The organism is Streptomyces sp. NPDC056987 (assembly GCF_042673865.1).
In the GTDB taxonomy this organism is placed as follows: Bacteria; Actinomycetota; Actinomycetes; order Streptomycetales; family Streptomycetaceae; genus Streptomyces.
Window position 1 is genome coordinate 251001 of record NZ_JBHURV010000003.1, and the last position, 57081, is coordinate 308081.

Genomic DNA, 57081 nt, shown 5'->3' on the forward strand with positions numbered 1-57081 from the left:
GCCCGCCGGGCCGCGGCCGTGGCCCGCGCGGCCGTGCCCGGCGCGCGGCGGCGGGGCGGCCTGATGGAGTGACGGGGCCGGGCGGCAGAGTGGCGGGCCGGGGAGCGTGACGGCGGTGATGACGGCGGCGCTGCGCGCCGGGGCCATGGGGCACCGGCGGCGCGCTCCCCCTCCAGGGGCCAAAACACCGTGCATCGGCCGTCCCCGTGCCGGATCATGGGCGACATGTCCCCCAACCCTCAGGACGCCCTGCCGATCCGGCTCACCGTCGACGACAGCGACTCGCCCTCGGATGTGGTCGACGCGCTCTTCCTCGGCCGCTTCACGACGGGCGAGCAGCCCTACTCCCACAGCTCCACGATCGACCGGGTCAAGCCGGGCGCGGGCCTGCTGCCACCCGGTGCCACCGTGCTGCGCTCCGCCCGCGACGACGACCGGAGCGCGACCCTGGCCGAGGGCGACGGCTGGACGCTGCTGGTGTCCCGCTGGAACCGCGGCGCCGATGTGACGGTGACGGCCGTCAGCACCGAACTGGCGGAGAAGATCCACCGGCAGGCCACGGACGGCGCCCGGGACGATCCGGAGCCGCAGCCCGAGAACGTGACGATGGGGTTCTGGTACGTCTCGCCGCGGCGCGGCCCGCACCGTACGACACGGCAGATCACCGCCGGCACGTGGGACGAGATCAGGCCCAACTACACCGCGCCGGTGGCCGAGGCGATGGACCGGCTGATGAAGGTGACCCCGGACGACATCGCGGGCCGGCTGCTGCTGTTGCACGGGCCGCCGGGCACCGGCAAGACCTCCGCGCTGCGCACGCTGGCCCGTTCGTGGCGCGACTGGTGCCAGGTGGACTGTGTGCTGGACCCGGAACGGCTCTTCAACGACGTCGGCTATCTGATGGACATCGCGATCGGCGAGGACGACGGCTCGGCCAAGGGCCGCTGGCGGCTGCTCCTCCTGGAGGACTGCGACGAGCTGATCCGCGGCGAGGCCAAGCACACGGCGGGCCAGGCGCTGTCGCGGCTGCTCAACCTGACGGACGGTCTGCTCGGGCAGGGCAGGAACGTCCTGGTGGGGGTGACGACCAACGAGGATCTGGAGCGGCTGCACCCGGCGGTGGTCCGCCCCGGCCGCTGCCTGGCCAGGATCGAGGTCGGCTCGCTGACCCGCGCGGAGGCGATCTCCTGGCTGGGCCGGGAGGACGGCGACGAGGAGGCGGCCGCGGTGGGCCGGGACGGCGCGACGCTGGCGGAGCTGTACGCGCTGCGCCGGGGAACGGGACCGGCCTCGGTCCCGGCACAGCACACGAGCCCGGAGGCGGGCCTGTACCTCTGAGCGGGGTTGCGGCGGGTCGGTGTCCGGGGCCGTCGGCGGCTCCGGGGCCCGCGGCGCCGTCACTTCGCGTACACGGCCCGTACCGCTTCCTCCGCCGCGGCGAGCGCGGCGGCCCTGCCGAGCCCGAGGCGTCGCGCACGCTCCGCGTAGGCGCGGGCGGCCGAGGCGGCCTCACGGTCGGCGGCCTCGCCGGCGGCGGCGACGAACGTACCGTTCCTGCCCCTGGTCTCGATGACCCCGTCCGTCTCCAGCGCGCGGTACGCCTTGGCGACGGTGTTGGCGGCCAGTCCCAGCTCCTCGGCGAGCCCCCGTACGGTGGGGAGTTTGTACCCCACCGGCAGCGCACCGGAGCGGGCCTTCGCGGAGATCTGGGTACGCAGCTGCTCGTACGGAGCGGTCACGGCGGCCGGGTCGATCACGATCTTCAACGTCACGGTGCGATTCTCCCCCACGGGCCCCCGGCGCCGAGTGACGGGCGCCAGAGCTGGCCGGAACGCGACGGGAAAAAGAAGAGGCGGACCGGGGGCGGACACACGTAGGGTCACGCTCCATGACTGTGACTGTGCGTGATTTCCGCACCGAGGACGCCCCCGCCGTTGTCGCGCTGCGCCGTGCCTGCCTGCCGTTCGTCGTCGTGACGGAGAAGGACCTCCTGTTCGAGGTGGCGAACGCGAATCCGGCCAAGAAGTACCGCCTCCTGGTGGCCGAGGAGGCGGGTGAGGTGATCGGTACGGCGCATGTGGGCATCGCGTACGACAGCGAGGATCCCGGCCAGTCCTCGGTCACCCCGCATGTCCTGCCCGGGCGGCGCGGGCGGGGCGCCGGGTCGCTGATCCTCAAGACCGCCGAGGAGCATCTGGCGGCGCACGGGGCGACGAGCGTCTACGCCTGGGCGCTGGAGGAGCCGGGCAGCCTCGCCTTCGCCGCCCGCCACGGCTACCGCCCCACGCGCCCCGCCCGCTTCCAGAGTCTCGACCTGACCGGCGACGCGCTGCCGGAGCTCCCCGCGGTGCTCCCGGCGGGGGTGGTGCTCCGTACGGGCGACGCGTACGCGGCCGACCCGCGCCCGCTGTTCGAGGCCGACGCGGAGGTGTCCTCGGACGAACCGGGCGATATCGCGACGACCCTGGACGACTACGAGGACTGGCTGAACCACACCTGGAACCACCCGTGTCTGGACCGTGAGCTGACGACGGTGGTGGAGGTGGACGGACAGGTGGCGGCCTTCACCTCGGCCCACACCGACGGCGCCACCCGCTACGCGACCGGTATGACGGGGACGCGCCGCGCCTTCCGGGGCCGCGGTCTGGCGAAGCTCGCCAAGACGGACTCCCTGCGCCGGGCCAGAGCGGCGGGCTACCAGGAGGCGTTCACGTCGAACGACGCGGACAACGGCCCGATGCTCGCCGTCAACCGGTGGTTCGGCTACCGGGTCTGCGCGACCGAGGTACGCCATGTCCGCGAGCTGAGCTGACCAGCGGCCCCTCTCTCAGCGCGAATCGCCGCGCGAGCCGCCGCGCGTGGCGGGCAGGACCGTGGACCGGTCGGTGCCCGGGGAGTGGGCGACCGGGTCGTCGTCCTCGTGCCAGTGCAGGACGAAGCGCTCACCCGCGCGGTAGGCGTCGAGGCCCGCGCGGCAGTACGCGACCATGTCGTCCGGAAGGCCGGACAGGGGGTGCCAGGCGAGGCCCGAGCACTTGTCCGGCTCCCGGTTGTACGGCTCGCCGCCCGCGCCGTACGCCGCCTCGAAGAACCAGCCGATGCGGGGCCGACCGCCCGGACCGCGGTGCTGCATGACCAGCGCGACACGCAGATCACCGGGAGCCAGCGCGACGCCGATCTCCTCGGCCGCCTCCCGGATCACGGCCGTACGGACGTCCTCGCCGGATTCCACATGCCCCGAGGGGCAGTTGAGCAGCCCGTCGCCGTATCCCGTCCCGGCTCTGCGGGCCAGCAGCACCTCGTCGCCCCGGCGCAGGACGAGATGGACGTCGACCACTTCCCGGTGGCGCCGGGGCGGCGCAGGGGTCGCGATCAGCGCGTATCGCTCGTCGTCGACGGGGCGGCCCCAGAGGGCGGTGTCCGAGGAGAGCCGTTCGTACTCGACCCGTTCGGTGACCGGAGCCAGGGCCGTGGTCAGACGGGACGCGGGCAGGCCGGTCCCGGACCAGACTCCCTCGACCAGGACCAGCCGCCCGCCGGGCCGCAGCAGCGCCGTCCAGTGACGCAGCGTCTCTTCGGGATCCGGCAGCAGCCAGAGCACATGACGGGCCAGCACCACGTCGAAGCGCCCCTCCCCCACCGGCGGCCGGGCCGCGTCGCCGGTCAGGACCTCCGCGTCGGTACCGGCCAGCTTGGCCCGGGCGAGGGCCGTCATCCGCGGGGAGAGATCGACGGCCGTCACCCGGTGTCCCCGCTCGGCGGCGAGCAGCGCGAGGCTGCCCGTACCGCACCCCAGGTCGAGGACCCGGGACGGCGGCGCGGGCAGCCACGCCGCCATCCGGGCGGCCCAGGCGGCCCGGACCGCGGGGTCCAGGAGCCCGTGGTCGGGCTCCTGGTCGAAGGCGTCGGCAGCGGCGTCCCAGTCGGTCGTGGTCATGTGCCGATGGTGCCAGCCACCACTGACAACGGACCCGGCGTCGCCGCCCGGTGCCGCTACCGCACCGTGGACGCCCCCCGGCGCGTCGCGATCAGCTTCCGTATCCCCGGCCAGGCCAGCAGCAGCACGATCACCGCGTACACCGTCACCGAGAACGGGGTGTTGACCAGCCCGGTCACGCTGCCGTCGCTGATCTGGAGCGCGCGCCGCAACTGCTGCTCGGCGGCCGGGCCGAGGATGACGCCGATGACCGCGGGCAGCACGGGCAGCCCGTACCGCCGCATCCCGAACCCGATCAGCCCGATGATCAGCAGAATGACCAGGTCGAGCGCCTCGCCGCCGACCGCGTAGGCGCCGACCGCCGCGAAGAAGAGGATCCCCGCGTAGAGGTAGGGACGCGGGACGCGCAGCAGCTTGGCCCAGACCGGTGCCAGCGGCAGGTTGAGGGCGAGCAGCAGCACCATGCCGACGAAGAGGGAGGCGATCAGCCCCCAGACCAGCTCGGGTTCGCGTTCGAAGAGCAGCGGGCCCGGCTGGATGCCGTACTGCTGGAAGGCGGCGAGCATCACGGCGGCGACGGCCGTGGTCGGCAGTCCGAGGGTGAGCATCGAGACCAGCGTGCCGGCCGCCGAGGCGGAGGCGGCCGACTCGGGCCCCGCGACGCCTTCGATGGCGCCCTTGCCGAACTCGTCCTTGTGCCGGGAGAGCCGCTTCTCGGTGACGTAGGAGAGGAAGGTCGGAATCTCCGCGCCACCGGCCGGGATCGCCCCGAACGGGAAGCCGATGAGCGGGCCGCGCAGCCACGGCCGCCAGGTGCGTCGGATGTCCTTCTTCGCGAGCCAGGGGCGGCCGACCGGGATCGCCTCGCCCGTGGTGCGGCGCAGATGGGCGGCGACCCACAGGGCCTCGCCGATCGCGAAGAGGCCGACCGCGACGATCACCACGTCGATGCCGTCGGCGAGTTGGAGCGTGCCGAAGGTGAGCCGCTGCTGGCCGGTCATCTGGTCGAGTCCGACGAGACCGATGGTGAGGCCGATGAGCAGGGAGGCGAGGCCGCGGATCCGGGACGAGCCGAGGACGGAGGTCACAGCGATGAAGGCGAGCACCATGATCGCGAAGTAGTCGGGCGCGCCGATGTCGACGGCGAGCGCGGCGACGGTCGGGGCGAGGACGACCAGCAGGATCGTGCCGATCATGCCGCCGGCGAAGTGCCCGCCGGCCGCTGCCGCGAGCGCCTGGGCGCCACGGCCCGCCTTGGCCATCGGGTTGCCCTCGATCGCCGCCACGACGGCGGCGCTCTCCCCCGGGGTGTTGAGCAGGATGGAGGTGGTGGAGCCGCCGAACATGGCTCCGTAGTAGATCCCGGCGAACATGATGAACGCGCCGGTCGGGTCGAGTCCGTACGTCACGGGGAGCAGCAGCGCGACCGCCATGGCCGGGCCGATGCCGGGCAGGACGCCGATGGCGGTGCCGAGCAGCACGCCGATCGCGGCCCAGAGCAGGTTCATCGGCGTGAGTGCCGTACCGAAGCCGTCGATGAGGGAGTTGAGGGAGTCCATCGGTTACAGCACCCCCATCAGCGGGCCGCCGGGGAGGGGGACACCGAGCAGGTTGTTGAAGACGAAGTAGGTGAGGAGCGAGAGCCCGGCGGCGATCAGCGGGTCCCGGTCGTGGTGCCGGCTGCCGAGCGCGTACGCCGAGCCCCAGAAGAGCAGGGCGCCCGAGATCGGGAAGCCGAGCGGGCCGATGAGGACGGCGTTGGCGAGGAAGACCCCGGCGAGCAGGAGGACGGTCCGCCAGTCGCTGGGCTCGGCGAGGTCGATGTCCTCGCCGCCCTCGGCCTCGCCCCGGCCACCGCGCAGCACGTCGAGGGTGAGGAGTACGGCGACGACGAGCAGTCCGGTGCCGACGACGAGGGGAACGGTCCTCGGGCCGACGGGGCCGCGCTGCGTGAGGTCGACGGACATGGTGAGCGCGTCGGTCAGGACGAGGACGCCGAGGGCGAGCAGCAGCAGGCCGACGCCGATCTCGGAGTGTTCGCGGATCCAGCCTCGGGCGTCGCGGGGCCCTGCCGGGGCCGCGGTGGCAGAAGTGGTGGCAGAAGTGGTGGCAGCGCCAGAAGTGTCAGGGGTGGCAGAGGTGTCAGGGATGTCAGGCGTGTCGGGGGTGTCGGTCGGCGGTGTCACAGTCCCAGCTCCTTGAGAACGGAGTCGACGCGCCGGTCTTCCTCCGCGAGGAAGTCACCGAACTCCTCGCCGGTGAGGAAGGCGTCGGCCCAGCCGTTCTTCTTGAGCGACTCCCGCCACTGCGGCGAGTCGTGCAGCTTCTCGATGAAGGCCAGCAGCTTGGCGCGCTCGGCGCCGGAGATGCCGGGCGGTGCGACGATGCCCCGCCAGTTGGTGAAGTCGGTGTCGAGGCCGGACTCGCGCAGGGTGGGGGCGTCCAGTCCGGGCAGCCGCTCGGGTCCGGTGACGGCGAGGAGCCGCAGCTCCCCGGACTCGATCTGGTCGAGGTACTCGCCGACGCCGGAGACCCCGAAGGCGACCTTGTTGCCGAGGATCGAGGCGAGGAGTTCGCCGCCGCCGTCGAACGGCACGTAGTTGACGGTCTTCGGCGGGATGCCGGCGGCCTTCGCCATCAGCATGGGGGCGAGGTGGTCGGGCCCGCCGGGCGAGGAGCCGCCGCCGACCGGGACCTTGGCCGGGTTGGCCTTCCAGGCCGTGACCAGGTCGTCGATGGTCCGGTACGGGGAGTCCTTGGCGACGACGACGATGTCCGACTCCTCGGTGATCCGGGCGATCGGCGTGGTGTCGGCGAGGGTCTTGGGCGACTTGTTGGTGTGGACGGCGCCGACGACCCCGAGGCCCATGGACATGGCGAGCTTGCCGTTGCCGTGTTCCCCGACGAGCCGGGTCAGTCCTACGGTGCCGCCCGCGCCGGGGAGGTTGAAGACCTCGATGTTGTGGGTGAGTTCGGCGTCCTCGGCGTTCTTGGCCAGGGTGCGGGCCGTGATGTCGTAACCGCCGCCGGGGGTGTTGGGGACCATGAAGCGCAGGCCGGGTATCTGCGTACCGGTGTCGGTGCCACTGCCCGAGGAGAGCAGCGGCGGCCCCACCAGCACCAGGAGTGCCGACCCGAGCAGGGCCAGAGGGGTGCGCAATCGCACGTGTGCCGCCCTTCGGGAAGTGGTGTGAAGTGGGCCACATGTTGCCTGTGCGTTAACAAGCTGTCTCTCTTCCGGAATCAACGGACGTTGTGGTCGTTGTGGTCGCGGCCTAGCGTGTCGCCGTGATGAGAGTGCTGGTGGTGGACGACGACTTCATGGTCGCCAAGCTGCACAGCCGCTATGTGTCCGCGATGAACGGCTTCACGGTCGTCGGTGTGGCGCACAGCGGCGCCGAGGCGTTGCGCGCGGCCGAACGGCTCCGGCCGGACCTGGTGCTGCTCGACATCTATCTGCCCGACATGGACGGCATCGCGGTGCTGCGCGAGCTGCGCGCGGCGGAGGAGCGGGACGGCCGGAACACCAGCGTCGACGCGCTGTTCATCACGGCGGCGCGGGACGCGGAGCTGATCCGGGCGGCGCTGCGGGCGGGCGCGCTGCACTATCTGATCAAGCCGTTCCACCGGACGGCGCTCCAAGAGCAGCTCCAGCACGTGGCATCGCTGCGGAGCCGGCTGGCCGGTCTGGGCGAGGCGCGCCAGGAGGACGTCGACCGGATCTTCGGCACCCGGCCGCCGGGCAGCCGCGGGCTCCCGAAGGGGCTCGCCCCGCACACGGCGGAGCTGGTGGAGCGCATCCTGCGGGAGAACACCGGGGGCCTCTCCGCCACGGAGTGCGCCGCGGCGGGGACCCTCTCCCGGGTGAGCGCCCGGCGCTACCTGGAGTACTTCGCGACCACGGGCCGCGCGGAGATCTCGCTCCGGTACGGCGGCACGGGCCGACCGGAGCGCCGCTACCGCTGGACGGGGTGAGGCGGCAGGCCGGGAAGCGGCCGGGGCACGGTGCCCCGGCCGCTTCCCGGCCCGCGTACGCAAGGTGTCAGCGGTAGCCGGCCGTGTCGGCGGGCTTGCCGGCGTCCTGTACCTCGACGATGTAGCGCCAGGCGTCCGGCCGGCTGCCGTCGAGGTCGGTGAAGCCGTAGACCTGGGCCAGCCGGCCGCCCGACAGCGACTGCCCGTTCCACCGGCTCACCCGGGGGTCGGCGGCCAGGGCTGCCACGGCCCGTCCGACGTAGCGCGGGGACTCCGAGATGCCGAAGTGCGGCTCGCTCTCCAGGGCGTCGCGCCACGACTCCTCGGTCACGCCGAAGTGATCCAGCATGATCTCCGAACGCATCCACCCGGGCGTCAGGGCCACCGCCGTACCGCCGCGCGATCCCAGCTCGTGGCCGAGCGAGAAGGCCATCCGGAGGACCGCGGTCTTGGCAAGATCGTAGAAGAACGAGTTCCGGTAGGTGTCCCGGTTGTACTCGGCGGTGCCGTCGGTCATCTCGACGACGAGTCCGCCCTCCTTGCGCAGCAGGAGGGGCAGGGCGTGGTGGCTGGTGATCGCGTGGGTCTCCACCGCGAGCCGGAGCAGCCGGAGCCCCTTGTCGAGGTCGTGCTCCCATACGGGAGCCTCCCACTCGAAGAGGTTCTCGCCGCCCCAGATGTCGTTGACGAGCACGTCGAGCCGGCCCTGTTCGGCGGCGATCCGGTCCACCAGGGCGCGGACCTGGGCGGGGTCCAGGTGGTCGGTCGGGACGGCGATGCCGCGGCCGCCCGCCTCGGTCACCAGGTCGGCGGTGTCCTCGATGGTCTCGGGGCGGTCGTACTCCGAGCGTCGCTCCCGGGTGCTGCGGCCGGTCACATAGACCGTGGCGCCGGCCGCGCCGAGTTCCACCGCGATGCCCCGGCCCGCCCCCCTTGTCGCTCCCGCGACGAGCGCGACCTTGCCGTCCAGCGTTGCTGACATGTGTGTCCTGTCCTTCTTCCGTGTCCCGTGCCATCGTCGTGCCGACGCCCGAACGCGCCTGAGCGATCGGCGTCAGCACGATGATGGCGCGGATACCCGACACCTTCTGTCGGGTATCCGCACGGACCGGCGGACCGGGACGCCACTGGTCAGCGCACCACCCGGCCCGGAATCAGCCGCTGTGCCCGCAATTCCCCGAGAACCAGGGCGGCGAACTCCGTCGCTCCCCGGACCGAGGTGTGCGTGTTGTCGCGTTTCTCGTCGTAGAGGAAGAGCGCCTTGGACGCCTCGGGGCCCAGTTCCTCCACCCGCCGCTTGGTGAGCGCCGTGAGGTCGACGAGGGGGATGCCGCGGTCCCTGGCGAGCGCGCGCATCTCGGCCGGGAGGTCGACGCCCAGGCCGTTCACGTTCAGGGCCGTGCCGTTGTCGAGCGTCCCGTCGGCGTTGAACCAGCGGCGGACGATCGGCGTGACCAGGACGGGCCGGCCGCCCCTGGCCCGTACCCGGTCGGTCATCTCCGTGAGGTTGGCCCGGTAGACGTCGGCGAGGGTCTGCTTGTCGTTGTGCGCGAGCTGCACGAGGACGAGATCGCCCCGGCCCACCCGGGACTCGACGGCGGGGAAGAGCGCGGGCGTGTCCAGGAAGGACTGCGAACCCTCCCCCGAATCGGCGTAGTTGGCGACCGAGATACCGGCGCGGAGGTACTGCGGAAGCTGCTGGCCCCACCCCGTGTACGGTTCGCCCGCCTGGTCGCAGACCGTCGAGTCACCGGCCAGGAAGAGCTGGGGCGCCCGGGGCGCGGGGGTGACCCGGAGCCCCGCCAGGAGTGGCGCCGCGCCGTCGAAGCGCAGGTCGAGGCCGGGGCTGCCGGCCGGGCCCGTGGGTTCCCCCTCGGGCGCGCGTACGTCCACGGTGAAGCCGCGCCGTACCGTCCGGCCGGCCGCGGTCGCCGTCTCGGCGAGCATCGTGCGGCGGGTCTCCGCCGAGACGCCGGTGGAGCCCGCGGTGGCCCCGCCGAGCAGGGCCGTCACCTCGTACGTCCCCGGCGCCACGGCGAAGTGGCAGACCACCGGGGAGGTCCCCGCGCACCCGGCGGGCAGGCCGGGTGCGCGCTCGGGTGCCCCGGCCCGTGCGGGGGACGACAGGGCCGTCGCCGCGGTGAGGGCGGCCAGCAGCACCGCCCCGGCGTGCCGGAGCGGGAACCCTCTTCCGGCTCGCGCGCGTTCCGTGGTGTGCTCCCCGGTGTGTGCCCTCATGACCTCCCTGGCGTGTTCCCCGGTGTGTTCCCTCATGTCTTCCACGGTGTGTTTCCTGGTGCTTTTCACGGTCCCCCCCTCCCCTACTTCGGGATCCGGTCGCCCACCAGCGCCAGGTTCTGGATCGCCGCCAGCCCGAAGAGCGCCGTCTCGTTGGTGTTGATCCGCAGGTTCTCCCAGCCCGGTTCGAGGACATCGGGGCCCTCGATGCGCTTGCGGTCCCAGACCATCGCCGAGGTGTACGCGTCGCTGTCGTAGAACTTCTGCCAGGCGCGCTCCGCCAGCTTCTCGTCGCCCGACCGGGCGGCCGCGTAGGCGTCCTGGCGCGAGTGGCCCTGGAAGAGGAGCAGGCTGCCGAAGTCGGTGCCGTACCGCTCGCGCTGCTCGGCCTTGGTCGCGTTGAAGTAGCGGCAGTAGTCCAGCCAGGCCTCCTCGAACGCGGGCAGGTCGATGAGGCCGATCAGCTCCGCGCACATCTCGACCAGGCCGAACATCGCGGAGAGATGGGAGACGCTGACCAGGGGCTTGTCGGCGACCGCGAACTTCCCGGTGTCCAGGTCGTACAGCCCCGAGCCCTGGACGAAGCCGTTGGGCTGCGCGGCGATCGTCTCCATGGTGGAGCGCAGCCGCGCCTCCGCCTTGGCCGCCTGCGGGCCCCGGCGCTCCCACTCCGTGAGCCAGCCCGCCGCGAGCCCGCTCCAGTCGGTGCCGAAGCCGATCGACAGGGCGTTGCGGTCGGGCTCGTACGGCTCGGTGCGGATCTTGCGGATGGGGTCGAGGACGAGGAACGTCTCGTCGGAGTCGACCTGGGCGCGCATCAGGTCGCCGACCCGTTCGTCCGCCGTGAGGTAGTAGTACGGGCGGCGGTAGACGGCGGTGGAGATGCGCTGCTGCTTGGCGCTGTCCGCGTAGTGCTGTACGCCGTGGCGGGTGCCGAGTCCGGCCCACTGGCCGAGGTGGTAGACGTCGACCTCGCCGGTGTGCCGGGTGAGCGCCTCGGCGAAGCGGAAGATGTCGGAGCGGCCGGAGCGCAGATAGGCGTACCAGAGCCAGAGGTCGGGCGAGAGTTCGGAGTTGTCCCAGGCGTAGCCGCCGACGTCGTACCGCCACTGGTGGCGGTTCTCGTCGTAGCTGTGCATGAAGTCGCCGTAGTCCCAGAAGCCGTACCAGCGGCGCTGCTCGACCTGCTCCTGGTAGTAGGTGAAGAGGAAGTCGAGCTGGTCCTCGATCTTCGCCTTGGCGGGGACGGAGCGGTCGACGGGGGCGAACAGACCGCCGAACACGCCCGCCCTGCTGAGGTCCTCGGCGCTCGCGGCGAGTTGCGGCGGGGTGCGGACGGCCTGGGACTGGGCGACGAGTTCGGCGGCGGTGGGGGTGGCCGCGTTGGCCCAGAACATCAGCTCGCTGGTGCGGGCGATGCCGTACGGGGTGCCGAACCCGGGCTCGTAGTCCTCGTAGGTGATGTTGAGGCCCTCGATCTGTTCGGGGTAGGTGTCCTGGCCCATGCCGTCGTGGTAGAAGCGCAGGTCCATGGGGCGGGCCTCGGGTGACCAGAGCCAGAGGGTGACCTCGGCCTCGTCGCCCGCCGCGCCCCGGATGTCGAGCTGCGCGGGGTGCTTCTGCCAGAAGTCGCGCAGCCCGAAGGAGAGTCCGCCGCTCGCCCCGCCGACATAGCCGAAGCCGGAGGCCCGGCCGCCGCCGCCCGCCGTGATCCAGCCGTGGCCCGGCTTGGTGCGCTTGCGCAGGGTGAAGCCGTCGGCGGAGAGCTGCGAGAGGGTGTAGTCGCCCCACGTGGGGATGTACGGGAGGCGGGTGGTGACCCGCTGGTCCCAGGTGGCGGGGTCGGCCAGTTTCTCGCCCTTGACCTGCGCGGCCCGGACGGCGGCGCCCGGGTCGCGGCGCAGTCCGGTGATGCCCTGGACGGCCTCGGTGAGGAAGCCCTTGCCCTCGCCGGCGATCCGGATGTGCCGGTCGTACGCGGCGTCGCGCATCGGTACGGAGAAGCGGACGCCGAGTCCGCGGATGAAGTCGCCCTTCGTGCGGCCCGCGGTCTGTTCACCGTCGTAGGTGATGGTGTGGACCATGCGGAAGGAGTCCGCGCCGGCGTAGAAGTAGAGCCGGACGCTGAAGGGCAGCCAACTGCGGCTGCCGCGCCGGTGTTTGCCGTCGATGCGGACCACCGCCCGGACGGGGCCGTCCTGTTCGACCTCGGCACCGGAGATCTCGCCGTCGAAACGCTCCCACTTGGCGCTGCCCGCGTCGTCCAGGTCCCGATCGCCCAGCTCGCCCTGGCGGAGCAGGACGAGGCGGCCGTCGGTGGCGATCCGGGTGGTGCCGCGGGTCAGGGACTCGACGAGCTGGTCGCCGTCCCTGCGGATGACGGCCCGGACGACACCGGTGTCGACGGTGATCTTCCGCCGGGTCCCGGTGACGGTGACCTTCTTCGCCGGGGCGGCGGGCGTTCCGGCGGCGAGGGTGAGGCGCTCGGCCGCGGCGACGGCGCGGTCGCCCGCGGTCCCGACGGCGTGGGCCGTCCATTTGAGGGAGCCGTCGGGCCAGTAGGCGGTCGGCCAGCTCTGCACGGGGACGGCCTCGCCGCCTGCGGTGGCCAGGGCGAACGCCGTGCCGGCGGGGTGGGCGCCACGCGGCCACGGCACCCCGAAGGTGGAGCCGGCGGCCGCTCCGGGCCCCTCGTCCTCCAGCCAGCGGACCGTGACGGGGGCGTCGGCCGCGGCGGCGGGGGCGTCCGCCGCCCGCGCCGGGTTCCGGCTGAGCGCCCAGCTGAACTGGGTGGCGGCGCCCGTGACGGCGGCGGCCTTCAGCAGGGACCTGCGGGGGATCGGTGACATCGGCAATCCTTCCTCGGCAGCGACAGAAATTTACGTGCACATGACATGAATGGAGGTACGTACGGCGCGGGTACGACGACCGGGTCAGCCGGTACGGTGGCGGCGCTCCACCGCCAGCGCCGCGGCCGTGACCACGCCGAGCGCGGGCGCCGCCAGCGGGGTGGCGAACCACGCCGAGGCCGGTACGAGGGCGAGGCCGCAGATCAGCAGCAGCGACCCGGCAGGGTCCCGGAGCGTCCGGCGGGCCGCCGCGCGCAGCAGGACCCGCCAGGACGCCCCGGGCCGCCAGCACGCGGCGGCACGCAGCCCGGCGACGCACACGCCGAGGAAGGCGAGCACGCCGACGGTGCCCACGAAGGCGCCGCCGGGCAGCCCGGCCCGTACAACGGTCAGGTCCGCCCAGAGCAGCCAGAGCGCCGCCCAGCCGGCCGCCCCGACCAGCCAGCCGCGCCGGGCGGCGGAGCGCAGATCCGCCAGGAACTCCCGCCGGGTGGCCACCTCGTGGGCCAGCACCCGGCGCAGGTGTCCGGCCCCGGCGGCGAACGCGGCGGGGAAGGTGAGCAGGGGCAGCGAGGCGAGCGCGATCCACACGCCGGTGAGCAGCGCCTCGGCGAAGACGGCGAACGCCCGCAGGAACAGCGAGTCCTGCCGGGCCGCGCGCCGCCGCTCGGCCCGGTCCCGCTCGGCTGGGTTGACGGTCCGGCTCATCGGAACGGCTCAGCCCTTCAGTCCGGAGGTCGCCATGCCGTCGATCAGATAGCGCTGGAACGCGAGGAAGAAGAGCAGTACGGGCAGCAGGGCGATGAGCGACATCGCGATCATCCCGCCGTAGTTGGCGACCCCGTCCTGGTCGACGAACATCTTCAGGCCGAGGGAAACGGTGTACTTCTCGGGCTCGTTGAGATAGATCAGCGGGCCCATGAAGTCGTTCCACGCGTTGATGAAGGTGAAGATCGCGCTGGTGATCAGGGCGGGCCGGCACAGCGGCAGCACGATCGACCAGTAGATCCGCGCGTGTCCGCAGCCGTCCAGCCGCGCCGCCTCGTCCAGCTCCTTCGGCAGGTTCCGCATGAACTGCATCATCAGGAAGACGAAGAAGGCGTCCGTGGCCAGATATTTGCCCAGCAGCAACGGCGTGTAGGTGTTGATGAGTTCGAGCTTCTGGAAGAGCACGTACTGCGGGATCAGCAGGACGTGGTACGGGAGCAGCAGCGTCCCGATCATGAGCGTGAAGAGCAGATTGCGCCCGGCGAACCGGATCCGGGCGAAGGCATAGGCCGCGAGCGAGCACGAGATCAGCACCCCGGCGACCGAACCCAGCGCCAGAACCGTGGAGTTGACGAAGAACGTGGTGATCGGGATGTCCGCGATGCCGTCGGCGAGCCGGGTGTAGTTCTCGGTGATGGGCGAGACCGGGAAGAGGTCCAGGCTGCCCACGATCTGGTCGTTCGGCTTGAACGATCCGCCGATCACCCAGACCACCGGGTAGAGGACGACCGCGAGGACGGCGAGCGAGCCGAGGTGCCAGGCCAGCGAGCCGGCGCTGCGGCGGCGGAAGGCGGCCCGTACCGCCTCGGCGGGGTCCGGGCGACGTACCGGCGCCGGTACGGGCGGCCCGGCCGCCGGGCGCGGCGACCACCGCGTACGCTCCGTGCTCATCGGGTCGCCTCCTCGTAGTGCACCCAGCGTTTCTGGGACCAGAACAGCAGCGCGGTCACCAGCCCGACCGCGAGCAGCAGGATCCAGGCCATGGCCGAGGCCATCCCCATCCGGCTGTTCTCGAAGCCCTGGACGTAGAGGTAACAGGTGTAGACGAGGGTGCCGTCGGCCGGGCCGCAGGTGCCGCCCGCGCCGCCCAGGATGTAGGCCGAGCCGAAGATCTGGAACGAATGGATGGTCTCCAGCAGGACGTTGAAGAAGAGCACCGGGGAGATCATCGGGAGCGTGATGTTCCAGAACCGGCGCAGCGGGCCCGCGCCGTCGACCTCCGCCGCCTCGTACAGGGAGACCGGCACCTGCTTCAGCCCGGCGAGGAAGATCACCATGGGCGCGCCGAACTGCCAGACGGTGAGCGCCACCAGGCTGTAGACGATCAGGTCCGGGTCGCCGACCCAGCCGCCCGCGGGGAGGCCGAACAGCCGCTGCGTACGGTCGACCACGGCGTCGTCGGAGAAGATCGCCTTCCAGACAATGGCGATGGAGACGCTCGCCCCGATCAGCGACGGGGCGTAGAACGCGGCCCGGTAGAAGGCCTGTCCGCGGCGTTTCTGGCTGAGCAGCAGGGCCACCCCGAGCGCCGCCGCCAGCTTGAGCGGGGTGCCGACGACCACGTACCAGAGCGTCAGGGAGACCGAGTGGCGCCAGCGGGCGTCCCCGAACATCTCGGTGAAGTTGTCGAACCCGATCCACCGCGGGGCGTCGAAGAGGTTGTAGTCGGTGAAGGCGAAGTAGAGCGAGGCGACCATCGGCCCCGCGGTGAGGATCAGGAAGCCCGCGATCCAGGGCGACATGAAGAGCAGGCCGGCCAGGTTCTCCCGGCGCCCCCGCCGTCCGGCGGCGGGGGGTCCGGGGCGGTCCTGGCCGGCCCGTGGGGCCGCGCCCCCGGCGCGGGGCTCCGACGCGGCGGCCGCTGCGCTCACCACCGTGGGTCCCATCAGGAGGCGAGCGCAGTCTTCGACTCGGTGAAGAACTGCTTCACCGCGCTGTCCACCGACCGCTTGTCCAGGGCGAGTTCCTCGGCGATCCGCAGGAAGGCCGACTCGGCGACGTCCGCGCCCGCCGGGTGCGGGGTGATCGGCTCCAGCACCCCGGTGTCGACGAGCTGCTGCTCGTAGGCGGCGATCTGCTGGTTGACCTCGTCGGTGGGCTTGAACGCCTCGTACTGGGCGGTGGTGGTGGGGACGCCCCGGTCGTAGCCCATGATCTTCGCGACCTCGGGGTCGTGCACCATGAAGTTGATGAACTGGGCGACTTCCTTGGGGTGCTTGGTCCGCCGCGAGCCGCTCAGCATCAGCGAGCCGAGGTACTGGCCCGTCTTCTTTCCGTCGGTCGTGGGGATCGGGGCGAGGCCGTAGCTGCTCTTGCCCTCGGCGGTGTAGCGGACGGTGAAGTTGTCCCAGGTGAACTCCCCGGCGGCGAGTTCGGCGGCAACCGCGGACTTGGGCTTGATCTGCGCGATCTTCTTCGGGTCCGTGTAGACGCCCGACTTCACCCCGGCGTGCGCCTTGGTCCACCACTGGGTGAGATCGGCCTCGGTGAAGCCGAGCCCGTCCGCGGTGAAGAACGCCTTGCCGTTCTGGCGGAGGTAGAGGTCGTAGAGGTACATGACGCCGTACATCCCGCTGTCCCCCGCCACCCCCTGGGTGTCGCGGATCTTACGCATCGCGGCGTCGAACTCGTCCCAGGTCCACCCCGGCTTCGGGGCGATGCCGGCCTTCTCGTACACCTTCTCGTCGATGACCATCGCCATCGAGTTGCTGCCGACCGGGACCCCGAGCAGCTTGCCGTCCACCTCACCGAAGGTGGCGAGGCCGGCGCGGAAGCCGTCCATGCTGAGGTTGCCCGCGCTCACCTGCTGCTTCAGGTCGAGCAGCACGTTCTTCTGATCGTACTTGCGCAGGAAGCCGACGGCGTTCTGGAACACGTCCGGCGGATTGCCCCCGGAGGCCTGGGTGTTGAACTTCTTCCAGAAGTCCAGGTAGGGCTGGAAGTCGGTCTTGATCTTGATCTTCGGGTGCTGTTCCTCGAAGAGGGCGATCGTCCGGTTGATCCGCTTCGCGCGGTCCTCGGAGCCCCACCACGCGTACCGGAGAGTGACGTCGCCGCCGCCCGATCCACTTCCGGAACCGGACCCGCAACCCGCCGCGGTCAGGCCGAGTGCGGCCAGTGAGCCACCCGCGATCTTGAGCAGGCCGCGTCTGTCGACGCTCCCCGACGTAGGCATAGCTCGCCCCTCACTCGAAAAATTGAATCGTTTTAGGTAAGCGCTTGCCGCTAGAAATTAAGGACCTGGAGGCCGTACGTCAATGGTTCGGACGACATCCGTCGAAGCGCTTACTACTTCCGTCAGAAGCATTGACGAACCATGAAGGCGGACCTAGCTTCATCGCGTCGTACTTCGTACGTCATATATGAGACGCGAGATCTGAGAGCGCCCATGGCCTTCGCACCGAGTCCGATCCCCTCCCGAACCCAGTACGTCCAGGAGGCGGTCAAGCACGCCATCCTGACCGGCGGGCTCAGTCCTGGCCAGGCCCTGGTCGAGACCGAACTGGCCGCGCAGTTCGGGGTGTCGAAGACACCGGTGCGGGAAGCGCTCAAGACCCTGGCCGGCACCGGCCTGGTCGTCATGAGCCAGTACAAGGGCGCCACCGTCCGCACCGTCGACGCCGCGATGGCCCACGAGGTCTACGACGTACGGCTGCTGCTGGAACCGGCGGCGCTGCGCCGCTCGCTGAGCCGCGGCGCCTCCCTGGAACCCGCCAGGGAAGCCCTGCTGCGCGCCGACGAGGCGGCCGACCGGGCCGAACGCTCGCTGGCCAACCGGGACTTCCACCGCTCGCTCTACCTGCCCTGCGGCAATCCGCTGCTGGCCAGGATGCTCGACGAGGTACGCGACCAGGCCGCCCTCGTCTCGACCGTGGCCTGGGCCGCCGTCCCGTCCTGGGAGCGGGAGGCGGGCGAGCACCGGGAGATCCTGCGCCTCGCCCTGGCCGGTGACACCGACGGCGCGGCCGGCGCCCTCCACGATCACATCGCCTCGTTCCTGCACCGGGCGTTCCCCGAAGGAGAGACCACGCATGAAGAGCCCTGATCTCACATCGTCGCGGGACGCGCTCGCCGATGTCGTGGCGATCCCCGTGACACCGTTCACCGCCGACGACACCGTCGACACCGCGGCCCACCGCGCGCTGCTCCGCCGGCTGCTCGACGGCGGCGTCCGCACCCTCACGCCGAACGGCAACACCGGCGAGTACTACGCGCTCGGCCCCGACGAGCGGCGCGCGGTCACGGAGCTGACGATCGAGGAGGCCGCGGGCGAGGCCGCGATCCTCGTCGGGATCGGCCTCGACGTGCCGACCGCGGTGGCCGCCGCCGAGCACGCGCGCGCCGCCGGCGCCGGGATGGTGATGGTCCACCAGCCCGTGCACCCCTACGTCTCGCAGGACGGCTGGGTCGACTACCACCGCGCGATCGCCGAGGCCGTGCCGGAGCTGGGCGTCGTACCGTACATCCGCAACCCGCAGCTCGCCGGTGAGACCCTGGCCCGGCTCGGGGAGCTGTGCCCCAATGTCATCGGCGCGAAGTACGCCGTGCCGGACGCCGCCCGGTTCGCCGCCTTCGCCCGCGACGCGGGTCTCGAACGCTTCGTGTGGGTCGCGGGCCTCGCCGAGCTGTACGCCCCCTCGTACTTCGCGGGCGGCGCGACCGGCTTCACCTCGGGGCTCGTCAATGTCGCCCCCGCGGTCTCGCTGGGGATGCTGGAGGCGCTGCGCGCCGGGGACTACGCGGGCGCCATGAAGGTCTGGGAGCAGATCAGGCCCTTCGAGGACCTGCGGGCCGCGCACCAGTCCGCCGACAACGTCACGGTCGTCAAGGAGGCGCTGGCCGCGCTCGGGCTCTGCCGACGCGACATCCGCCCGCCGAGCCGGGCGCTGCCCGAGGAGCGGCGCGCGGCGGTCGCTTCCCTGGTCGCGGGGTGGGCGATATGACGCCGAACCCGGGACACGCGCCGGCCGACGGGGCCCTCGTACGTTCCGAGGAGCTGCGCAGCCACCAGTGGTGGGGGACGGACGGGTTGCGCTCGTTCAGCCACCGGGCCCGCACCCGCCAGCTCGGCTACCTCCCCGAGGAGCACCTCGGCAAGCCGGTCGTCGCGATCCTCAACACCTGGTCGGACATCAACCCGTGCCATGTCCATCTGCGGGACCGCGCCCAGGCGGTGAAGCGCGGGGTGTGGCAGGCGGGCGGCTTCCCGCTGGAGTTCCCCGTCTCGACGCTCTCCGAGACGTTCCAGAAGCCGACGCCGATGCTCTACCGCAACATGCTGGCGATGGAGACGGAGGAGCTGCTGCGCTCGTACCCCGTCGACGGCGCGGTGCTCCTCGGCGGCTGCGACAAGTCGACGCCCGCGCTGCTGATGGGCGCGGCGAGTGTGGACCTGCCCGCCGTCTTCGTCCCGGCGGGGCCGATGCTGCCGGGGCACTGGCGCAACGAGGTCCTCGGCTCGGGCACCGACATGTGGAAGTACTGGGACGACAAGCGGGCCGGGCTCATCGGCGACACCGAGATGGCCGAGCTGGAGAACGGTCTCGCCCGCTCCCCCGGCACCTGTATGACGATGGGCACCGCCTCCACGCTCACCGCCGCCGCCGAGGCGCTCGGGGTGACCCTGCCGGGGGCGTCCTCGATCCCGGCGGTCGACGCCGGGCACGACCGGATGGCCGCCGCCTCCGGACGGCGGATCGTCGAGCTGATCCGCAGCGATCTGCGCCTGTCGCAACTGCTGACCAGGGAGGCGTACGAGGACGCCGTCGCCACCGTGCTCGCGCTGGGCGGCTCCACCAACGCGGTGATCCATCTCATCGCGATGGCGGGCCGGTCCGGACTGCGGCTCACCCTCGACGACTTCGACCGGATCGCCAGGACCGTACCGGTGCTCGCCAACCTCCGGCCCGGCGGCCAGTACCTGATGGAGGACTTCTACTTCGCGGGCGGGCTGCCCGGCTTCCTCAGCCGGCTCACCGACATCCTGCACCTGGACCGGCCGACCGTCGCCCACGCCACCCTGCGGGAGCAGCTCGCCGGCGCGCTCGTGCACAATCCGGAGGTGATCCGCCCCCGGGAGAAGCCGCTCGCGGACGAGGGCGGGGTAGCGGTGCTGCGCGGGAATCTCTGTCCGGACGGCGCGGTCATCAAACACATCGCCGCGACCCCCGCGCTCCTGCGGCACACCGGCCCCGCGGTGGTCTTCGACGACTACCGGACCATGCAGCGGACCATCAACGACCCCGCGCTCGCGATCACCCCCGACCATGTGCTGGTGCTGCGCAACTCCGGGCCCAAGGGCGGCCCGGGGATGCCGGAGTACGGGATGCTGCCGATCCCCGACTACCTGCTCAAGCAGGGTGTACGGGACATGGTGCGGCTCTCCGACGCCCGGATGAGCGGCACGAGTTACGGCGCGTGCGTCCTGCACATCGCGCCCGAGTCGTACGTCGGCGGGCCGCTCGCGCTGGTCCGCACCGGCGACTCGATCACCCTGGACGTCGAGGCCCGCAGCCTTCATCTGCATGTGACGGACGAGGAGCTGGCAAGCCGGCGGGCCGGGTGGACCGCGCCGGAGCCCCGGTTCCAGCGCGGGTACGGCGCCCTCTACGACGAGCAGATCACGCAGGCCGACACCGGCTGCGACTTCGCCTTCCTCGCCCGCCCCGGCGAGGTGCCGGACCCGTACGTCGGCTGAACGGTACGCCGCCGAACCGACCACCGACCGAGCCCGAGCCGTACACCGGTCGACAGCCGGACCCGTACACCCGCCGCCAGCCGGTCACCGCGTGTCCCCGCCCCCTCAGGGGACCGCCCCCGCACCCGACGCCCCCGCACACCACCGGGTCCGATCCGTCGGACCCGGTCTGCGAAAGGCTTCACCCACCGAACGGAGAAGCAAGTCATGGCCTCTGCTGTGGCGCAGGACTCAGGGGCTCCGCCCCAGGCCCCCCGGCCCAGGAAACCGGGGCGCCGTAACGGAGTGGCACCGCGCCGCCTCCCGTATCTGCTGATCGCCCCCGCCGTACTGCTGATGCTGGGCTTCATCGCCTATCCGATGCTCAGCGTCTTCTACTACAGCCTCCAGAACTACAACGCCACCAAGCCCTGGCGGAACGGTTTCGCGGGCCTGGACAACTTCCGGCGGATCTTCACCGACGACCCACTTTTTGTGGACAGCCTGATCTTCAGCGCCAAGTGGGTGGTCACCGAGGTCAGCCTCCAGCTGGCCTTCGGTCTGATCCTGGCCCTGCTGGTCAACCAGACGTTCCTGGGCCGGGCCCTGGCCCGCTCGCTGGTCTTCTCGCCGTGGGCGGTCTCGGGCGTCCTGACCACCACGATCTGGCTGCTGCTCTACAACCCCTCGACGGGCGTGGGGCGTTACCTCGCGGACGCGGGCATCGGCGAATACGGCTCGTCGGTGCTCTCCGACACCGGCACCGTCTTCTGGGCGGCGGTCCTCGCCGAACTCTGGCGCGGCGTACCGTTCTTCGCCATTCTCATCCTGGCGGACCTCCAGTCCATCCCGGGTGATCTGTACGAGGCCGCGTCGGTCGACGGCGCCAACCGGTTCCAGCAGTTCTTCCACATCACACTGCCCCACCTCAGGGACGCGATCATCCTCTCCACCCTGCTCAGGGCGGTGTGGGAGTTCAACAACGTCGACCTGCTGCTCACCCTCACCAAGGGCGGGCCCGCCGGTGTCACCACCACACTGCCGCTGTATGTCGCGGTCACCGGGTTCGAGGCACACGACTTCGGCTATGCCACCGCGCTGACCACCGTCGCCTTCATGATCCTCCTCTTCTGCTCGATTCTCTATCTGCGCCTGAGCAAGTTCGGAGGCGATCACAAGTGACCACCGCCATCGCCGAGAAGGGCCTGAGCGACGTGTCCGCGACCGGCGGCCCGGTGCCTCCGCCCACCCGCCGCCGGCGCCGCGGGCGCCGGTTCGACGAGGTCCCCCGCTGGCAGATCTATGTGCCGCTCGGCCTCTATCTCCTCTTCACCCTCATCCCGTTCTACTGGATGGTGCTGTTCTCGCTGCGGCCCGCCGGGTCCACCTCGCTGGTGCCGTGGCCGATGACCTTCGACCACTTCGAGAAGGTGTGGAACGAGCGCAGCTTCTCCGTCTTCTTCCAGAACAGCGCGCTGATCGGCGTCTTCACCCTGATCTTCACGACGGGGGTCGCGCTGGCCGGCGGCTACGCCCTGGCCCGCTTCGACTTCCGGCTCAAGCAGCCCTTCATGCTGGCGCTGCTCTGCTCGCAGTTCATCCCGGGCGCGCTGATGCTGGTGCCGCTCTTCCAGATCTTCAAGAACCTCCAGCTCATCAACTCCCCGGTGAGCGTGGTCATCGCGGAGACCGTCTTCCAGCTCCCGCTGTCGATCATTCTGATCAGCGGCTTCATCAAGAACGTCCCGTACTCCCTGGAGGAGGCGGCCTGGGTGGACGGCTGCTCACGGCTCCAGGCGTTCCGGATCGTGGTGCTGCCGATGCTGCGTCCGGGGCTGATCGCGGTGGGCTCCTTCGCCTTCGTGCACAGCTGGAACCACTTCCTGTTCGCGCTGATGTTCCTGATGGAACAGGACAAGCAGACGATCCCGGTCGGGCTCTCCACCCTCATCGGCTCGGACAGTGTGGACTTCGGCGCGCTGGCGGCGGGCGGTGTGATCTCCGCGGTGCCGGTGGTCATCGTCTTCGCCTTCATCCAGAAGTGGCTGATCAGCGGCTTCAGCGCGGGGGCGGTGAAGGGATGAGCCACCCGGTCCCGATGAGCCACCCGGTCCCCCCGCCCCTCGCGTCACTGCCCCCGGGTCCGCTGCCCGTGGTGCTGGCCGGTGCGCGCGGCCACGGCCGTACGCATCTGGTCAACATCCACCGGCTCGAACAGGCAGGGCTGGTACGGCTCGTGGGCATCTGCGAGCTGACCCCGCTGAGCGCGGAGGAGCTGGCCGGCTTCGGTACCCCCGAGCAGTCCGACGACTTCGCCGGTCTGCTGAAGCGCACGGGGGCGCGGGTGGCCGTGGTGTGCACCCCCATCCACACGCACACCGAACTCGCGCTCACCGCCGCCGACCACGGGGTGCACACCCTGCTGGAGAAGCCGACCACACCGTCGTACGCGGAGTTCGAGCGGCTGCTCGCCGGGCTGGCCGAGCGGGGCACCGCCTGCCAGGTCGGCTTCCAGTCGCTCGGCTCGGGCGCCGTCGACGCCATCCGGCGGCTGGTCGCGGACGGCGCGATCGGGACCGTACGCGGGATCGGCGCGGCCGGGGCCTGGGTGCGCGACGACGCGTACTACCGCCGGGTGCCGTGGGCCGGGCGGCGCTCCCTGAACGGGCGGGACGTCGTGGACGGGGTGCTCACCAACCCGCTGGCGCACGCCGTCGCGACCGCGCTCCGCCTCGACGGCAGCGAACGGGCCGAGGACATCGCCGGGATCGAGCTGGAGCAGTTCCGGGCCAACGACATCGAGGCCGACGACACCAGCTGTCTGCGGGTCCGCACGGCCAGGGGGACCCGGATCACGGTCGCCGTCACGCTCTGCGCGGAGCGGGCCGGGGAGCCGTACGTCGTGGTCCACGGCAGCCGGGGCCGGATCACCTTCTGGTACAAGCAGGACCGGGTGCTCGTGGAGCGCGCGGACGGCGGCACGCACGACGACGACGGCGCGGCGGACGGGTCCGGGGCGTCCGGTACGAGTCCGGCCGGTACGGATCCGGTCGGTACGAGTCCTGCCGGTACGGATCCGGCCGGCACCGTCCACGGGCGCACGGACCTGCTGGAGAACCTGGTCGCGCATCTGCGCGACGGCACGGAACTGCTCGTACCGGCCCCGCGCACCGGCGCGTTCATGCGGATCGTCGAGGCCATCAGGACCGGCCCGCCGCCCACCCCGCTGCCCGCCGGGGCCTGGCACACCGTGCCGGGCGAGAAGGCGCCGCGCCGGGTCGTCCGGGGCATCGACGCACTGGTCGCGGCGAGCGCGGACACCCTCTCCACCTTTTCCGAACTGGGCGCGGGCTGGGCCGCGCCACCGACGGAGGTGCACCCCCGATGAGCGAGCCACAGGTATCCCGAGCCCCGGCGGTCACGATGCTGCGCTGTGACGCCCGCCCGGTGGCCGGCTACCACCACCGGCCGCCGCGGCTCCCCGCGACGGCCGCGCCGCGCCCGTACCTGCACCCCGTACGGACCCTCGGCGGCGTCACCGTCACCGAGCTGCGCCCCGCGGACCACGCGCACCACCTCGGGGTGTCGATGGCCGTACCGGACGTGTCGGGCACCGGGCTCCCGGCGGTCAACTTCTGGGGCGGGCGTACGTACGTGCGCGACCAGGGCCCGGTGGCGCTCGACAACCACGGCGCGCAGGAACACACCGGCTGGCTGCTGCGGGACCCGGACGGCTGCGTGCAGGAGCTGTCCTGGACCCGGGAGGGCCGCGAACTCCTCAAGGAGCGGCGCACGATCAGTGTGCTCGCGCTCTCCGCCGACGCCTGGGCCCTCGACTTCACCTCGGCGCTGACCAATGTGTCCGGCGGGGACCTCTCCTTCGGCAGCCCGGCCACCAACGGGCGGCCGGGGGCGGGGTACGGCGGCTTCTTCTGGCGGGCCCCGAAGGAGGACGCCGCGGACCCGTCGCCCGATGTGTTCACCGGGACGGCGAGCGGCGAGGACGCGGTGCACGGCACCACCGCCGAGTGGCTGGCGCTCGCGGGACGGGAGTGGACGCTGGTCTTCGCCGGGGCCAACGAGGAGACCCGGCAGGACCCCTGGTTCGTCCGCACCGGCCAGTACCCGGGGGTGGGCTCCGCGCTGGCCTGGGGACGGCGGCTGCCGCTGGCCGCGGGCGGCAGCCTGTCGCGGCGGATCGTCACGGTCGTCGCGGACGGCCGCCTCGACCGCCCGGCCGCGGCGGCCCTGGCCCGCAAGGCGGTGACGGCATGAGCCTGCCGTGGACCGCCGACCTCGGCGACGGTACGTACCGCAACCCGGTGCTGGCCGCCGACTGGTCCGACCCGGACGCGATCCGGGTCGGGGACGACTACTACCTCACCGCCTCCAGCTTCGGCCGGGTGCCGGGGCTGCCGCTGCTGCACTCCCGCGATCTCGTCAACTGGACCCTGATCGGCCACGCGCTGGAGCGGCTGGAGCCCGCCGACGCGTTCGCCTCGCCCCGGCACGACTGCGGGGTGTGGGCGCCCGCGCTCCGGTATCACGGCGACCGGTTCTGGATCTTCTGGGGCGACCCCGACCACGGCGTCTACCAGATCAACTCGGCCGACATCAGGGGACCTTGGAGCAGGCCGCATCTCCTCAAGGTGGGCCGGGGACTGATCGACGCCTGCCCGCTGTGGGACGAGGAGACCGGCGAGGCGTATCTCGTGCACGCCTGGGCCAAGTCCCGGTCGGGGGTGAAGAACCGGCTGACCGGACACCGGATGAGCCCGGACGGGCGGGAGCTGCTCGACGGCGGCAGGACCGTGGTGGACGGGGACCGGCTGCCCGGCTGGTTCACCCTGGAAGGGCCCAAGCTCCACCGGCGCGACGGCTGGTTCTGGATCTTCGCGCCCGCCGGGAGCGTCACCACCGGCTGGCAAGGGGTCTTCCGCTCACGGGAGTTCTTCGGACCGTACGAGGAGCGGGTGGTGCTCGCGCAGGGGCGTACGGAGATCAACGGGCCGCACCAGGGCGCCTGGGTGACGGAGGCGGGGGCCGCCCGCGACTGGTTCCTGCACTTCCAGGAGCGCGGCGCGTACGGCCGGGTCGTGCACCTCCAGCCGATGCGCTGGACCACCGGCGAGAACGACGGCTGGCCGGTCATCGGCGCCGACGGCGAACCCGTCCTCACCCACCCGAAGCCCGCCGTCCCCGATCGGCTCCCGGCGCCGCCGGTCGCCGCGCCCGCCACCGACGACGACTTCCCCGGCGGCCGCTTCGGACCGCAGTGGCAGTGGACCGCGAACCCGGAGCCCGGCTGGACGCTCCCGCACCCCGGCGACGGGCTGCGGCTGGTCGCCCGGCGGACGCCGGACGCGCACGATCTGCGTCTGCTGCCGAGTGTGCTGGTGCAGCGGCTGCCCGCCGAGACGTTCACCGTCACCGTCGCCCTCTCCCTGGAGAGCGCGGAGGGTGCGGAGAGGGCGGAGAGGGCGGAGAGGGCGGAGAGGGCGGAGAGGCCCCCAGCGGCGAGTCCGGTACGAAGGCGGGGCTCGCCGTCCTCGGGGACGCCTTCTCCTGGATCGGCCTCGAACGCGGCGCGGACGGCGCGGTCGCGCTCGTGCACCGCTTCGCGGAGACCGGCGCGCCCCGCGAACGGGACGCCGAGGCCCCGCGCCCGGCGCCCGGTGGACGCGCCGTGCTGCGGATCGAGGTGGGCCCCGGCGCGCGCTGCCGGTTCTCCGCCGACACGGGGGACGGCTTCCGCCCCTCGGGCCAGGTCTTCGCGGCCACGCCCTGGCGCTGGGTCGGCGCGCTGCTGGGGCTGTTCGCCACGGCGCCGGCCGACGGGGAGGGGACGGCCGGGACGGCGGCCTTCTCCGCGTTCCGCGCCACCGCCTGACCCGAGAGACCTCACTTCAGCACCCTCCACTCCCCTTCCACTCCCACTCCCCTTCCACTCCCACTCCACTCCACTCAACGACGAGAGAGAAGAGCCTGACATGAGAATCCCCACGGCATCCGGCAGCAGAGGACGCGGCTCCGCCGCCGTCGCCCTGACCGCCGTACTCGCCCTGACGGCGACCGCGTGCGGTGACGACGGCAGCGGCAGCGGCGACGAGGGCTCCGGCAAGGGCGAGATCACCCTCTGGGACAACAACACCGGTGAGCGCCGGGAGATCTGGGCGCAGATCATCAAGGACTTCGAGGCACAGAACCCGGACATCAAGGTCAAGTACGTCGGACTTCCGATCGATCAGGTCCAGGCGAAGTACGACACGGCGATCGACGGCGGCGGGCTGCCGGACGTCGGCGGGGTGGGTACGGCGTACCTCTCCAACCTGGTGGTACGGGACGTCCTGGACCGGGTCGACCAGCGTATCGAGGCCGGTCCGCTCAAGGGCAAGCTCGTCCCCGCGATGGTGGACAGCGTCAAGGCGGCGGGCGGCCGGGAGGGCATGTACTCCGTGCCGACGTCCACCAACAACGGCACGCTCTGGTACCGCACGGACCTGTTCTCGGCCGCCGGTCTCGAACCGCCCACCACCTGGTCGAAGTTCTACGCGGCGGCGGAGAAGCTGACCGACGCCGGGAAGAACGAGTTCGGCTACACGATCCGGGGCGGCGCGGGGTCCATCGCCCCGGCGATGGACGCGATGTACGGGCAGTCCGGCATCACCTCCTTCTGGGACGGCGACAAGACCACGGTCAACGACCCGAGGAACGTGGCCGCGCTGGAGAAGTACGTCGCCCTGTACAAGAAGGTGACGCCGTCGGCCGACGTCAACAACGACTTCATCAAGATGGTCGCGCAGTGGGACAACGGCTCGATCGGGATGCTGACCCACAACCTGGCCTCGTACCAGGACCATGTGAAGGCGCTCGGCAACGAGAAGTTCAAGGGCCTGCCCTACCCGGCGCAGGAGGACGGCACGCGCGTGCAGGTCTCCAACCCGGTCGACGGGCTCGGGCTGTTCAAGAACAGCAAGAACAAGGCGGCGGGCTGGAAGTTCATCGAGTTCGCCGCCTCCCACAAGTCCAACAGCGCGTGGAACGCGTCGGCGGGCTCCATCCCGGCCAACACCGACGCCGCGGGTGACGCCTGGATCAAGGACGCCGTGCCGACGGCCACCGCGATGAAGGCGCTCAGCGACGGCTCGACCAAGCTCGTCAACCTGCCGTACTACCTGCCCGACTGGAACACCATCAGCAAGAGCGGCAACGAGCCGAACTTCCAGAAGGTGCTGCTCGGTGACATGACCCCGAAGGCGTTCGCGGACAAGATCGCCAAGGAGCTGAACGACGCGCAGGCGGAGTGGAAGGAACAGAACAAGAGCTGAGTGACCGGCCGAGAGCCGAGAGCCGTAAGCCGACGACCGGTACGGCGGCGGGACCGACGGGCACCCACCCGCCCCGCCGCCGACCGCCTCCCCCACAGCGGGTGCCGGCCCCACCATCCACATGAGATGACCCGACCGACCGAGGAGAAGCAGTCATGCGCACCTTTGGACGTCACGCACGGCTCACCGCCACAGCGGTGGTGTGCGGCACCACCCTGGCCCTGGCCACGCTCGCCGCACCGGCGCAGGCCGGCACGGGTGCGGGCAGCGGCGCGAGTACGGGCGCGGCGGGCCGCTCCGCCGAGCGCGCGGCCCTCGCCCCGGGTGACGGCTGGGGCTCCGCCGGCACCGGCACCACCGGTGGCCGGGCCGCCGACGCCGGGCATGTCTTCACCGTCACCACCTGGGCCGAGTTCAGAGCGGCGCTGGCGAAGGCCGCCGGCGCCCCGTCGATCATCCGGGTCAAGGGCACCCTCGACGCGCTCTCGGACGAGCAGGGCACCCCCCGTACCTGCGACGACTACGCGGTCCCCGGCTACTCCTTCGCGCAGTACCTCGCCGACTACGACCCGGCGGTGTGGGGGTACGAGAACCCGGTGAGCGGCGAGCAGGAGGATCTGCGGGCCGCCTCGGCGAAGCAGCAGGCCGCGCAGATCATGGCGTACGTCCCGGCGAACACCACCGTCGTCGGCGTCGGCCGGGACGCCCGGATCCTCGGCGGCAGCCTCCAGGTCAGGAACGTCGACAACGTCATCGTCCGCAACCTCACCTTCGAGGACGCCTACGACTGCTTCCCGCAGTGGGACCCGACCGACGGCGACGTCGGCGAGTGGAACTCCGAGTACGACAACCTGGTGGTGTACGGCACGACCCATGTCTGGGTGGATCACAACACGTTCACCGACGGCCGCCGCCCGGACAGCGCCCAGCCGCGCTACTTCGGCCGGCTGTACCAGCAGCACGACGGGCTGCTTGACCTCGTCCGGGGCGCCGATCTGGTCACCGTCTCGTGGAACGTCTTCGCCGACCACGACAAGACCATGCTGATCGGCAACAGCGACAGCGCGGCGGCCGACGACCGGGGCAAGCTCAAGGTCACCCTGCACCACAACCAGTTCCGGAACGTCAAGGAACGGGCGCCCCGCGTCCGCTTCGGCCAGGTGGACACGTACAACAACCACTACGTGGCCGAGCGGCCGGAGAGCTTCGGCTACTCCTTCGGCATCGGTATCGAGTCCCAACTGGTCGCCGAGAAGAACGCGTTCACCCTGGGGGCCGGCGTGCGTCCGGCGACGATCCTGAAGAAGTGGAAGGACGCGCCGGTCACCACCGCGGACAACTACGTCAACGGACGTCCCGTGGACCTGCTCGCCGTCCACAACGCGGAGATCCCCGAGGAGACCCTGCGCCCCGACGCGGGGTGGACGCCCACCCTGCGCACCGCCGTGGACCCGCCGCGCGCGGTGCCGCGCGTGGTCGACGCGGGGGCGGGCGCCGGAAAGCTGCGCTGAGCGCGGCGCTCAGCCGCTGTACGCCACCGTCCCGATGACGACGGTGGCGTACAGCTCGTCCGAGGAGCACACACGCGGGACCAGCCCGTTCGCGGCGAATGCCGCGGCCGCCCCCGCCGCCTGCCGCTCACTCGTCTCGACGAGCAGGGAGCCGCCCGGGGCCAGCCATCCGGGCGCCTGAGCCGTGACCCGGCGCAGCACGTCGAGCCCGTCGGCGCCGCCGTCGAGGGCGCCCCGCGCCTCGTGGATCCGGGCCTCGGGAGGCAGCAGCCCGACCTCCTCGGTGGGGACGTACGGCACATTGGCGAGCAGGATGTCGACCCGGCCGCGCAGCGCGGCGGGCAGCGGCGCGTAGAGATCGCCCTCGTACACCCGGGCCCCGGCGGGAACATTGCGGCGGGCGCACCGTACGGCGGCGGGGTCGATGTCGGCGGCGTACAGCTCCGCCCCGTCGAGCGCGGCGGCCAGCGCCGCCCCGAGCGCGCCGGAGCCGCAGCACAGGTCCACGACGACCGCGCGGGGCGGGGCGAGCGCGGCGGCCCGGTCGACCAGGAACTCGGTACGGCGGCGGGGCACGAAGACCCCCGGGTCGACGGCGACCCGCAGCCCGTGGAACTCCGCCCAGCCGAGGACATGCTCCAGCGGCAGCCCGTCCGCGCGCCGGGCGACCATGGCGGCGAGTTCTTCCGGGGTGCGGGCGGCGGAGACGAGCAGGCGCGCCTCGTCCTCGGCGAAGACACAGCCGGCGGCCCGGAGCCTGGCCACGACATCGGACGGCGGCGCGTCGGGCGCATCGGGAGACGAGGAGGTGAAAGAAGAGGAAGGGGAAGAAGAAGCAGAGGACACGGGAGCCTTTCGGGATGCCGAGGGGCACTCCCGGGCGGTCACCTATGCCTGATGGACCGCACGGCGGTGGGAGAGGAGCGCCCGACCTGGTACTGCGGTGATGGGTCTCGCCTCCTTCGGTGGCCGGTGGGTACGTCACTGTGTGCGTCGGTCACCCTACCCGAGGGAGCCCCCGGGGCGCGCGGCGATACGCGACGGCCCTTTCTGAGGCCCCTCTTAGCCGCGCCTTAACTGCGGCATAAGGATTGGCTCCGCCCCCTCTCAACAGGCGATTCCGGGGTTTCGAACGGCTAGCTTGCTGAGCGCTGGGGCGGCACGGGGGCGGGGAGGCCGCCTGCCGCTCCGGCGGTCTCGCGCACGTTCCCCTCCGAAGGAGATCCATTCAATGACCGCTCGACGCACGGCCACCGGGATCGTCACCCTCGGCCTCGCCCCGCTCGCGCTGGCCGGTCTGACCGCCGCGCCCGCCGCCGCACACGGCTCGATGACGGACCCGGTCAGCCGGGTCGCCGCGTGTTTCGCCGAGGGGCCCGAGAGCCCGAAGTCGGCGGCGTGCAAGGCGGCGATCGCGGCCAGCGGGACGCAGGCGTTCTACGACTGGAACGAGGTCAACATCCCCGACGCGGCGGGGAACCACCGGCAGATCATCCCGGACGGCACGCTGTGCGGCGCGGGCCGGGACAAGTACAAGGGGCTCGACCTGGCCCGCGCCGACTGGCCGTCGTCGCCGATGAACGCGGGGAACCGGACCTTCCGTTACAAGGCCACCGCGCCGCACCGGGGCTCCTTCGAGCTGTACCTCACCAAGGACGGTTACGACCCGTCGCAGCCGCTGAAGTGGTCCGACCTGGAGGAGAAGCCCTTCCTGAAGGTCGTCGACCCGAAGCTGGAGGACGGCGCGTACGTCTTCGACGGGGTGGTGCCGAACCGCTCGGGCCGGCACCTCCTCTACTCCGTCTGGCAGCGCTCGGACAGCCCGGAGGCGTTCTACACCTGCTCGGACGTGGTCTTCGGCCAGGACAACGGCGGTACGGCGGGCGGCGGGGCGGGCAGCGCGCCCACCGCCGCGCCCGCCGCGTCGGCGCCGACGGACCGGACCATCGAGGAGGGCACGGACAAGTCCTCCGTCGACCACAACGGTCACGGCGGGGACGCCGGCCACACCGCCGCCCCCGAGCGGACGCCCGCGAAGGACGCCGCCGAGCCGCCCGCCGGTACCGGTCAGGAGGCCACCGACAACGACGCCGACGCCACCGACGGGCCCGAGGTGAAGGCCGCCGGCGCCCCCGCCACACAGCCCCCCGCCCAGCCCGCGGGCGGCCGGGAGAACCTCGCCGAGACCGGGGGCAGCACCGCCACCCCGTATCTCGCGGTCGCCGGGGCGGCGGCCCTCGCCCTCGGCGCGGCGGTGACGTTCGGTACGGTGCGGCGCCGCACGGCCACGACCGGACGCCACAGCCGCTGACACATAGGGCCCGTACCGCCCACGGGGGTACGGGAGTTGCCAGGTCAGCCGATGACCGAGGCGCAGGTGGTCGGGGTGGCCCGGGCCGGGTCCAGTGCGTTGGTCACCTCGTGGAAGGCGATCCGGTCGAGCAGCCCGATCGTCGCGTGCTCGGACACGTCGGCCGCGCACAGGTCCTGGATCAGCACGTTGCGTACGTCGGGACCGGTCAGGAACTGTGACCGGTACGGCGTGACGATCTCGTCGTAGCGGGTGGCGATGACGGTGTACCGGACCCCGGGCACCGTGTCGCCGCCCGCGTTGAGTTTGGTGAGGAAGGGCGATCCGGCGATCTGGTCGGCGAGCGCCGGGGTCTTCTCCGTCAGCAGGTCCTTCGCGCCGGGGAAGTACTCCAGCAGCCCGGTCAGCCCGAGCAGGGTGGTGCCGCGGTTGGAGGGCGCGATCCCGACCAGGGCGTTCACCTTCGCCGCCCCGCCGAGGAACTTCAGGTAGTAGCGCGGCATCATGCCGCCCTGGGAGTGGCCCACGAGATCGGCCTTGGGGGCGCCGGTGGCGGCGAGCACCCGGTCGACGTACGTGGCGAGTTGCGCGGCGGAGGCGTCGATGGGGCCGAGCCCGTTGAACAGGGGGACGCCCGGGAGTTGTCCGTAGTCGAGCGAGAAGACGCAGTATCCGCGGTTCACCAGGTACGGGGCGAGCCCGAGCCAGTTGTCGACGGAGTTCGCGAGGGTGCCGTGGACGAGCACGACGGGGCGGGGGTGGGCGGCGGAGGGCTTGCAGGAGAAGTCGTTCCAGCCGCGGCTCGCGGCGGCGGCTTCTGCGGTGGCGGTGGTGGCGGGAGCGGCGGTGGGGACGGCCACGGCGGGGGTGACCGTGACGGTCGCGGCCAGCAGCAGCGTGGCCAGCGGTCCGAGCACACGTTTCCAGGGCAGCATCGTGCGATCTCCTTGCGGCTCAAGGGAATGGCGATGACTGTCAGCCCTGTGGCCCGGACCACATTGAAGGGTGAACTACCGTCAAGTTACGCAGGAGTAAGGTGAAGAAGGAAGTTACGCGTCGGTAAAAAGTGGGGGCGGCACCACGGCACCCCACGGAACGGCCCTCGGCCATTCAGCCCCCTCCCGCCTGCGCGGGCACCGGTGGGCCCGGAGCGTGGGGGCATGACGTTCGTCGACGAGGTGAAGAACGCCGTCACCGTACGGTCCGCGCTGCTCGTCCTCGGCGTGCTCGCGCTGCAGCTCCTGTTCATCGCGTCCTACGTGGGCGCGCTGCACAGCCCGAGGCCCTCGGGGGTGAAGGTCGCCGTCGTCGCCCCCGGCCCCAGCGCCGCCCAGCTCACGTCCGCGCTGAAGCGGCTGCCGGGCCGGCCGCTGGACCCGCGGACGCTGCCCGACGAGAACACCGCACGGCGGCAGATCATGAACCGTGACATCGACGCCGCTCTCGTCGTCCGGCCGCGGTCGGTCAACGACACCCTGCTGATCGCGACCGGCCAGGGGACCAACGAGACCAGGATCCTGGCGGACATCTTCGAGGGGCTGGAGGCGCAGCAGCAGCGCTCCCTCGCGCTGGAGGACATCGCGCCCGCCTCCGCGCGGGACGCCGGCAGCCTCACCTCCTTCTATCTGGTGATCGGCTGGTGCGTCGGCGGCTATCTGTGCGCCGCCGCGCTGGCGGTCGGCGCCGGGACCCGGCCGCCCGACCTCGGCAGGTCCGTGATCCGGCTGGCCGTGCTGGCGGTGTACGCGATCGTCGGCGGCCTGCTCGGCGCGGTGATCGCCGGTCCGGTGCTGGGGGCGCTGCCGGGCAGCGTGGCGGGGCTGTGGGGGCTCGGCGCGCTCACCGTCTTCGCGGTCGGCGCGCTCACCCTGGCGCTCCAGGCGCTTTTCGGTGTCGTCGGGATCGGGCTGGCCGTGCTGATCGTCGTGATCGCCGGGAACCCGAGCTCGGGCGGCGGCTATCCGTGGCCCCTGCTGCCGGACTTCTGGCGGGCGATCGGCCCCGCGCTGCCGCCGGGGGCGGCCACCTGGGTGGCTCGGTCGATCGCGTACTTCCGGGGCAACGCGGTCACCGCGCCGCTGCTGGTGCTCTCCCTGTGGGCGGTGGCCGGTACGGCGGTCACCCTGGTCAGGTCGGCCCTGCGCCGGGACCGCCCGGCCGTACCGCCCGCAACCGGCACGCCCTCGGGCACGGGTACGGGTACAGGTCCGGGGACAGGCACCGGCACCGGCACCGATGGTGCGCCCTCCGCGGGGCCCCCGCCCGCCTGACCGTCACCCGGGAGAGCCGGCCGGGAACGGCCACCCGGGAAGCCGACGCGCGAGGGCCCGGCGCACCCTCATGCGCCGGGCCCTCCCCCGGTCCCGCGGACCGGGGGGTACCGTCAGCCGATCTCGGCGCCGTACTCGTCGAGCGCCGCCGTCACCGGCTGGAAGAACGTCTCGCCGCCCGCGTCGCAGTCACCGCTGCCGCCCGACGTCAGTCCGAGCGCGGTGTCCCCTGCGAAGAGGGAGCCGCCGCTGTCACCCGGCTCGGCGCAGACCGTGGTCTGGATGAGCCCGTCGACGATGTCGCCGTTGCCGTAGTTCACGGTGGCGTCCAGCCCGGTGACCTCACCGTCGTGCACCTGGGTGGTGGAGCCGCTGCGGACGACCTGCTGGCCGACCGTCGCCTCGCCCGCCTGCGTGATCTCCTGGCTGCCGCCGTCGTACAGGTTCACCTCGCTCGGGTGGTCCACGTCGGCGGTGTACTTGACCAGGCCGAAGTCGCTGCCCGGGAACGTCGATCCCTCGGTCGTCCCTATCTGCTGCCCCTGGGTGTCGGACCAGGTCGCGACGGACTCCGTGCAGTGCCCGGCGGTCAGGAAGTACGGCTCGCCGTCCTTGACCACGTTGAAGCCGAGCGAGCAGCGCGAGCCACCGCCCGTGATGGCGTCGCCGCCCGCGACGAAGGTCTTGAACTCCCCCGCCGTCTTCCGCAGTTCCGCCTTGGAGCCGAGCTTCTTCACCACGCCGCTGATCGTGTCCCAGGACGCGCCCTCGACCGTACGGTCGGCCGTGACCACCACCTTGTTGGTGAACGGGTCGACCACCCACGACGTGCCCGGGACGGACGCGTCGGCGGCGAGGGTCTTCCGGGCGCTCGTCAGTTCGGCGAGGGTGTGCTGGACCAGTCTCGCCTTGCCGCCCGCCTCCCGGACGCTCTCGGCGTCCTTCTTGTCGACGATATTCACCACGAGCGCCCTGGTCTTCGCGTCGTAGTACGAGCCGGCCGCGGCGTCACCGAGGTCCCGGCCGAGGGCCGAACCGAGGGTTCCGGCCGCCTTCGCCGTCAGTTCCTTCACAGTGAACTGCGGTGTCTCCTCACTGGCGTTCGCATTCTGCAAGGTGAAACCGGCGGCGATCAGAGCGATCGCCGCGCCACCCGCGATGGTGATGCGCTTCTTCGACACGCGCCGATGGTTCAACGTCAACCTCCTGTGGGGACCGTGCCGGTTCATGTGGGGTGTCCTGGCACGGAGGACGAGGCGCCCACTATTCCGAGCGCCACCAGTCGCACACAAGGTCGACTTGAGGACGCGCACACGACCAACACATCGCGCGCCCCTACATTCGGCTGCGCCCGAAGGACGACACCCTCCGTTCCGTTTCGCGAACATCCGGGGCGGCCACAGCCCGCCACCGCGCCCTTACGCGGACGGCCCCGAGCCGGGACAATCGACCTGAACCGGGCTCTCCTACGGGGTATTCGAGCCGGTCATGAGCACCGAGGGGTAAGGACCGCGGCGGCGGGGAATGCAGGGTCACGGTGCCTGCATGGGGCACGTAACCGGAGCACACCGGATGAAAGGGGCGGGGGTTGCGACGTCGGGTGCGCGCGGCGGACGGGCGGCATCTGATGGTGGAGCGTCTGGGGGACCCGCGGGGCAGACCGGTCTTCCTGCTGCACGGCACGCCGGGCAGCAGGCTGGGGCCCGCGCCGCGCGGCATGGTGCTGTACCAGCGGGGCATGCAGCTCATCGCCTTCGACCGGCCGGGGTACGGCGGTTCGGACCGGCTCGAAGGGCGCAGTGTGGGCGATGTGGCCCAGGACGTGGCGACGATCGCCGACGCCCTCGGCCTCGACCGGTTCGCCGTGGCGGGCCGCTCCGGCGGTGCCCCGCACGCCCTGGCGTGCGCGGCGCTGATGCCGGACCGGGTGACCCGCGCGGCGGCGCTGGTCCCGCTCGCGCCGTGGGACGCGGACGGCCTCGACTGGTTCGAGGGCATGGCCCCGTCCAATGTCGCCGAGTACTCCACCGCGGCGCGGGACCCGGCGGGCGTGGCGGCCCGGCTCATCCCGCGCGCGGAGGCCATCAGGAAGAACCCGGGGCGGCTGCTGGACGATCTGCGCCGGGAGCTGACCGACTCCGACCGCATGGTGGTCTCGGACGCCGGGCTCAGAATGATGCTGCTGCGCAACTACCAGGAGGGGCTGAGCGATTCGGCGTACGGCTGGATCGACGACGCGGTGGCCTTCGCCAGCCCGTGGGGGTTCGACCCCGCCGACATCCGTGCCCCGGTGCTGCTGTGGCACGGCGAGCAGGACGTCTTCTCGCCGGTCGGCCACGCCCGCTGGCTCGGGGAGCGCATCCCGGGCGCGACGGTCGTCCTGGAGCCGGCCGCGGCGCACTTCGCCTCCCTGCACGCCCTGCCCAGAAGCCTCACCTGGCTCCTGGACGACTGACCGACGGAACAGCGCCAGGTGACAGGCCGAGGGGTACGGTGCCGGGCGCGGACCCGGCACCGTACCCCCCGGGTGTCTCACACCGCCAGGGGCTCCAGATCCCGGTAGACCCGCCGGTCGTCCCTGGCGAAGCGGGTCAGCGCGTGCTCCTCGCCGAGCAGCCCGACCAGTTCCTCCACGGTCTCCACCCGGAGCTGCGCCGCCTCGCCCTTGCGGCCCAGCGCCCCCAGCGTCACGCACATGTTGGACGTGACGGCCAGTGTCTCCGGATGGCGCGCGCCCAGCGAGACCCGCAGCCCCGCGACGGCGCTCCGCTCGGTCACCAGCGCCTCGTCCAGCTCCCCCAGGTCCGCCTTGGCGTTGGCGAGGCCGACGGTGCAGAAGAGCGTGTGCGGATGCTCGTCGCCCAGCACCTCCCGCATCGTCCGCAGGGCCCCCTGGAGCAGCTGCTCCGCCAGTTCCGGTGCCCCGCAACCCCAGTGGAAGACCCCGAGGTTGTTGATGGCGGCAAGGGTGTACGGGTGCCGGGCGCCCGGCACCCGCACGTACTGGTCGACGACCTCCTGGGCCAGGTCCCTGGCCGCCACCGGCTCCCCGGACGCGAAGTGGTCGGCCGCCAGGTTGAGATCGCAGGCGAGGGTGTCCGGGTTGATGTCCGCGCCGTACTTGGCCCGGTAGCGGTTCCTGGTGGCCGTGGTGAGCCGCCGCGCGTCCTCCAGCAGCCCCGCCCTGCGCAGCGACACGGCGAGGTTCTTGCCCGCCGCGAGGGTGCCGGGGAACGCGCGCCCCATGCGCTCCTTGTAGAGGGCGTACGTCCGGCTGAGCAGGGCGACCGAGTCCTCGTACCGGCCGATCTCCCGCAGGTCGCGCCCGAGGCTGGCGGCGGACGAGAGCGTGTACGGGTGCTCGGGGCCGAGCACCTCCGTCCGCCGGTCGAAGACCTCCTGGTCCATCTCGCGCGCCTGGGCGTACCGGCCGACCATGCGCAGGTTCAGCGCGCGGTTGTTGGCGGCGGCGAGCGTCCTCGGGTGGGAGTCGTGGAAGATCCCGCTGAACCCCTCGTGCGCCTCGGTCGCCAGCTCCATCGCCTTGGCGTACTCGCCGAGCGTGCCGAGGTCCATGGCGAGCCCGCTGGTGGTCATGTACGTGTGCGGATGGGTCGGCCCGAGCACCCTGCGCTGCCGGATCAGGGTCTCCTCGTCCAGCTCCCGCGCCTCCACGTAACGGCCCTGCGAGCGGAAGATGTTGGACAGGTGGAAGCGCAGGTACAGATACTGCGGGTCGTCGTTGCCGAGGGTCTCGCGCCAGAGGTCGCGCAGTTCTCCGGCGAGTTCGATGGCGGCGGGCAGGTCGCCGCGCTTCCACAGGTAGCGGACCCGGTCGATCAGCAGCCGGCGGGTCTCGGGGCGCCGGCACAGGCTCGCCTCCGAGGTGATGAGATGCGGCCAGATCGTGTTGAACCGGTCCCAGGTGCCGGGGTTGTCGATCGGCTCGTCGCCGTCGGGCCTGGCGCCCGCGAGGATCCGGTGGACGGCGTGCCGGGCGTCCCGCTGCTCCTCCTCGGTGAGCTGGGCCCGGATGATCGCCTGGACCAGCCGGTGCACCTGGATGCTGTTGCCGACCTGGTCCACCTTGGCCAGCGCGAACCGGCCGATCTCCCGGATGACCCGGCCCAGTACGAGCGTCTCCTGGAGCGAGACGTCGTACGGCTTGAGGGCCTCGATCATCTCCTTGCTGTAGAGGAGGTTGGCGGAGATCGGCTCGGGGGCGAAGAAGGCGCAGAGCTGGAGCAGCCGCACCGCGGCCGGTGAGCGCTCCTTGAGCCGGTCGATGGAGATGTTCCACGTCGCGGCGACCGGTTCCGGGTATCCGGCGGGCTGGTTGAGCGCCAGCACCCCGGCGGCCTGCTGGCCCAGCTGGTCGAGGTACTCGGACACGGGTGTGGCGGTCTCCGCGATCCAGGCGGCGGCCTGTTCGACGGCGAGCGGCAGGTCACCGACGGCGGTGGCCACCTTGTCGGCGTCCACGAGGCTCAGCCCGGGGGCGCGCCGCTGGAGGTGTTCGACGGACTCCTCCCGCAGGAAGACGTCGACGGGCAGCGCGTCGCCGTAACTCGACCAGGTCTGGTTGCGGGAGGTGACCAGGACGTGGCCGGGCCCGCCGGGCGGGAAGTACCGCTGCACCAGTTCGGGGTCGTCCGCGTTGTCGAAGACCAGCAGCCAGCGGGTGGACGGCACCCCGCGCCGCAGCAGGTCGACGGCCTCCATCGAGGCGGCGGACATGTCGTCGCCGCCGCGCGCGCCGAGCCGTACGGCCAGCTCCGCGAGGGAGGCGACCACGTCGGCGGTCCGCTCCGAGGAGATCCACCAGACCAGGTCGTAGTCGGCCATGAAGCGGTGCACGTACTCCAGCGCCACCTGGGTCTTGCCGATGCCGCCGAGCCCGTACAGGGTCTGCGGCTGCGGCAGGACGACGGCCATGCCGCCGCCGAGCTGGTCGCGCATCCGCTCCAGCACGGCGGAACGCCCGGTGAAGCCGGGGTTGCGGGCCGGCGCGTTCCAGATCTTGGGGACGGTGCCGGGGAAGCGCGGTCCCGGCGCGACGGCGTCGGCGAGCTGCGCGGGCCGTTCCAGGGCGCGCAGCAGCGCGCCGGTGGCGTGCGCCTCGTCCAGCCGGAAGAGGTCCACCGGGTTGCGGTCGATGTAGGGGGCGGTGAGCCGTACGTCGCCGACGCGTACGGGCAGGAGCTGGCGCCGGGTGCCGCCGGGGTCCTCGGAGGCGGAGCGCGACCAGACCTCCACGGCCCGCGCGGACTTGAGGTAGGCGGCGGAGAGTAGCACGACCGTACGGGTGGCGCTGTCCTGGTGGATCGTGAGCGAGCCGGTGTCGCCCCCGGTGGGCCCGGCGGGCGGCTCGGCGGAGACGTCGCGCGGCACGACGCGGAACCCGGCCCGGGTGAGGACGGATTCGATCCAGTCGGCCCACATCCGGTTCTCCGCCACGTAGCTGAGGTGGAGGTCGGCGGGGAGCGCGGGCCTGCGCCGGGTGAAGGCGTCCCTGATCCGCAGCCTGGCCTCGTCGCCGACGGGCGGCATCGCGGTGATGGCGCCCTCGGTGACGTAGGTGGTGAGCCGTTCGAAGGCGGAGAGCAGGGAGTTGGAGAGCCCCGCCTCGTCGCCGAAGGTCGCCAGGGTCTCCTCGTACGCGTAGTAGGGGCGGTACGGGATCTCCACGGCGCCCCAGTAGGCGGTGAGGCGTTCCCCGGTGAGCCCGGCGGGGAACCGGTCGAACTTCAGCCGGGCGAGGGCCCGTCCGGCGTCCGCCTTCTCCTTCTCGCCCTCGTCGATGCGCATCGGCACGGGGAAGATCTTGATGCCCCGGCCGCCGTACCGCTCGTCGATCTGGCGGGCCACGGCGGCGGCGCCGTCGATGGACTGGTCGCTGAGGGTGAAGCAGTCGACGAGGACGTCGGGCAGGTGGACGGTGCAGATGTCGGCGATGTCGCTCAGCCCGGTGCGGCTGTCGATGAGGACGTAGTCGTAGTGGGCCTTCATGTCCTCGCGCAGCGCGTCGAAGAAGTGGCCGCCGCCGAGCCGGTCGTAGAAGTTGTCCCAGTCGAAGGTGGAGACGGTCGCGGAGTACTCGCGGTTCTGCCGTCCCGCGGAGACGAAGTCGAGGGTGCCGCCGTCGGGGAACTCCCAGCCGAGGAGTTCCGGGGTGAGCGAGACGGCGTGCGGCTGGATCCGCGCGTAGTCGCGGTGCCAGTCGTCGGGGCGCTCCGCGGGGCTGGTCGCGGCCCACGCGTACTCGGTGATCACGTCGATCACACCGGTGGTCGCGCCGAGGGTCGAGGGGTCGAGGAAGGGGTGGAAGAAGCGGTGCAGGCCGGGCGCCTCCAGGTCCCAGTCGACCGCGAGGACGCGCTTTCCGTTGGCGGCCAGTATCCAGGCCGTGTTGGCGAGGGCCATGGTGCGGCCGGTGCCGCCTTTGTACGAGTAGAAGGTGACGATGCGTCCGTCACGACGTTCTGTCATCCGTGTCCTCCGCATCGGGCGCCAGGTCGTGCGTCTGGGGAACGTAGTGCGTCGTGGCGTACTCGGCGGCCATCGGGCCGCGCAGCCGCGGCCGTTCGGTGTGGCTGCCGCCGGCCGGCGGATAGACCTCCGCGTGTCTCAGGTACTGCTGGGCCGCCGCTTCGACGACCTGGGGCAGGATCTGGCCGAACGCCTCCATGCTGGGCACGCCCTTGGCGGCGGCCCGGCAGGCGGCGCGGCCCTGCCCCATCTTCTTGGGCATGGTCCGTTCGAGTTTCTCGCTCAACTCGGCCTGGGCCGCCCGGCTCTGCTCGTCCTCGCGGTTCCACGGGACGACGACGCTCACCCAGGGGCGGTGTTCGGCGTCGAACGCGGCGAGCCGCTCGCACTGTTCCTCGTCGTTGAGGGCCCACCGGTCGACCAGCAGTATCTCCGGCCGGACGGGGGCATGTTTGCCTTCGTGGGGTACGGACACCTCGTCGAAGGAGACGATGTCCGCCTGGTAGTTGAGGGAGCGGACCAGATCCCGGGTGACGTACGCCAACGGCCGGGCCGAGTCCGGGTGGTACGGGTTCCAGTCCTGGGCCATGCCCCCGTAGTAGTCGGCCCGGCGGCCCTCCGGGAGCCCGTGCCGGGTGGGCGCGGCCACGGTGACCTGCATCGGGCGGGGTCCGCCGCTGGTGCCGAAGGCGCTGGGCGCGCTGCGGTAGTCGACGGGGCGCCCGGGGCCTATCGCGGCGGTGTCGGCGACGCTGACGATGCGTTTGGCGAGTTCGTAGACGGCCCGCTGGTACTCGTCCTCGAAGATCCGGAGTTTGATCAGCCCGTAGAGGCCGTCGGTGACGTAGCGGTCCCCGAAGTCCCGGTGGTTGAACTGCAACCGCTCGGCGGGGCCGGGTAGTTGCCGCGCCGGTACGGGCACCCACAGGGCCGGGACGATCGCCTCGGCCGTGGTGTTGTTCTTGGCCTGCTCGTAGATGACCCGCTGGGCGAAGGCGTACCACTCCTTGCCGCACATCTCGCTGGCGAAGTAGCGCGGTGAGAACAGCGGCACGAACACCCGGCAGGTGGCGAGCACGTCGGCGAGCCGCTCCGACCAGCCCTCGCCCGAGCGCATCTCCCGGTCGATGAAGCCGGCCTGGGCGCCGGCCGGCAGATCCGTCATCGCCATCACGTGCTCGGACAGATCCCGGAAGAGCTTCTGCACCCACATGTCCGGGTCGGCCCCGGAGGCGCCGTCCCGGGGTGTGTGCGCGTAGCTCAGGAAGAAGTACGGCCGATGGTCGGCCGCTCGCTGCTGCGGTGACGCGTGCACACGACCCCCGTCCTGTGGTGGACATCCACGTTGTTCAACGCCGTTTCCCGGCCATCCACACCGTGGCGTGTGCCACCGCGTCCTTGATCGGGAACAGCCGCCCGACCGCCCCTCCCAGTTGCCCCTTCTGCTCAAGTCCCCAAGGGAACGCGGCTCCAATCGCCGCGAAATCACTGTCGTCGAGGTTCACATCCTCATATTCCACCCAGCGCGGTGATCCGTCCGGCGCTTTGACCACACAGTGATAAGAACGTGTGGTCGCGCCGGGCCGGTATTCGGCGAGATGGAACGCGCTGCACGCGCCGTGTCCCACATTGACCAGCAGTACCCGCGCGTCGGCCTCGGCCAGCGCGCCGAGCGGGGAGTCCGGGCCGAGATGGCTGTGCAGCGGGTGGTCGGCCATCAGTTCGGCGGCGCGCGCGCCGAGCGCGGCGAACGAGGTCTGCGGATGGCCGCTCCGTACGGCGCCCTCGGCGGTGCGTACGGACTCGGCCAGCCGGCCCATCGCGAGGCAGGGCGTGGTCCGCGCGTCGAAGGCGGGCATGTGGGAGCGGTACGCGGCGGCCTGGCGGCGGGTCAGCCCGGAGATCCTGGCGCGGTGGGCGGCGGAGGTGTCGGAGTTCTCCTCGGTGAAGGCCGGCACGACGAGGGTGCCGTCCTCGCCCAGCGCCGTCAGCAGGGCGGTGCGCAGGGTGTCGGCGTCGAGCCCGGTGCCGCGCAGGGCGGAGTGGACGAGCAGGACCGACCCGGGGGTGACGCCCAGGGCGGTCAGCTCGCGGGCGAGTTCCGCGGCGGTGGGAGCCGGGGGAGCCGAGGGGTCAGGGGTGTCGGACACGGTCGGCCTCCGCGCGCAGGGTGGTCAGCAGGCTCTTCCCGCCGACGGTGAGTTCGGCCGCGTCCTCCAGGGTGTCCAGCGCCCGCAGGGCGTGGTCCAGGTGGCGTCGGTCGTACGCGGCGAGGCCCACCCGCTCGTGGGCCCCCGCCAGCAGTTCGGAGAACGGCACCGGTCTCTCGCGCCAGGGCGCGGGCCGGAGCCACGCGCCGTCCAGCGCGTAGAGATCGGCGACCTCGGTGAGCGCCCGCAGGGTGGCCCGGCGGTAGCCGCGCAGCAGCGTGGGCGCCAGGGCCTCGGGGGCGCCCTGTACGGGGATGCCGAGCGCCCCGTATCCGTACGGGGCCGCCACGGGGCTCCGGAACGGCCCGTCCAGCGGTGTCAGTGTGGAGAGCGTGGCGGCGGCCTCGGCGGCCTGGTCGGGGACGGCCTCGCGGAGCAGCGCCCAGGCCGCCGCGAGCCGGCCGCTCCAGTCGGCGGCCTCGTCCCGGCCGAGCCCGGGGTGGGCGGGGGCGTCGAAAAGGTCGCGGTACGGGTCGACGTCGTCCAGGGCGAGGTCGGGGGCGCCGTCCCGGCCGAGGCGGCGCACGGGGCGCCATACCCCGGTGGCCTCGTCGGCGCGGACGACCCGCAGCTCCGTGGCGCCGGTACGCACCACGAACCCCTTCTCGGCGAGGCGCACCTCGGCCTCGCCGGGCTCGCCGAGCCGCAGCGCGCCGAGCGTGGGCAGGACCAGCACACCGCCCCGGTGGCGGACGCGTACGGCCGTGTCGAGCCCCCCGCGCAGGACGGCGGCGGCGAGGTACGCCCCCACCCGCTCCGCGAGGTCCGGCGCGTCGGGGCGGTCCCCGCGGGCGGCGGCGATCGCCTCGGCGAGCCAGGTACGGGTGTAGGGGTGGGCGAAGACGGCGTCGAGCCCGTCGGAGCCCCGTTCGACGGCGGCCGCCAGCTCCCACGCCTCCTGCCAGGGCTCGCCGCCCCGGCCGTCGAGCGCGGCGTGCAGCTCGGCCAGCATCGAGCGGGTCAGTTCGTGCTGGGCGACGAGGAGTTCGCCGGGGTGGCCGACGGCGGGCGGGACGCTCTCGGCGCGCGTCCGGTCCTCGATGCCGCGGATGAGGGCGGCCAGGTCGGCGCAGTACACCGAGGGGTGGTCGAAGCCGGCGGGAGCGCCGGGGGCGCCCGGCGACGGCTCCGGCGCCGAACGGTAGCGGTGGGTGTAGAGCCCGCCGCCGCAGGAGCGCACGACCGGGCACCGCCGGCACTCCTCGCTCACCCCCGCGAGCCCGAGCTGCCGGCTCCGTACCCCGGGGTGCGCGGCGACCTCGTCGAAGGCGTGCGCGAAGACGTCGAAGCCGGTGGCCGCGGCGCCCTCGTAGGCGCTCTTGAGGGAGTCGACCTGCTCCAGGGTGCCGTCGGTCTCCACGACGACGAGATCGGTGGGGGCGAGGCCGAGCGACTCGGTGAGGCTCGGGCCGCCGGCGAGGGTGGAGAGCACCGAGTCGAAGAGGCGTACGGGCATCGGCCTGCCCCGGGCGTCCCACCGGTCGAAGACGGCGAGCAGCCAGTCGGCGTACGCGGTGGGCGAGCCGTCCGGGCGCGGCGGCGGCTCGTCCCAGGTGGCGTGCGGCAGCAGGAAGTCGATGCGCGGCGGGTCGAGCGCGTCCAGCGCGTCGTAGACGCCGACCGGGTCGTTGGCGGCGTCGACCGTGCAGAGCAGCCCGAGGTCGAGATGGCGGTAGCGGTCCTGCCGGAGGAGTTCGACGGCCTTGAGGACCAGGGGATGGCTGCTGCGGCCGTCCGCGAAGCGGCGGTGCCGGTCGTTGGCCGCGCGGTCGCCGTCGAGGGAGATACCGACCCGGACGCCGAACTCGTCGAAGAGGTCGAGGTAGCGGGGGGAGAGCTGGAGCCCGTTGGTGTGGACGCGTAAGTCCAGCTCGGCGACGCCGTCGAGGGCGGCGGTCAGTTCCTCGCACACGCGCCGGAGCCGGGCGGGGCCGGCGAGCAGTGGCTCCCCTCCGTGCAGGATCACTGACACGGAGGGCAGGGCGTGGGTGGCGGCGTGCTCGGCCAGTCGCAGAGCTGTCCGGGAAATCGCTTCGTCAGAGATCGCTTTGGGGCGGGTACGCCAGCTCTGATCGGCGTGTTCGTAGATGTAGCAGTGGTCGCACGCAAGATCACACCTGCTGTGGACCTTCAGAACGATCTCACGGAAGGGGACCAGGGGTCCTGTCATTCCGACAGTCTAGAGCTCGTTCCGCCAGTGGTGACCAACGGTGTTTCGCCGGTCCAGCCGGTCTAGAGCGCGGAGTTGCGGTCCAGCCGGTCCAGCCGGTCTAGAGCGCCGAGTTGAAGCTCGAAACGCGCGCGACACGGCCACTGGGCATGGGCAGTACACGACCGAGCTTCCTGGCGACACCGGCGTCACGTACGTCGATCTCCGCGAGGGGGACACGGTTCTTCTTCGCGGTGGCGAAGGCGGCAGAGGTCTGAGAGGTCACGGCGGCCGTCCTTGATCATGTCAGTCGTACAGGAGACACCGCACCGTTGCAGTGTCAGCGGCTCGACTTTACTCTCATGAACCCGTGCGGCAACTCGGCACGTGGGGACGAGACGAAAGCGTTGCCGGGGACCACACGACCGGGTGCGGGACTGATCGTTCCGCTGATCGAGTGACAACAAAACAGCAGACGGGGGCGCGCATGGCCGACGTACGCGGACCACTGCACAGCATGGTCTTCCGAAACGCTGATCTGCCGGTTCTCTTCCATCACGCGGACGGGGTCGCCATCCGCCGGCAGCGCCAGGCGGTCAACGCCACCCGCCGCCAGCTCCTGTTGCTGGTGCTGGGCGCGCTGCTGACCTCGCTGCCCTGGCACGGGACGGTGGGCGATTCGTTCCAAATCGTCAGTGCCCTGGGCGCGTTGGCGTACGCGGGTGTGCTTCTGGTCACGTTCCGCTCGGCGGGCCAGCGAGCGAAGTCACACTGGCAACTCAACCGCTCCGCCGCCGAGTTCATCAAATCGCTCTCCTGGCGTTACGCAGTGCACGGCGCGCCCTTCGACTCCGGGGTGGCCGGGGCCGCCGATCTCTTCGCCTCCCGGATGGAGGCGGGGCTCGCGGAGTTGCGCAAGGTGGGGTGGGAGGACCCGCGCGAGAATCCCGGGGAGGGAGCGGATCCGGGGCAGGGCGCCACCGGGGAGCTGATCACGCCCGCGATGCGGGTGCTGCGGGACAAGCCGTTCAGTGCCCGGAAGGAGACCTATGTCAGGGACCGGCTGATCGAGCAGCGGAACTGGTACCACCGCAGGACGGTCGTCTCCCGCCGGGCCACCACCCTCTGGTCGGCCACCATCGCGCTGCTCACCCTGCTGGCGCTGCTCCTCGCCGTGCTGCGGACGTTCTCGGTCACCGACTCGGGTGCGGTGCTGGGGCTGTTGTCGGCGTCGGCGGCGGCCTGTCTGGCGTGGAGCGAGATACGCCGGCACCAACCCCTCATATCCGCCCACTCGTTGGTGGAGGAGGACCTGGCGGCGATGCACACGGCGATGGAGACGATGGTCACCGAGCAGCAGTGGGCGAACGCGGTGTACGAGACCGAGCGCATCGTCTCGCCGCAGCACACCGACTGGCTGGTACGGCACCGCAGTTGAGCCGCCGGGCCGCGGTCCGGCCCCGCGGCCGGCGGGCGTGGGGCGCGCCGCCTCAGGCGCGCTCGACGCCCTCGCACCAGATCACTGTGACCGGCTTCCCGCGCTCGCGTGCGTACCGCACGATGTCGCCCGTCCCGCCGAGGCCGCGGGCGGGCCGGCCGTCCCAGACCGCGAGCAGCCGGTCGCAGTTGTCGGCGATGTAGGTGCCCGCGGCGTAGTACGCCTCGTCGGTGGAGTGCGGATAGGCCATCCGGACCTCCAGGGTGGCCCGCTCCTTGAGCCGCCGGTAGCCGTCGAGTTCGTCCTGGCCCTCGAAGTCGTCCTCGTAGTCGCCGCTGGGGATGACCACGGTCAGCTGCGCGCCGTGGTCCAGGGCGAGGACGGCGAAGAGCTGGTCCGCGCCCACGGCGAGGCTGGAGAGCGCCTCCATCGACCCGCCCTGGCCGTGGAGCACGGCCGCGATGGCGGCTCTGATGTGCGCGTACGCCTCGGCCGGGATGTTCCGGTGACCGGTCACTCCGATGCGTTTCACTGTTTCACGGCCCCCGTTCCCTCTGCGGCGCACACCCTGACATCTTCGCAGAGAACGGCGGCGAGTCCCCGCCCGTCGGTACGGACGGAGACTCGCCCCGCGCTCGGTCAGGAGCGCTCTCTTTCGTCTGTTCGTCCTGTCCTTCTAGACGAGCGTGACCCCGTAGGCGCTCAGGGCCTCCGTCACCGGCTGGAAGTACGTCGTACCGCCCGAGGAGCAGTTCCCGCTGCCGCCCGAGGTCAGACCGATGGCGGTGGAGCCGGAGTAGAGCGGCCCGCCGCTGTCGCCCGGCTCGGCGCAGACGTTGGTGCGGATCAGACCGCTGACGACGTCACCGCTCCCGTAGTTCACCGTGTAGTTGAGGCCCGTGACCGAACCGCTGTGGATGCCGGTCGTGGAGCCGCGGCGCGTGACGGACATCCCGTTGGTGGCGTTGGCCGCGCCCGTGATGGTGACGCTGCCGACGGTGCCCGGGTGGGCCAGCGAGGTGTTCGAGTACCGCACGAGGCCGTAGTCGTTGCCGGGGAAGCTGGTGCCGGCCGAGGGGCCGATGCTCGTGGTGTGCGCCGAGCTGGTGTACCAGGGCGGCAGGCCCTCGGTGCAGTGGCCCGCCGTCAGGAAGTAGTACGTGGAGCCGCTGCGGACGTTGAACCCGGCCGAGCAGCGCCAGCTGGTGGCGTAGACGGCGTCGCCGCCCGAGATGAGCTTGGAGAGCTTGCCCTCGGTCCGCTCGACGCGGAGCGCGCCCGCGTTGGCGCCCGCGGCCCGCTCGATCGAGTCGATCCCGTCCTGCGTGACCGTGGAGTCGGCCTGGACGACCACCGTCCCGGTCGCCGGGTCGACGGCCCAGGCGGTGCCCGCGACATCGGCTTCCATGACGGCTTCGCTCGCCGCGGTGAGCTGGCTCGCGCTGAACGTGGTGGCCGGTGCGGCGCTCGCGGTGGGTATGGCGAGGGCCGCCGCGGCGGCTATTCCGGTGGTGACGGCGATCAGACGTACGCGTCTGGCGACACCGCTGAGGGGGTTGGTGCGCTTGGTCCTCACTGTCGTTCCTCCCGAGGGGGATCGGGGGCCCGTTCGTGGGGTTCCTGGGCCCGTGAGGCGCAGCCGGGGACGCGGCGCGGTGCGGGGGTCTCCCGGACCGCGGCGCGCCCCGACCGGCGCTGCACGGGAGTATTGGCGGCCTCAACTGCCCCCGCAAGGGCGTCTTTTGGCCGTCCGCGACACCGGTGGGGCGTACGGTGCCCAGGCGCCGCGTGAGGTACGCCCGGTGCCCGTCGGAGGCCGCTCCGGGTCAGTCGGTGCGGACCGTGCGCTCGCCCGCCGGGACGGCGATGGGAAGGGTGTTGCCGGGCGGCGGGAACGGGCAGATGAAGTGGTCGGCGAAGGCGCACGGCGGGAGCAGCGTCCGGTTGAAGTCGACCGTCACCGTCCCGTCGGCGGCCGGGGCGGCGGGCCGCAGGAAGCGGAAGCGGTAACTGCCGTGGCCGCTGGTGGTGTCGGCGAAGACCGCCCACAGGGAGCCGTCGGCCTCCACCGCGACCTGGAGGGTGTGCTCCGTACCGCCGACGGTGAAGGCGAGCTCCCCGCCGAGGCCGAGCCCGCGCTCCCGGCCGTCGGCGTTGGCGACCTGGACGGTGCGGCTCCCGTCGTACGGGCGGAAGCGGCCCGGCAGCGTCCAGGCCGGGTCGTACGGGGTGGCCTCGATGGCGCGGAAGGCGCGCCGCGCGGCGGAGTCCGGGTCGAAGTCCCGTACGGCCCACAGCCCTTCGCGGCGCAGCACGACCAGCCGGCGCGGGCCGGCCGCGATCCGGGACTCCGCGAAGGGGCCGTTGTCGGCGGTGAGCCTGATCCCGCCGGTGAGCGGTTCGCCGTCGGCGGTCAGCCCGTCGCCGGCCGCCGCGTTCAGCACGATCGCGTCGCCGTCCTCGCGCCACAGGCCCGGGAGCCCGGGGAGGACCCCGTCGGGGTGGTCGGCGAGCCAGTGGGTGCCGGTGAGCGCGAGCGGTCCGTACGGGGCGGAGACCGTGGCGGTGCGGCGCTCGTGCCAGGTCGTCCACTCCCGGGCGGGGACGGGCGGTGTGTCCGTTGTCATGCTGTTCAACCTTTCATACCGGGTTCACCGGATCGGGAAGCCCGAGGTGGGAGCGCAGGGTGGTGCCTTCGTATTCCGTACGGAAGGCGCCGCGCTCCCGGAGCAGGGGGACCACCCGGTCGACGAAGTCGTCGAGCCCGCCCGGGGTGGGAGGGGGCAGGAGGAGGAACCCGTCGGCCGCGTCGGCGGAGACGAAGGCGTCCATCTCCGCCGCGACGGTCTCCGGGGTGCCGGTGAAGGACCGCGGCCCGTCCGGGTCGTACGCGGTGTGCTCCCGCGCCGCGGCGTCGCTGTCCCCGAGGACGACGGTGGCACTCGTGATGATCTTGAGGTCGTCCGGTTTCCTGCCGTACGCGGCCAGCCGCGCCTTGGTGTCGGCGTAACAGGCGCGGCCCTCCTCCAGCGTGCCGCCCCGGGTGAGGATCACGTCGGCGGCGTGGGCGGCGGACTCGCGGGCCTCGTCGGAGTCCCCGGCCTGGATGATCACGGGGTGGCCCTGCGGGGAGCGCGGGACGGTGAACTCCCCCGCGATCTCGAACTGCGGCCCGGAGTGCGCGAAGGGCCGGGGCGCGCCGTCCGGGGAGCCGGGCGCCGGCGGGGTCCAGGAGTCCCACAGTTCGCGGGCGGTACGGACGAACTCGGCGGCCCGGGTGCGGCGGCCGGCCCGGTCGGGACAGCCGCCGCGCCGGAAGTTCTCCCCGGTGCGGGCGTCGGAGGAGGTGACCACGTGCCAGGCGGCGCGGCCCGCGCTGAGGTGGTCGAGGGTGGCGAACCTGCGGGCCAGTTCGAACGGCTCGTTGAAGGTGGTGCCGGCGGTGGCGGCGAGGCCGAGCCGGTCGGTGACGGCGGCCAGGGCGCTGAGCACGGTGAGCGGTTCGGGGTGGCCGACGTGCTCGTGCGGCCGGGGCTCCTCCGCGAGGAGGAAGAAGTCGAACGTGCCGCGCTCCGCCGTCCTCGCCGGCGCCTCGAAGGAGGCGAAGTCGGCCCGGACCGCGCTTCTGTCGCCCCCGGGGAAGCGCGCCGCGAGATGGAGCCGTTTGCGGGGGCGCGGACATGCGGCCCCGGTCGCCTCCGTGGCGCCGCGCGTCGGTTCCGTGGTCATGACGCTCCCCCCGCGGTCGTGTACCGGTTGGCGGGGCGGGCCAGGCCCAGGTGTTCGCGGAGTGTGCCGCCCGGGTGGAAGGTGCGGAAGAGGCCGCGGTGCTGGAGGACCGCGACGGTGCCGTTGACCAGGCGTTCGAGGTCCCGGTGCGGCTCGACGGGGGTGAGGTGGAAGCCGTCGACGGCCTCGTCGCCGTGCCAGCGCGTGATGAGGTCGGCGAGGTCGACCGGGCCGCCCCGGTAGTGCGCGCCCGCCGCGCCGGCGGCGGTGTCCGTCCCGTACACACAGCCCGGCTCCCGCGGGCGTTCGCCGTCGTGGCAGTCGAGGGTGAGCGCGGCCAGCACGCGCAGGGTGCCGGGGTCGCGGCCGGTCTCGGCGGCGCGGGCGCGCAGCCGCCCGCGGAGGGCCGCGGCCTCCTCGGCCCGGCCCGCCCTGATGAGGACGACATCGGCGTACCGGGCGGCGGTCTCGGTGAGTTCGGGGGTGCGTCCGGTCACGATGTCGACCACGGTGACGGGGTGTCCCTGCGGTGGCCGGGGCACGGCGGCCGGGCCGCGTACGGCGAAGGTGGCGCCCCGGAAGTCGACAGGGTGCAGCGTGTCCCGGTCGACGAAGCGGCCTGTCGACGTGTCGCGGATCCCGGCGTCGTCCTCCCGGCTGTCCCAGAGCCGGGCGGCCACGTCGGCGACCTCGCCCGCCTCCCGCCAGAGCGCGGAGGCGGGCGCGGCGGGGCGCCGGCCGAAGAGCCTGGCCTGCGCGGTGGTGGTCGACACGTCGACAAGCCACCCCGCCCGGCCGTGGCTCACCCAGTCCAGGGTGGCGATCGCCGCGGCGAGGTGGAACGGCTCGGTGTGGGTGGTGGTGACGGTCGGGACGAGGCCGACGCGTCCGGTGGCGGGGGCGACCCGGGCGAGCACCGCGAGCGCGTCGGGTCCCGGGCGTTCGAAGGAGTCCCTGAGCGTCACGAAGTCGAGGGCGCCGTGCTCGGCCAGCCGGGCGAGCGCCACGTAGGAGGCGGCGTCGTACCGGGGCGGGCCGCCGATCTCGGCGGCGAGGTGGAGGGTACGGGTGGCGGACACGGGGAGCCCTACCTTCCGGCTTCGGACGGGGACGGTGCCCGGACCGTACGGGCGGCCACTCCGGCGAGCAGGGTGAGGGCGCTCCGCGCGGCGGCGTCGTTCTGGCGGAACGCGGGTCCGCCGGTACGCGGCCGGGCGAACGCCCCGCTCGACCGCGCCGTGGTGTACGGGCCGAGGGAGAAGCGGCGCGGGTGCGGGCGGCCGTCGCGCTCCACGAGCCGGCCGTCCCCGGGGTCGACCCTGACCAGCCCGGCGGCGGAGACCGTGGCCGCCCCCTCGTCGTACAGGGCGCGCAGCAGCGGGCTGAGGGTGCGGTCCGGCGAGGGGTCGGGGAGCCGGGCCTCGACCAGGGCGCGGGCCTCGACGTACGCCCCGGGTACGGAGGCGCCGCGGGCCCGGAAGACGCCGCCGCGCTCGTCGGCCTCGACGGTGGTGTCCGCGCCGAGGAAGCGGACGACACCGGCCCGGGAGAGCGCGAGGAGCTGCCGCAGCCGGGGGCCCGGCGGCCCCGAGGCGAGGTAGCTGAAGAAGCCGTGCCACCGCCCGCCGGGGTCGCCGAGGTCCCCGAGGCGGACGAGCTGGCCGTAGACGGAGAGCAGCCCGAGGAAGACCCCGAGGTCCGCGCTGTGGGCCGGGTCGTGGCGCCGGGCCAGGTCGCGGGCTATGTAGGCGCGCAGACCGTCCTGAAGCGCGTCGTACGAGGCGAAGCGCACCCCGTCGAGCGGCCGGTCGAGCGCGGCGAGGTCGAGCCGGTCGGCGGGGTCGGGGACGGCCGAGCCGATCAGGGCCTCCAGTTCGGGGCTCCCGGGGCCGGCCGCCGCGTACTTCTCCTCGAAGTCGGCCCAGTGGACGCGGGTGCGTTCGGGGTGGGCGGCGAAGAGCCGGTGGTAGTGGGCGAAGCCGAGCTCCTTCTCGACCAGCGGCCGGATGTCACGGTCGTAGTCGGGCCGCTCGGTTCCGCTCAGCAGCGCGTCGACCTGCCCGGGGCCGAGGAAGCGCGGCAGCGGGGGGCGTTCGCCGGTCAGCCCGTAACCGATCTTGGAGTGGTACGGCACGCCGCGCCGCGAGCCGACGTGGAGGACGGGCTCGCGCCCCGAGGGGTGGTAGACCAGCTCGTCGCCGGGGCCCTCGCCCCCGGTGTAGTGGCCGCCGCGCCCTTCGGTGAGCAGCACCATCAGGTCGACGAAGGCGAGCCCGAAACCGCGCACGAGGACGGGTTCACCGGCGGGCAGGGCGGACAGGTCGCTGTCGGCGGTGAAGTCGGGCGGCAGGTGGAGCAGCCCGTGCCGGCGCGCGAATCCGGCCAGCTCCACCTGGTCCGGGTCGGGTTCGGCGTCGAGGTGACCGAGGGTCAGTACGACGAGATCCGCCTCCAGCGGTTCGGCCCGCCCGGCGAGCACCACGCGCTGGCGCCCCTCGCGCGGGCCGTGGACGCGCAGCGCGTGGGTGGGGTGGAGATGGACCCGGACGCCGGGCGGCAGGGCGGCCACGGTCCGCTCGTACACCCAGCTCAGATAGGCGCTCTGGACCCGGCGGCTGGGGAAGCTCTGCGCGGTGAGGGCGGCGATCTCGGCGAGCAGCCCGGCCTGGTCGGCCGCGGCCCCAGCATCGCCGATGGCCCCGGGCGCGGCGGCCGGGCGGGCGCGGCCCGCCGCGACGTCCCGGGCCCAGGCGTCGAGCGCGGGTCCGGGGCGTACGGGTCCCTCCAGCACGACCGAGTCGTCGGTGAACATCGTCACGTCCTCGGCCATGGAGTTCATCCAGAGCAGCGGGGACTGGTCGCGGCGCCAGATCCGGCCGGCGCCGGGCGGGAACGGGTCGACGAGATGGATGTCCAGCGGTAGACCGCCGTACAGGGAGGGCGCGTTGGCGGCGATCCGTTCGAGGAAGCCCGTGCCGCGCGGGCCCGCGCCGACGATCACGACGGACGGGGTGGCGGGAGGTGTGCGGACGGGGTCCGGATCCGGTGACGCGGACATGGAAGGCTCCGTGGATGCAGGGATCGAACACGGGAGGTGCCTTCACACGGAACGCGGGTGGACCGAGCCCCTCAGCGGGGTCCGCCTGCGGGACCGAGGCTAAGCGGCGCGTACGGCCTGTTGTCAAGCCTGTCCACACTGTGAGCCGCGCGTCTCACGCCGACGCGGGGGCCGGTTGACGCGGAAACGGATGCCTGTTCCACTTGGCTCATGTATGCGCAGCAGTGGCTGGTCAAGCGCTCCCACATCGACTTCGGTCGCGTGTGGTCCTCTTCCTGTTGAGCTGACGCCCTGCGCCACCCCGTGCTCTTCCCGGTGCTCGCCGCGCCGTTCTCCGCGTGCCTTCACACGCAGCGCTCCACGCTCCTCCCCTCCCCTCGCACCATCGTCCGACGCGCGCCTTCGGGTGCGTACGGTCAGACACCCCCGGTCAGACGCCCCCGGTCAGACACCCCCGCAGTCGCAGCAACTACAGCAGTTGCCACAGCTCTCGCAGCAGTCACAGCAGTTGCCGCAACCCTCACAGCAGTCACAGCAGCCCTCGCACCAGTCGCCGTCGCGGCAGACGCCTTCGTGCTTCTGCCGCGACCAGGGGCCCTCGTACTCCTTCGCACAGCACATCTGGCAGGTGCAGAAAAGCCCGGTGAAGACCGCGCAGCCGGCCAGGAACCCGCGCTTCTCCGGCGGCTTCCGCGGGCCCTCGGGGAAGCCGGGCGGCAGCGTGCCCGGGGCGCGGGACGGGGCGCCGGACGGAGTGCTGCCGTGGGTGTGCGCGCACCGCGCCGGGCCGAAAGCGCGGTCGACCGAGGCGCGCAACTCGTGCGCGAGCAGCATGTGCGCCAGGCGGTCGTCGGTGAACTCGGCGTCGCGCAGCGCGAGCCGGACGCCGTGCACCGCGTCGTCCGCGAGCCGGCGCGCCTCCGCCCGTGAGGTGCCCGTCGCGGTGAGCGGGTTCCAGGAACCTGACGCCGCGTCAGTCTCCTGGTCCTCCACGGCGTCCAGGAGGTGCGCGAGCCGCCCGAAGAGCCGCCCCGCCTCGGCCAGCGGTGCCTCGTTGCCCGGCCGCCCGGCCAGTACGGCGGTGTACGCGAAGGCCGCGGCGGTCGCGGTCTCGGTCGGCTCCGTGACGGTGAGCAGCGGGGTACCCGGCCCGGCCAGCGCCTCGATGCCGGGCTGGCGGTCGACGGCGTCGACCAGGACGGCGGTGTCGAAGCCCAGTTCCGCGCCGGTCCGCGCGCCCGCCCGGTCCCAGCCGCCGGCCACCCGGCGCGCGGCGGCGGCGAGCGGACGGCGCCGCAACAGCCCGTCCCCGTCGGCGACGTGGTCCCGTACCTTCGCCGAGGCCAGGACGAGCGAGACCGCGGCGGCGAGCCGCGCCCCCTCGCCGCGCGCGACCGGCGCGGTCCGCATGCCCCGCAGCGGGCAGGGCCCGGCCGTACGGCGCTGCGCGGGCGTCCGGGGGCCCTGAGCCTCCGTCAGGACCGAGACGATCAGGCCGTCGTAGTTGGTGACGATCCGGGAGAGCTGCCCGTGATCGGCGCGAAGTGCCAGGCAGAGTCCGCAGAGATGGGCCGTCCACTCCGCTTTGAGACGGCTGCCGAGCCGGTGCGCGCATGGCCTGACGATTCCGAACACGACGTTCCCCCGAGAGTCGTACCGCTGTGCGCGACGCATCGTATCGAGTGATTCGTTCACCCGGACGAACCCAGCATCACCCATCTGGCCGGAACGTATTATTTTGCACCATCCCAGGGCCCGTATCCTGGAGGAATCTTGACGAACCACCACATCTTCTGCACCAGTACCGTCACGAATCGCCTGCGCGCCGACTATCCCCTTGGCGCACGATCCGCATGATGGACGACGATAGGGATAGGGAACTTCAAGTGACCGCGGTGAAAGGAGGCGTCCATGGGATCGGTGCGTAAGGCGAGTGCCTGGCTGGGCCTCGTCGAGGACAACGACGAGCGTTACTACGACGACGAGTACGCCGAAGGTGCGGAGAGCGGCGAGACCTGGCGGAGCGAACCGCGCATGCGGGTCGCCCCCGAGGCCCCCGCCCAGGAGCAGGACCGCAGAATCGCCACCGTCTCGCCGGAGTCCTTCCGGGACGCCCGGGCCATCGGCGAGCTCTTCCGGGCCGGTACCCCGGTCATCATGAACCTCACCTCCATGGACCCCGCCGACGCCAAGCGCGTCGTGGACTTCGCCGCCGGACTGATCTTCGGACTGCGCGGTTCGATCGACCGGGTCGCCACCCGGGTCTTCCTGCTCAGCCCGGCCGACACCGAGATCGTCAGCGGGGACGCCGTGGGCCGTCCGCAGGACGGCTTCTTCAACCAGAGCTGAGCAGGGCGGCTCACCGGAACGCGTCGAGGCCGGTGAGCGCCTTGCCCAGCACGAGCTGATGCATCTCGACGGTGCCCTCGTACGTGAGCACCGATTCGAGGTTCGTCGCATGGCGCATCACGGGGTATTCGAGCGAGATCCCGTTGGCGCCGAGAATCGTCCGCGCGGTCCGGCAGATCCCGATCGCCTCCCGTACGTTGTTGAGCTTGCCGAAGCTGATCTGTTCGGCACGGAGCCGGCCCGCGTCCATCCGCCGCCCCAGATGGTGGGCGAGCAGGATCCCCTTGTGCAGTTCGAGCGCCATGTCGGCGAGTTTGGCCTGGGTGAGCTGGAAGCCGCCGATCGGCCGGCCGAACTGCTCCCGCGTCCGCGCGTAGCCGAGCGCCGCCTCGAAGCTGGCGCGCGCGGCGCCCATCGAGCCCCAGACGATGCCGTAGCGCGCGTGGCTCAGACAGCTCAGCGGTCCGCGCAGTCCGGTGACCCCGGGGAGCACCGCGTCGGCGGGCAGCCGCACCTCGTCCAGGACCAGCTCGCTGGTGACCGAGGCCCGCAGTGACCACTTGTGACGGATCTCGGGGGCGGAGAACCCGGGGGTGCCGGCCGGCACGAGGAACCCCCTCACCCGTCCGCTCCCGGGTCCGCCGTCGCCCTCGGTCCGCGCCCAGACGACGGCGACCCCCGCCACCGAGCCGTTGGTGATCCACATCTTCCGTCCGGTGAGCACCCAGTCGGTGCCGTCCCGCCGGGCGTACGTCCGCATGCCCGCCGGGTCGGAGCCGTGGTCGGGCTCGGTGAGGCCGAAGCAGCCGATGGTGGTGCCCGCCGCCATCCCGGGCAGCCAGCGCTCCTTCTGCTCCTCGGAGCCGTACCGGTGGATCGCGTACATGGCGAGCGAACCCTGTACGGAGACGAGGGAGCGGATGCCGGAGTCGGCGGCCTCCAGCTCCAGACAGGCCAGTCCGTACTGGACCGCGCTCGCCCCCGCGCAGCCGTACCCCGTCAGGGACATGCCGAGCGCGCCGAGGGAGCCGAGTTCCCTGGCCAGTTCGCGGATGCCGGGCAGTTCGCCGCGTTCGTACCACCCGGCGATCTCCGGCAGCACCCGGTCGGCGGCCCAGGAGCGCACGGTGTCCCGGATCGCCCGCTCCTCCGCGTCGAGCAGATCGTCGAGGCCGAGGGGGTCGCCCGGGTCGAAGGGCGGCAGCTCGTCGGCTGGGGGTACGGGCATGGGGCGCCTCCGGCGGCTCGCACGGAACGGACTGGGGCCGGTACGGGCCGGTGCGGCCGGCCGGGGTGGGGCCGGTCACCGCGACCGGCCACCCCGGCCGGCCGCACCGGCCGAAGATCCGCGCCGACGTTACGGCTCAGCGCGGCGCCCGTCCAGACCCGGCCCGCGCGGCGGTTCCACGGCCCAGGGGTACGGCCGCCTCGACGGAGACGCCCTGCTCACGCTCCGACGGCGTCCGCATGCGGGGCGGCCGGTGATCGGCCGGCCGGCGCTGCTCGGTGCCGCGGGTGGGCGGCCGCGGGTCGTGCGCCGCGGGCGCGCCGCCCGCGTCGTCGGCGGCGGCCGTCCGGGCGTCGGCGGCGGGCTCCGCGCACTCCATGGCCCGGGGCAGCCGGAGCGCGGCCACCGCGCCGAGCAGCAGCAGCCCCGCGCTGACCAGGAGCGTCACATGGAGACCGTGGACGTACGCGTCCCGCGCCGCCGCCCGCACCGCCTGCCCCGCGGGCCCGCCGAGCCGGGCGGCGACCTGGTACGCCTCGCCGAGGGAGTCCGCCGCGGCCGGGCCGGT

General features: G+C 72.3%; 47 protein-coding genes and 1 pseudogene (2 of these 48 running past the window's edge). 19 read left to right on the forward strand and 29 right to left on the reverse strand.

Features of this window, described 5'->3' with window-relative positions:
- Both ACFTZC_RS05615 and ACFTZC_RS05620 read left to right on the forward strand, forming a co-directional pair.
- Window positions 1–72: the 3' portion of a polysaccharide deacetylase family protein gene (locus ACFTZC_RS05615; RefSeq protein ID WP_382887274.1), read on the forward strand. Its footprint begins 741 nt before the window's first position; only the last 72 of its 813 coding nucleotides appear in the window; its start codon lies beyond the left edge, outside the window; its stop codon occupies window positions 70–72.
- 153 nt (window positions 73–225) lie between these two features.
- The gene (locus tag ACFTZC_RS05620; protein WP_382887105.1) at window positions 226–1338 is read left to right on the forward strand and encodes a DUF5925 domain-containing protein; all 1113 of its coding nucleotides are present in this window, start codon (window positions 226–228) and stop codon (window positions 1336–1338) included.
- Between the two features lie 59 nt (window positions 1339–1397).
- On the opposite strand, the gene ACFTZC_RS05625 is transcribed toward ACFTZC_RS05620, so the two are convergent.
- A complete protein-coding gene (locus tag ACFTZC_RS05625; protein ID WP_365810329.1) occupies window positions 1398–1772 on the reverse strand; it encodes a GntR family transcriptional regulator in 375 nt (124 codons plus the stop codon).
- Between the two features lie 116 nt (window positions 1773–1888).
- Here ACFTZC_RS05625 and ACFTZC_RS05630 point away from each other — a divergent pair, with 116 nt between their 5' ends.
- Complete coding sequence (locus ACFTZC_RS05630) at window positions 1889–2812, forward strand: GNAT family N-acetyltransferase (protein ID WP_382887107.1); 924 nt, start codon at window positions 1889–1891, stop codon at window positions 2810–2812.
- 15 nt (window positions 2813–2827) lie between these two features.
- Here ACFTZC_RS05630 and ACFTZC_RS05635 read toward each other — a convergent pair whose 3' ends face one another.
- From ACFTZC_RS05635 to ACFTZC_RS05650, 4 genes are all read right to left on the reverse strand, one after another.
- Window positions 2828–3937 carry a methyltransferase domain-containing protein gene (locus ACFTZC_RS05635; protein ID WP_382887109.1) on the reverse strand — a complete coding sequence of 370 codons (1110 nt, stop codon included), beginning with the start codon at window positions 3935–3937 and terminating at the stop codon, window positions 2828–2830.
- Between the two features lie 56 nt (window positions 3938–3993).
- Window positions 3994–5496: a tripartite tricarboxylate transporter permease gene (locus ACFTZC_RS05640; protein ID WP_382887111.1), complete on the reverse strand. Its 1503-nt coding sequence runs from the start codon at window positions 5494–5496 to the stop codon at window positions 3994–3996.
- A 3-nt stretch (window positions 5497–5499) separates the two neighbouring features.
- Window positions 5500–5982 (reverse strand): tripartite tricarboxylate transporter TctB family protein, encoded by a 483-nt coding sequence (locus tag ACFTZC_RS05645; RefSeq protein ID WP_382887276.1) that lies wholly within the window; start codon window positions 5980–5982, stop codon window positions 5500–5502.
- 137 nt (window positions 5983–6119) lie between these two features.
- Window positions 6120–7103, reverse strand: coding sequence for a Bug family tripartite tricarboxylate transporter substrate binding protein (locus ACFTZC_RS05650; RefSeq protein WP_382887112.1), 984 nt, complete (start codon window positions 7101–7103; stop codon window positions 6120–6122).
- A gap of 125 nt (window positions 7104–7228) precedes the next feature.
- On the opposite strand from ACFTZC_RS05650, the gene ACFTZC_RS05655 reads away from it, so the two are divergent.
- Window positions 7229–7912, forward strand: coding sequence for a response regulator (locus ACFTZC_RS05655; RefSeq protein ID WP_382887278.1), 684 nt, complete (start codon window positions 7229–7231; stop codon window positions 7910–7912).
- Window positions 7913–7979: 67 nt separating this feature from the next.
- Here ACFTZC_RS05655 and ACFTZC_RS05660 read toward each other — a convergent pair whose 3' ends face one another.
- From ACFTZC_RS05660 to ACFTZC_RS05690, 7 genes are all read right to left on the reverse strand, one after another.
- On the reverse strand, window positions 7980–8894 hold the full coding sequence (locus tag ACFTZC_RS05660) for an SDR family oxidoreductase (protein ID WP_382887114.1): 915 nt from the start codon (window positions 8892–8894) through the stop codon (window positions 7980–7982).
- 149 nt (window positions 8895–9043) lie between these two features.
- Window positions 9044–10186: a rhamnogalacturonan acetylesterase gene (locus tag ACFTZC_RS05665; RefSeq protein ID WP_382887116.1), complete on the reverse strand. Its 1143-nt coding sequence runs from the start codon at window positions 10184–10186 to the stop codon at window positions 9044–9046.
- Between the two features lie 47 nt (window positions 10187–10233).
- The gene (locus ACFTZC_RS05670; protein WP_382887118.1) at window positions 10234–12999 is read right to left on the reverse strand and encodes a Tat pathway signal sequence domain protein; all 2766 of its coding nucleotides are present in this window, start codon (window positions 12997–12999) and stop codon (window positions 10234–10236) included.
- 84 nt (window positions 13000–13083) lie between these two features.
- Window positions 13084–13707 carry a hypothetical protein gene (locus tag ACFTZC_RS05675; protein WP_382887120.1) on the reverse strand — a complete coding sequence of 208 codons (624 nt, stop codon included), beginning with the start codon at window positions 13705–13707 and terminating at the stop codon, window positions 13084–13086.
- A gap of 9 nt (window positions 13708–13716) precedes the next feature.
- The gene (locus ACFTZC_RS05680) at window positions 13717–14658 is read right to left on the reverse strand and encodes a carbohydrate ABC transporter permease (RefSeq protein ID WP_382887122.1); all 942 of its coding nucleotides are present in this window, start codon (window positions 14656–14658) and stop codon (window positions 13717–13719) included.
- The gene (locus ACFTZC_RS05685; protein WP_382887124.1) at window positions 14655–15653 is read right to left on the reverse strand and encodes a carbohydrate ABC transporter permease; all 999 of its coding nucleotides are present in this window, start codon (window positions 15651–15653) and stop codon (window positions 14655–14657) included. Before ACFTZC_RS05685 ends, ACFTZC_RS05680 begins: the two co-directional genes overlap by 4 nt.
- The gene (locus ACFTZC_RS05690) at window positions 15653–16942 is read right to left on the reverse strand and encodes an ABC transporter substrate-binding protein (RefSeq protein ID WP_382887126.1); all 1290 of its coding nucleotides are present in this window, start codon (window positions 16940–16942) and stop codon (window positions 15653–15655) included. The genes ACFTZC_RS05685 and ACFTZC_RS05690 overlap by 1 nt, the downstream gene beginning before the upstream one ends.
- Window positions 16943–17155: 213 nt before the next feature.
- On the opposite strand from ACFTZC_RS05690, the gene ACFTZC_RS05695 reads away from it, so the two are divergent.
- From ACFTZC_RS05695 to ACFTZC_RS05740, 10 genes and pseudogenes are all read left to right on the forward strand, one after another.
- Window positions 17156–17812, forward strand: coding sequence for a GntR family transcriptional regulator (locus ACFTZC_RS05695; RefSeq protein ID WP_382887128.1), 657 nt, complete (start codon window positions 17156–17158; stop codon window positions 17810–17812).
- Window positions 17799–18710, forward strand: coding sequence for a dihydrodipicolinate synthase family protein (locus ACFTZC_RS05700; protein ID WP_382887130.1), 912 nt, complete (start codon window positions 17799–17801; stop codon window positions 18708–18710). The genes ACFTZC_RS05695 and ACFTZC_RS05700 overlap by 14 nt, the downstream gene beginning before the upstream one ends.
- Window positions 18707–20464 (forward strand): L-arabinonate dehydratase, encoded by a 1758-nt coding sequence (gene araD / locus ACFTZC_RS05705; protein WP_382887132.1) that lies wholly within the window; start codon window positions 18707–18709, stop codon window positions 20462–20464. Before ACFTZC_RS05700 ends, araD begins: the two co-directional genes overlap by 4 nt.
- 207 nt (window positions 20465–20671) lie before the next feature.
- Window positions 20672–21625: a carbohydrate ABC transporter permease gene (locus tag ACFTZC_RS05710; protein WP_382887134.1), complete on the forward strand. Its 954-nt coding sequence runs from the start codon at window positions 20672–20674 to the stop codon at window positions 21623–21625.
- Window positions 21622–22527: a carbohydrate ABC transporter permease gene (locus ACFTZC_RS05715; protein ID WP_382887136.1), complete on the forward strand. Its 906-nt coding sequence runs from the start codon at window positions 21622–21624 to the stop codon at window positions 22525–22527. The genes ACFTZC_RS05710 and ACFTZC_RS05715 overlap by 4 nt, the downstream gene beginning before the upstream one ends.
- A 14-nt stretch (window positions 22528–22541) precedes the next feature.
- Window positions 22542–23831: a Gfo/Idh/MocA family protein gene (locus ACFTZC_RS05720; protein ID WP_382887138.1), complete on the forward strand. Its 1290-nt coding sequence runs from the start codon at window positions 22542–22544 to the stop codon at window positions 23829–23831.
- Complete coding sequence (locus ACFTZC_RS05725) at window positions 23828–24718, forward strand: PmoA family protein (protein WP_365810371.1); 891 nt, start codon at window positions 23828–23830, stop codon at window positions 24716–24718. The genes ACFTZC_RS05720 and ACFTZC_RS05725 overlap by 4 nt, the downstream gene beginning before the upstream one ends.
- Window positions 24715–26333: pseudogene (locus ACFTZC_RS05730) on the forward strand (family 43 glycosylhydrolase). Before ACFTZC_RS05725 ends, ACFTZC_RS05730 begins: the two are co-directional and overlap by 4 nt.
- A 100-nt stretch (window positions 26334–26433) precedes the next feature.
- Window positions 26434–27771, forward strand: a complete 1338-nt coding sequence (locus tag ACFTZC_RS05735; RefSeq protein ID WP_382887141.1) for an ABC transporter substrate-binding protein — start codon at window positions 26434–26436, stop codon at window positions 27769–27771.
- A 155-nt stretch (window positions 27772–27926) separates the two neighbouring features.
- Window positions 27927–29282 (forward strand): polysaccharide lyase family 1 protein, encoded by a 1356-nt coding sequence (locus tag ACFTZC_RS05740; protein ID WP_382887143.1) that lies wholly within the window; start codon window positions 27927–27929, stop codon window positions 29280–29282.
- 9 nt (window positions 29283–29291) lie between these two features.
- Here the strand turns inward: ACFTZC_RS05740 and ACFTZC_RS05745 are convergent, their stop codons facing one another.
- Window positions 29292–30047, reverse strand: a complete 756-nt coding sequence (locus ACFTZC_RS05745) for a putative protein N(5)-glutamine methyltransferase (protein WP_382887145.1) — start codon at window positions 30045–30047, stop codon at window positions 29292–29294.
- 466 nt (window positions 30048–30513) lie between these two features.
- Here ACFTZC_RS05745 and ACFTZC_RS05750 point away from each other — a divergent pair, with 466 nt between their 5' ends.
- On the forward strand, window positions 30514–31593 hold the full coding sequence (locus tag ACFTZC_RS05750; RefSeq protein WP_382887147.1) for a lytic polysaccharide monooxygenase: 1080 nt from the start codon (window positions 30514–30516) through the stop codon (window positions 31591–31593).
- A gap of 44 nt (window positions 31594–31637) precedes the next feature.
- On the opposite strand, the gene ACFTZC_RS05755 is transcribed toward ACFTZC_RS05750, so the two are convergent.
- The gene (locus ACFTZC_RS05755; RefSeq protein ID WP_382887148.1) at window positions 31638–32528 is read right to left on the reverse strand and encodes an esterase/lipase family protein; all 891 of its coding nucleotides are present in this window, start codon (window positions 32526–32528) and stop codon (window positions 31638–31640) included.
- A 225-nt stretch (window positions 32529–32753) separates the two neighbouring features.
- Here ACFTZC_RS05755 and ACFTZC_RS05760 point away from each other — a divergent pair, with 225 nt between their 5' ends.
- Window positions 32754–33863, forward strand: a complete 1110-nt coding sequence (locus ACFTZC_RS05760; RefSeq protein WP_382887150.1) for a DUF3533 domain-containing protein — start codon at window positions 32754–32756, stop codon at window positions 33861–33863.
- Between the two features lie 113 nt (window positions 33864–33976).
- On the opposite strand, the gene ACFTZC_RS05765 is transcribed toward ACFTZC_RS05760, so the two are convergent.
- The gene (locus ACFTZC_RS05765) at window positions 33977–35092 is read right to left on the reverse strand and encodes a S1 family peptidase (RefSeq protein ID WP_382887152.1); all 1116 of its coding nucleotides are present in this window, start codon (window positions 35090–35092) and stop codon (window positions 33977–33979) included.
- Between the two features lie 359 nt (window positions 35093–35451).
- Between ACFTZC_RS05765 and ACFTZC_RS05770 the strand changes: the two genes are divergently transcribed.
- Complete coding sequence (locus tag ACFTZC_RS05770; RefSeq protein WP_382887154.1) at window positions 35452–36318, forward strand: alpha/beta fold hydrolase; 867 nt, start codon at window positions 35452–35454, stop codon at window positions 36316–36318.
- A gap of 77 nt (window positions 36319–36395) precedes the next feature.
- Here ACFTZC_RS05770 and fxsT read toward each other — a convergent pair whose 3' ends face one another.
- The 5 genes from fxsT to fxsA form a co-directional block, all read right to left on the reverse strand.
- The gene (gene fxsT / locus ACFTZC_RS05775; protein WP_382887156.1) at window positions 36396–40352 is read right to left on the reverse strand and encodes an FxSxx-COOH system tetratricopeptide repeat protein; all 3957 of its coding nucleotides are present in this window, start codon (window positions 40350–40352) and stop codon (window positions 36396–36398) included.
- Window positions 40336–41667 (reverse strand): FxsC protein, encoded by a 1332-nt coding sequence (fsxC, locus tag ACFTZC_RS05780; RefSeq protein WP_382887158.1) that lies wholly within the window; start codon window positions 41665–41667, stop codon window positions 40336–40338. The genes fxsT and fsxC overlap by 17 nt, the downstream gene beginning before the upstream one ends.
- 34 nt (window positions 41668–41701) lie before the next feature.
- Entirely contained in the window at window positions 41702–42502 is an 801-nt protein-coding gene (locus tag ACFTZC_RS05785) for an aminoglycoside N(3)-acetyltransferase (protein ID WP_382887160.1), read from the reverse strand.
- Window positions 42486–44732: a radical SAM/SPASM protein FxsBH, inactivated beta-hydroxylase extension form gene (gene fxsBH / locus ACFTZC_RS05790; protein ID WP_382887161.1), complete on the reverse strand. Its 2247-nt coding sequence runs from the start codon at window positions 44730–44732 to the stop codon at window positions 42486–42488. The genes ACFTZC_RS05785 and fxsBH overlap by 17 nt, the downstream gene beginning before the upstream one ends.
- 100 nt (window positions 44733–44832) lie before the next feature.
- A complete protein-coding gene (gene fxsA / locus ACFTZC_RS05795; protein ID WP_382887163.1) occupies window positions 44833–44997 on the reverse strand; it encodes an FxSxx-COOH cyclophane-containing RiPP peptide in 165 nt (54 codons plus the stop codon).
- Window positions 44998–45228: 231 nt separating this feature from the next.
- Here fxsA and ACFTZC_RS05800 point away from each other — a divergent pair, with 231 nt between their 5' ends.
- The gene (locus ACFTZC_RS05800) at window positions 45229–46149 is read left to right on the forward strand and encodes a DUF4231 domain-containing protein (protein WP_382887280.1); all 921 of its coding nucleotides are present in this window, start codon (window positions 45229–45231) and stop codon (window positions 46147–46149) included.
- A gap of 52 nt (window positions 46150–46201) precedes the next feature.
- Here ACFTZC_RS05800 and ACFTZC_RS05805 read toward each other — a convergent pair whose 3' ends face one another.
- The 7 genes from ACFTZC_RS05805 to ACFTZC_RS05835 all read right to left on the reverse strand — a co-directional run bounded on the left by ACFTZC_RS05805 (window position 46202) and on the right by ACFTZC_RS05835 (window position 54571).
- Complete coding sequence (locus tag ACFTZC_RS05805) at window positions 46202–46681, reverse strand: hypothetical protein (protein WP_382887165.1); 480 nt, start codon at window positions 46679–46681, stop codon at window positions 46202–46204.
- Between the two features lie 144 nt (window positions 46682–46825).
- Window positions 46826–47725, reverse strand: coding sequence for a S1 family peptidase (locus ACFTZC_RS05810; RefSeq protein ID WP_382887167.1), 900 nt, complete (start codon window positions 47723–47725; stop codon window positions 46826–46828).
- A 250-nt stretch (window positions 47726–47975) separates the two neighbouring features.
- Window positions 47976–48776, reverse strand: coding sequence for a DUF1684 domain-containing protein (locus ACFTZC_RS05815; RefSeq protein WP_382887168.1), 801 nt, complete (start codon window positions 48774–48776; stop codon window positions 47976–47978).
- 13 nt (window positions 48777–48789) lie between these two features.
- Window positions 48790–49878, reverse strand: a complete 1089-nt coding sequence (locus ACFTZC_RS05820; protein WP_382887170.1) for an LLM class flavin-dependent oxidoreductase — start codon at window positions 49876–49878, stop codon at window positions 48790–48792.
- A complete protein-coding gene (locus tag ACFTZC_RS05825; RefSeq protein WP_382887172.1) occupies window positions 49875–50957 on the reverse strand; it encodes an LLM class flavin-dependent oxidoreductase in 1083 nt (360 codons plus the stop codon). The genes ACFTZC_RS05820 and ACFTZC_RS05825 overlap by 4 nt, the downstream gene beginning before the upstream one ends.
- Window positions 50958–50965: 8 nt before the next feature.
- A complete protein-coding gene (locus ACFTZC_RS05830) occupies window positions 50966–52936 on the reverse strand; it encodes an FAD/NAD(P)-binding protein (RefSeq protein WP_382887174.1) in 1971 nt (656 codons plus the stop codon).
- A gap of 444 nt (window positions 52937–53380) precedes the next feature.
- Entirely contained in the window at window positions 53381–54571 is a 1191-nt protein-coding gene (locus tag ACFTZC_RS05835; protein ID WP_382887176.1) for a DUF5685 family protein, read from the reverse strand.
- 276 nt (window positions 54572–54847) lie between these two features.
- On the opposite strand from ACFTZC_RS05835, the gene ACFTZC_RS05840 reads away from it, so the two are divergent.
- Window positions 54848–55285, forward strand: coding sequence for a cell division protein SepF (locus tag ACFTZC_RS05840; protein WP_382887178.1), 438 nt, complete (start codon window positions 54848–54850; stop codon window positions 55283–55285).
- 10 nt (window positions 55286–55295) lie between these two features.
- Here ACFTZC_RS05840 and ACFTZC_RS05845 read toward each other — a convergent pair whose 3' ends face one another.
- A complete protein-coding gene (locus ACFTZC_RS05845) occupies window positions 55296–56513 on the reverse strand; it encodes an acyl-CoA dehydrogenase family protein (protein ID WP_382887180.1) in 1218 nt (405 codons plus the stop codon).
- A gap of 136 nt (window positions 56514–56649) precedes the next feature.
- Window positions 56650–57081, reverse strand: the 3' portion of a protein-coding gene (locus ACFTZC_RS05850) for an MFS transporter (protein WP_382887182.1). It continues 1335 nt past the right edge of the window; only the last 432 of its 1767 coding nucleotides appear in the window; the start codon falls outside the window, past its right edge; its stop codon occupies window positions 56650–56652.

Coding starts and splice junctions, on each gene's coding strand:
- ACFTZC_RS05620 (WP_382887105.1), top strand. CDS start 226: ATGTCCCCCAACCCTCAGGACGCCCTGCCGATCCGGCTCACCGTCGAC.
- ACFTZC_RS05630 (WP_382887107.1), top strand. CDS start 1,889: ATGACTGTGACTGTGCGTGATTTCCGCACCGAGGACGCCCCCGCCGTT.
- ACFTZC_RS05710 (WP_382887134.1), top strand. CDS start 20,672: ATGGCCTCTGCTGTGGCGCAGGACTCAGGGGCTCCGCCCCAGGCCCCC.
- ACFTZC_RS05740 (WP_382887143.1), top strand. CDS start 27,927: ATGCGCACCTTTGGACGTCACGCACGGCTCACCGCCACAGCGGTGGTG.
- ACFTZC_RS05765 (WP_382887152.1), bottom strand. CDS start 35,092: ATGAACCGGCACGGTCCCCACAGGAGGTTGACGTTGAACCATCGGCGC.
- fxsBH (WP_382887161.1), bottom strand. CDS start 44,732: ATGACAGGACCCCTGGTCCCCTTCCGTGAGATCGTTCTGAAGGTCCAC.
- ACFTZC_RS05665 (WP_382887116.1), bottom strand. CDS start 10,186: ATGAGGGAACACACCGGGGAACACGCCAGGGAGGTCATGAGGGCACAC.
- ACFTZC_RS05760 (WP_382887150.1), top strand. CDS start 32,754: ATGACGTTCGTCGACGAGGTGAAGAACGCCGTCACCGTACGGTCCGCG.
- ACFTZC_RS05700 (WP_382887130.1), top strand. CDS start 17,799: ATGAAGAGCCCTGATCTCACATCGTCGCGGGACGCGCTCGCCGATGTC.
- ACFTZC_RS05720 (WP_382887138.1), top strand. CDS start 22,542: ATGAGCCACCCGGTCCCCCCGCCCCTCGCGTCACTGCCCCCGGGTCCG.
- ACFTZC_RS05690 (WP_382887126.1), bottom strand. CDS start 16,942: ATGCCTACGTCGGGGAGCGTCGACAGACGCGGCCTGCTCAAGATCGCG.
- ACFTZC_RS05750 (WP_382887147.1), top strand. CDS start 30,514: ATGACCGCTCGACGCACGGCCACCGGGATCGTCACCCTCGGCCTCGCC.
- ACFTZC_RS05640 (WP_382887111.1), bottom strand. CDS start 5,496: ATGGACTCCCTCAACTCCCTCATCGACGGCTTCGGTACGGCACTCACG.
- fxsT (WP_382887156.1), bottom strand. CDS start 40,352: ATGACAGAACGTCGTGACGGACGCATCGTCACCTTCTACTCGTACAAA.
- araD (WP_382887132.1), top strand. CDS start 18,707: ATGACGCCGAACCCGGGACACGCGCCGGCCGACGGGGCCCTCGTACGT.
- ACFTZC_RS05820 (WP_382887170.1), bottom strand. CDS start 49,878: ATGACCACGGAACCGACGCGCGGCGCCACGGAGGCGACCGGGGCCGCA.
- ACFTZC_RS05660 (WP_382887114.1), bottom strand. CDS start 8,894: ATGTCAGCAACGCTGGACGGCAAGGTCGCGCTCGTCGCGGGAGCGACA.
- ACFTZC_RS05635 (WP_382887109.1), bottom strand. CDS start 3,937: ATGACCACGACCGACTGGGACGCCGCTGCCGACGCCTTCGACCAGGAG.
- ACFTZC_RS05675 (WP_382887120.1), bottom strand. CDS start 13,707: ATGAGCCGGACCGTCAACCCAGCCGAGCGGGACCGGGCCGAGCGGCGG.
- ACFTZC_RS05735 (WP_382887141.1), top strand. CDS start 26,434: ATGAGAATCCCCACGGCATCCGGCAGCAGAGGACGCGGCTCCGCCGCC.
- ACFTZC_RS05755 (WP_382887148.1), bottom strand. CDS start 32,528: ATGCTGCCCTGGAAACGTGTGCTCGGACCGCTGGCCACGCTGCTGCTG.
- ACFTZC_RS05800 (WP_382887280.1), top strand. CDS start 45,229: ATGGTCTTCCGAAACGCTGATCTGCCGGTTCTCTTCCATCACGCGGAC.
- ACFTZC_RS05830 (WP_382887174.1), bottom strand. CDS start 52,936: ATGTCCGCGTCACCGGATCCGGACCCCGTCCGCACACCTCCCGCCACC.
- ACFTZC_RS05845 (WP_382887180.1), bottom strand. CDS start 56,513: ATGCCCGTACCCCCAGCCGACGAGCTGCCGCCCTTCGACCCGGGCGAC.
- ACFTZC_RS05725 (WP_365810371.1), top strand. CDS start 23,828: ATGAGCGAGCCACAGGTATCCCGAGCCCCGGCGGTCACGATGCTGCGC.
- ACFTZC_RS05695 (WP_382887128.1), top strand. CDS start 17,156: ATGGCCTTCGCACCGAGTCCGATCCCCTCCCGAACCCAGTACGTCCAG.
- ACFTZC_RS05815 (WP_382887168.1), bottom strand. CDS start 48,776: ATGACAACGGACACACCGCCCGTCCCCGCCCGGGAGTGGACGACCTGG.
- ACFTZC_RS05685 (WP_382887124.1), bottom strand. CDS start 15,653: ATGGGACCCACGGTGGTGAGCGCAGCGGCCGCCGCGTCGGAGCCCCGC.
- ACFTZC_RS05670 (WP_382887118.1), bottom strand. CDS start 12,999: ATGTCACCGATCCCCCGCAGGTCCCTGCTGAAGGCCGCCGCCGTCACG.
- ACFTZC_RS05680 (WP_382887122.1), bottom strand. CDS start 14,658: ATGAGCACGGAGCGTACGCGGTGGTCGCCGCGCCCGGCGGCCGGGCCG.
- ACFTZC_RS05655 (WP_382887278.1), top strand. CDS start 7,229: ATGAGAGTGCTGGTGGTGGACGACGACTTCATGGTCGCCAAGCTGCAC.
- ACFTZC_RS05840 (WP_382887178.1), top strand. CDS start 54,848: ATGGGATCGGTGCGTAAGGCGAGTGCCTGGCTGGGCCTCGTCGAGGAC.